61 protein-coding genes (2 of these 61 cut by a window edge) are annotated in these 57671 nt (G+C 33.4%); 39 read left to right on the forward strand and 22 right to left on the reverse strand.

The features are described from left to right. The 14 genes from BT151_RS17030 to clsB all read left to right on the forward strand — a co-directional run. Nucleotides 1-274 carry the 3' portion of a glycosyltransferase gene (locus BT151_RS17030; protein WP_245794908.1) on the forward strand. 1976 nt of this gene lie to the left of the window's left edge, so only the last 274 of its 2250 coding nucleotides appear in the window; its start codon lies off the left edge, out of view; the stop codon is at nucleotides 272-274. A gap of 50 nt (nucleotides 275-324) precedes the next feature. Next, complete coding sequence (locus BT151_RS17035; RefSeq protein ID WP_072403561.1) at nucleotides 325-1587, forward strand: MgtC/SapB family protein; 1263 nt, start codon at nucleotides 325-327, stop codon at nucleotides 1585-1587. A 17-nt stretch (nucleotides 1588-1604) separates the two neighbouring features. Continuing rightward, nucleotides 1605-2600: a 2-hydroxyacid dehydrogenase gene (locus BT151_RS17040; RefSeq protein ID WP_072403562.1), complete on the forward strand. Its 996-nt coding sequence runs from the start codon at nucleotides 1605-1607 to the stop codon at nucleotides 2598-2600. 25 nt (nucleotides 2601-2625) lie between these two features. After that, nucleotides 2626-3456, forward strand: a complete 831-nt coding sequence (locus BT151_RS17045) for a universal stress protein (protein ID WP_072403563.1) — start codon at nucleotides 2626-2628, stop codon at nucleotides 3454-3456. A 3-nt stretch (nucleotides 3457-3459) separates the two neighbouring features. Then, nucleotides 3460-4302: an ATP cone domain-containing protein gene (locus BT151_RS17050; protein ID WP_072403564.1), complete on the forward strand. Its 843-nt coding sequence runs from the start codon at nucleotides 3460-3462 to the stop codon at nucleotides 4300-4302. Nucleotides 4303-4332: 30 nt separating this feature from the next. After that, complete coding sequence (locus BT151_RS17055) at nucleotides 4333-4587, forward strand: hypothetical protein (RefSeq protein WP_072403565.1); 255 nt, start codon at nucleotides 4333-4335, stop codon at nucleotides 4585-4587. Between the two features lie 15 nt (nucleotides 4588-4602). After that, on the forward strand, nucleotides 4603-5979 hold the full coding sequence (locus tag BT151_RS17060; RefSeq protein WP_072403566.1) for an MBL fold metallo-hydrolase RNA specificity domain-containing protein: 1377 nt from the start codon (nucleotides 4603-4605) through the stop codon (nucleotides 5977-5979). Between the two features lie 29 nt (nucleotides 5980-6008). After that, complete coding sequence (locus BT151_RS17065; protein ID WP_072403567.1) at nucleotides 6009-7511, forward strand: thymidine phosphorylase family protein; 1503 nt, start codon at nucleotides 6009-6011, stop codon at nucleotides 7509-7511. A gap of 10 nt (nucleotides 7512-7521) precedes the next feature. After that, on the forward strand, nucleotides 7522-8415 hold the full coding sequence (locus tag BT151_RS17070; protein ID WP_072403568.1) for a ribose-phosphate pyrophosphokinase: 894 nt from the start codon (nucleotides 7522-7524) through the stop codon (nucleotides 8413-8415). A gap of 44 nt (nucleotides 8416-8459) precedes the next feature. Beyond that, a complete protein-coding gene (locus tag BT151_RS17075; RefSeq protein WP_245794909.1) occupies nucleotides 8460-9062 on the forward strand; it encodes a hypothetical protein in 603 nt (200 codons plus the stop codon). 6 nt (nucleotides 9063-9068) lie between these two features. Next, a complete protein-coding gene (locus BT151_RS17080; RefSeq protein WP_072403570.1) occupies nucleotides 9069-9362 on the forward strand; it encodes a phosphoribosylpyrophosphate synthetase in 294 nt (97 codons plus the stop codon). Nucleotides 9363-9427: 65 nt separating this feature from the next. Continuing rightward, nucleotides 9428-11575: a copper-translocating P-type ATPase gene (locus BT151_RS17085; protein ID WP_171946658.1), complete on the forward strand. Its 2148-nt coding sequence runs from the start codon at nucleotides 9428-9430 to the stop codon at nucleotides 11573-11575. Then, nucleotides 11575-12798 (forward strand): MFS transporter, encoded by a 1224-nt coding sequence (locus tag BT151_RS17090; protein WP_072403571.1) that lies wholly within the window; start codon nucleotides 11575-11577, stop codon nucleotides 12796-12798. Before BT151_RS17085 ends, BT151_RS17090 begins: the two co-directional genes overlap by 1 nt. Before the next feature lie 62 nt (nucleotides 12799-12860). Then, entirely contained in the window at nucleotides 12861-14039 is a 1179-nt protein-coding gene (clsB, locus tag BT151_RS17095) for a cardiolipin synthase ClsB (RefSeq protein ID WP_072403572.1), read from the forward strand. Between the two features lie 760 nt (nucleotides 14040-14799). Here the strand turns inward: clsB and BT151_RS17105 are convergent. Then, the gene (locus tag BT151_RS17105; protein ID WP_171946653.1) at nucleotides 14800-14994 is read right to left on the reverse strand and encodes a helix-turn-helix domain-containing protein; all 195 of its coding nucleotides are present in this window, start codon (nucleotides 14992-14994) and stop codon (nucleotides 14800-14802) included. A 142-nt stretch (nucleotides 14995-15136) separates the two neighbouring features. On the opposite strand from BT151_RS17105, the gene BT151_RS17110 reads away from it, so the two are divergent. Then, complete coding sequence (locus tag BT151_RS17110; protein WP_072403575.1) at nucleotides 15137-15628, forward strand: hypothetical protein; 492 nt, start codon at nucleotides 15137-15139, stop codon at nucleotides 15626-15628. 122 nt (nucleotides 15629-15750) lie between these two features. Here BT151_RS17110 and BT151_RS17115 read toward each other — a convergent pair whose 3' ends face one another. From BT151_RS17115 to BT151_RS17210, 20 genes are all read right to left on the reverse strand, one after another. After that, a complete protein-coding gene (locus BT151_RS17115; RefSeq protein WP_072403576.1) occupies nucleotides 15751-17289 on the reverse strand; it encodes an IS1182 family transposase in 1539 nt (512 codons plus the stop codon). Nucleotides 17290-17357: 68 nt separating this feature from the next. Beyond that, nucleotides 17358-19106, reverse strand: a complete 1749-nt coding sequence (locus BT151_RS17120) for a hypothetical protein (protein WP_072403577.1) — start codon at nucleotides 19104-19106, stop codon at nucleotides 17358-17360. 11 nt (nucleotides 19107-19117) lie between these two features. Continuing rightward, nucleotides 19118-19663: a conjugal transfer protein TraO gene (locus BT151_RS17125; RefSeq protein ID WP_072403578.1), complete on the reverse strand. Its 546-nt coding sequence runs from the start codon at nucleotides 19661-19663 to the stop codon at nucleotides 19118-19120. Between the two features lie 2 nt (nucleotides 19664-19665). Further along, nucleotides 19666-20607, reverse strand: a complete 942-nt coding sequence (locus BT151_RS17130) for a DUF4138 domain-containing protein (protein ID WP_072403579.1) — start codon at nucleotides 20605-20607, stop codon at nucleotides 19666-19668. 13 nt (nucleotides 20608-20620) lie between these two features. After that, nucleotides 20621-21526, reverse strand: coding sequence for a conjugative transposon protein TraM (gene traM, locus BT151_RS17135; protein WP_171946654.1), 906 nt, complete (start codon nucleotides 21524-21526; stop codon nucleotides 20621-20623). A gap of 123 nt (nucleotides 21527-21649) precedes the next feature. After that, nucleotides 21650-22279 carry a hypothetical protein gene (locus BT151_RS17140; protein WP_143144337.1) on the reverse strand — a complete coding sequence of 210 codons (630 nt, stop codon included), beginning with the start codon at nucleotides 22277-22279 and terminating at the stop codon, nucleotides 21650-21652. A 4-nt stretch (nucleotides 22280-22283) separates the two neighbouring features. Further along, entirely contained in the window at nucleotides 22284-23201 is a 918-nt protein-coding gene (locus BT151_RS17145; RefSeq protein ID WP_072403582.1) for a TraJ family protein, read from the reverse strand. A 10-nt stretch (nucleotides 23202-23211) separates the two neighbouring features. Continuing rightward, a complete protein-coding gene (locus tag BT151_RS17150) occupies nucleotides 23212-23847 on the reverse strand; it encodes a hypothetical protein (protein ID WP_143144338.1) in 636 nt (211 codons plus the stop codon). A gap of 11 nt (nucleotides 23848-23858) precedes the next feature. Continuing rightward, nucleotides 23859-26402 carry a TraG family conjugative transposon ATPase gene (locus BT151_RS17155; protein ID WP_072403584.1) on the reverse strand — a complete coding sequence of 848 codons (2544 nt, stop codon included), beginning with the start codon at nucleotides 26400-26402 and terminating at the stop codon, nucleotides 23859-23861. Continuing rightward, the gene (locus BT151_RS19005; protein ID WP_072403585.1) at nucleotides 26387-26710 is read right to left on the reverse strand and encodes a DUF4133 domain-containing protein; all 324 of its coding nucleotides are present in this window, start codon (nucleotides 26708-26710) and stop codon (nucleotides 26387-26389) included. Before BT151_RS19005 ends, BT151_RS17155 begins: the two co-directional genes overlap by 16 nt. A gap of 11 nt (nucleotides 26711-26721) precedes the next feature. Beyond that, nucleotides 26722-27135, reverse strand: coding sequence for a hypothetical protein (locus BT151_RS17165; protein WP_143144339.1), 414 nt, complete (start codon nucleotides 27133-27135; stop codon nucleotides 26722-26724). Further along, the gene (locus BT151_RS18655) at nucleotides 27065-27430 is read right to left on the reverse strand and encodes a hypothetical protein (RefSeq protein WP_171946655.1); all 366 of its coding nucleotides are present in this window, start codon (nucleotides 27428-27430) and stop codon (nucleotides 27065-27067) included. The genes BT151_RS17165 and BT151_RS18655 overlap by 71 nt, the downstream gene beginning before the upstream one ends. Before the next feature lie 10 nt (nucleotides 27431-27440). Further along, complete coding sequence (locus BT151_RS17175) at nucleotides 27441-27920, reverse strand: hypothetical protein (RefSeq protein ID WP_072403588.1); 480 nt, start codon at nucleotides 27918-27920, stop codon at nucleotides 27441-27443. Nucleotides 27921-27932: 12 nt separating this feature from the next. Continuing rightward, entirely contained in the window at nucleotides 27933-28637 is a 705-nt protein-coding gene (locus BT151_RS17180) for a ParA family protein (RefSeq protein ID WP_072403589.1), read from the reverse strand. A 239-nt stretch (nucleotides 28638-28876) separates the two neighbouring features. After that, nucleotides 28877-29278 carry a hypothetical protein gene (locus BT151_RS17185; protein ID WP_072403590.1) on the reverse strand — a complete coding sequence of 134 codons (402 nt, stop codon included), beginning with the start codon at nucleotides 29276-29278 and terminating at the stop codon, nucleotides 28877-28879. Then, nucleotides 29275-31797, reverse strand: coding sequence for a TraM recognition domain-containing protein (locus BT151_RS17190; protein WP_171946656.1), 2523 nt, complete (start codon nucleotides 31795-31797; stop codon nucleotides 29275-29277). Before BT151_RS17190 ends, BT151_RS17185 begins: the two co-directional genes overlap by 4 nt. 45 nt (nucleotides 31798-31842) lie before the next feature. Further along, nucleotides 31843-32091: a hypothetical protein gene (locus BT151_RS17195; protein ID WP_072403592.1), complete on the reverse strand. Its 249-nt coding sequence runs from the start codon at nucleotides 32089-32091 to the stop codon at nucleotides 31843-31845. Nucleotides 32092-32095: 4 nt separating this feature from the next. Further along, nucleotides 32096-33649 (reverse strand): toprim domain-containing protein, encoded by a 1554-nt coding sequence (locus tag BT151_RS17200; protein ID WP_072403593.1) that lies wholly within the window; start codon nucleotides 33647-33649, stop codon nucleotides 32096-32098. Between the two features lie 70 nt (nucleotides 33650-33719). After that, nucleotides 33720-34541 carry a hypothetical protein gene (locus tag BT151_RS17205; RefSeq protein ID WP_072403594.1) on the reverse strand — a complete coding sequence of 274 codons (822 nt, stop codon included), beginning with the start codon at nucleotides 34539-34541 and terminating at the stop codon, nucleotides 33720-33722. 128 nt (nucleotides 34542-34669) lie between these two features. Then, nucleotides 34670-35896, reverse strand: a complete 1227-nt coding sequence (locus BT151_RS17210) for a hypothetical protein (RefSeq protein ID WP_072403595.1) — start codon at nucleotides 35894-35896, stop codon at nucleotides 34670-34672. Nucleotides 35897-35956: 60 nt separating this feature from the next. On the opposite strand from BT151_RS17210, the gene BT151_RS17215 reads away from it, so the two are divergent. The 20 genes from BT151_RS17215 to BT151_RS17315 all read left to right on the forward strand — a co-directional run bounded on the left by BT151_RS17215 (nucleotide 35957) and on the right by BT151_RS17315 (nucleotide 53485). After that, nucleotides 35957-36769: a M23 family metallopeptidase gene (locus tag BT151_RS17215; RefSeq protein WP_084648010.1), complete on the forward strand. Its 813-nt coding sequence runs from the start codon at nucleotides 35957-35959 to the stop codon at nucleotides 36767-36769. A 41-nt stretch (nucleotides 36770-36810) separates the two neighbouring features. After that, nucleotides 36811-38091, forward strand: a complete 1281-nt coding sequence (locus BT151_RS17220) for a hypothetical protein (protein WP_072403596.1) — start codon at nucleotides 36811-36813, stop codon at nucleotides 38089-38091. Nucleotides 38092-38101: 10 nt separating this feature from the next. Beyond that, nucleotides 38102-38386 carry a hypothetical protein gene (locus BT151_RS17225; RefSeq protein WP_072403597.1) on the forward strand — a complete coding sequence of 95 codons (285 nt, stop codon included), beginning with the start codon at nucleotides 38102-38104 and terminating at the stop codon, nucleotides 38384-38386. A 32-nt stretch (nucleotides 38387-38418) separates the two neighbouring features. Continuing rightward, nucleotides 38419-43275: an SNF2-related protein gene (locus BT151_RS17230; protein ID WP_084648011.1), complete on the forward strand. Its 4857-nt coding sequence runs from the start codon at nucleotides 38419-38421 to the stop codon at nucleotides 43273-43275. 230 nt (nucleotides 43276-43505) lie between these two features. Further along, nucleotides 43506-44006, forward strand: a complete 501-nt coding sequence (locus tag BT151_RS17235; RefSeq protein WP_072403599.1) for a PRTRC system protein E — start codon at nucleotides 43506-43508, stop codon at nucleotides 44004-44006. Then, the gene (locus BT151_RS17240; RefSeq protein ID WP_072403600.1) at nucleotides 43993-44211 is read left to right on the forward strand and encodes a PRTRC system protein C; all 219 of its coding nucleotides are present in this window, start codon (nucleotides 43993-43995) and stop codon (nucleotides 44209-44211) included. Before BT151_RS17235 ends, BT151_RS17240 begins: the two co-directional genes overlap by 14 nt. 36 nt (nucleotides 44212-44247) lie before the next feature. Beyond that, nucleotides 44248-45333, forward strand: a complete 1086-nt coding sequence (locus BT151_RS17245; protein WP_072403601.1) for a hypothetical protein — start codon at nucleotides 44248-44250, stop codon at nucleotides 45331-45333. Then, complete coding sequence (locus BT151_RS17250; protein ID WP_072403602.1) at nucleotides 45326-46030, forward strand: hypothetical protein; 705 nt, start codon at nucleotides 45326-45328, stop codon at nucleotides 46028-46030. The genes BT151_RS17245 and BT151_RS17250 overlap by 8 nt, the downstream gene beginning before the upstream one ends. Further along, the gene (locus BT151_RS17255; protein ID WP_072403603.1) at nucleotides 46020-46799 is read left to right on the forward strand and encodes a PRTRC system ThiF family protein; all 780 of its coding nucleotides are present in this window, start codon (nucleotides 46020-46022) and stop codon (nucleotides 46797-46799) included. The genes BT151_RS17250 and BT151_RS17255 overlap by 11 nt, the downstream gene beginning before the upstream one ends. 6 nt (nucleotides 46800-46805) lie before the next feature. After that, nucleotides 46806-47108 (forward strand): hypothetical protein, encoded by a 303-nt coding sequence (locus BT151_RS17260; RefSeq protein WP_072403604.1) that lies wholly within the window; start codon nucleotides 46806-46808, stop codon nucleotides 47106-47108. 811 nt (nucleotides 47109-47919) lie between these two features. Next, the gene (locus tag BT151_RS17270) at nucleotides 47920-48423 is read left to right on the forward strand and encodes a hypothetical protein (protein WP_143144340.1); all 504 of its coding nucleotides are present in this window, start codon (nucleotides 47920-47922) and stop codon (nucleotides 48421-48423) included. 27 nt (nucleotides 48424-48450) lie between these two features. Beyond that, nucleotides 48451-48771 (forward strand): type II toxin-antitoxin system HigB family toxin, encoded by a 321-nt coding sequence (locus tag BT151_RS17275; RefSeq protein ID WP_245794910.1) that lies wholly within the window; start codon nucleotides 48451-48453, stop codon nucleotides 48769-48771. 12 nt (nucleotides 48772-48783) lie between these two features. Further along, nucleotides 48784-49152 carry a helix-turn-helix domain-containing protein gene (locus BT151_RS17280; RefSeq protein ID WP_072403608.1) on the forward strand — a complete coding sequence of 123 codons (369 nt, stop codon included), beginning with the start codon at nucleotides 48784-48786 and terminating at the stop codon, nucleotides 49150-49152. 55 nt (nucleotides 49153-49207) lie between these two features. Further along, a complete protein-coding gene (locus tag BT151_RS17285; RefSeq protein ID WP_072403609.1) occupies nucleotides 49208-49996 on the forward strand; it encodes a hypothetical protein in 789 nt (262 codons plus the stop codon). Then, entirely contained in the window at nucleotides 49993-50478 is a 486-nt protein-coding gene (locus BT151_RS17290) for a hypothetical protein (protein ID WP_072403610.1), read from the forward strand. Before BT151_RS17285 ends, BT151_RS17290 begins: the two co-directional genes overlap by 4 nt. A gap of 116 nt (nucleotides 50479-50594) precedes the next feature. Further along, complete coding sequence (locus tag BT151_RS17295) at nucleotides 50595-50861, forward strand: helix-turn-helix transcriptional regulator (RefSeq protein ID WP_072403611.1); 267 nt, start codon at nucleotides 50595-50597, stop codon at nucleotides 50859-50861. A 113-nt stretch (nucleotides 50862-50974) separates the two neighbouring features. Further along, the gene (locus BT151_RS17300) at nucleotides 50975-51331 is read left to right on the forward strand and encodes a MobC family plasmid mobilization relaxosome protein (protein WP_072403612.1); all 357 of its coding nucleotides are present in this window, start codon (nucleotides 50975-50977) and stop codon (nucleotides 51329-51331) included. After that, nucleotides 51312-52352 (forward strand): relaxase/mobilization nuclease domain-containing protein, encoded by a 1041-nt coding sequence (locus BT151_RS17305; RefSeq protein ID WP_072403613.1) that lies wholly within the window; start codon nucleotides 51312-51314, stop codon nucleotides 52350-52352. Before BT151_RS17300 ends, BT151_RS17305 begins: the two co-directional genes overlap by 20 nt. 6 nt (nucleotides 52353-52358) lie before the next feature. Continuing rightward, nucleotides 52359-52565: a hypothetical protein gene (locus BT151_RS17310; RefSeq protein ID WP_072403614.1), complete on the forward strand. Its 207-nt coding sequence runs from the start codon at nucleotides 52359-52361 to the stop codon at nucleotides 52563-52565. A gap of 695 nt (nucleotides 52566-53260) precedes the next feature. Beyond that, nucleotides 53261-53485, forward strand: a complete 225-nt coding sequence (locus BT151_RS17315; protein ID WP_072403615.1) for a dsRNA-binding motif domain-containing protein — start codon at nucleotides 53261-53263, stop codon at nucleotides 53483-53485. On the opposite strand, the gene BT151_RS17320 is transcribed toward BT151_RS17315, so the two are convergent. Beyond that, on the reverse strand, nucleotides 53482-53991 hold the full coding sequence (locus BT151_RS17320; protein WP_072403616.1) for a hypothetical protein: 510 nt from the start codon (nucleotides 53989-53991) through the stop codon (nucleotides 53482-53484). The genes BT151_RS17315 and BT151_RS17320 overlap by 4 nt on opposite strands. Before the next feature lie 127 nt (nucleotides 53992-54118). Between BT151_RS17320 and BT151_RS17325 the strand changes: the two genes are divergently transcribed. From BT151_RS17325 to BT151_RS17335, 4 genes are all read left to right on the forward strand, one after another. After that, nucleotides 54119-55801, forward strand: coding sequence for a phospholipase D-like domain-containing protein (locus BT151_RS17325; protein WP_072403617.1), 1683 nt, complete (start codon nucleotides 54119-54121; stop codon nucleotides 55799-55801). Between the two features lie 146 nt (nucleotides 55802-55947). Further along, nucleotides 55948-56901: an HNH endonuclease gene (locus BT151_RS17330; protein WP_072403618.1), complete on the forward strand. Its 954-nt coding sequence runs from the start codon at nucleotides 55948-55950 to the stop codon at nucleotides 56899-56901. A 154-nt stretch (nucleotides 56902-57055) separates the two neighbouring features. Continuing rightward, on the forward strand, nucleotides 57056-57406 hold the full coding sequence (locus tag BT151_RS18425; protein WP_084648013.1) for a PHP domain-containing protein: 351 nt from the start codon (nucleotides 57056-57058) through the stop codon (nucleotides 57404-57406). Between the two features lie 33 nt (nucleotides 57407-57439). Then, nucleotides 57440-57671: the start of a TrlF family AAA-like ATPase gene (locus tag BT151_RS17335; protein WP_394333412.1), read on the forward strand. 2060 nt of this gene lie beyond the right edge of the window; only the first 232 of its 2292 coding nucleotides appear in the window; its start codon is at nucleotides 57440-57442; its stop codon lies beyond the right edge, outside the window.

Consider the following 57671-nt stretch of genomic DNA (forward strand, 5'->3'; position numbering starts at 1 on the left):
CTGGTTTTTAGGCAATAACCATCTCAAGCAAATTATGTATAACCCTGTTAATGGTGCTTGTTATGATGGTCTTGAAAAAGAAAATATAAATATCAATCAAGGGGCAGAATCCAGCATTTGCTATTTGATGGCCCGCCTTATTGTTGAACAATATCCATTGGGGACAAAGCAGACCATAATACCACCCAACATCAAAACCTGGAATGAATTTGGCGCAATAAAAAAAAGGAGGAAAAGGTCAACACATAAAATTGAAACTGTAAGTGAAAAATAATGTAGGAAATCTAAAAAAGGTATTTCCTGTAGATACAAAAGTTTAAAACAATGACAGAAGCCTTAAAAAATATGAATCCCTTTATACTTGGACTACTCATCAGTCTGGGTATTGGTCTTATTCTCGGCTTGGAACGTGAATACGACAAACTGAAGGAAGAACAAGGCTTTGCCGGAATAAGAACCTTCCCGATTGTCGCCATTATTGGTTTTATCTTAGGAAATCTTTCCACAGCCTATACGTCTTGGTTGGTCATTATCATTTCGGCAGCATTTCTTTTGTTTCTGTCTTTCAGTCACCTTTCCTTAGTACAAAAACATTTAATGACTGGTATTACCACCAATATGGCATTGTTCGCTACATTAATTTTAGGTGTTATGGTTGCTAATCATTTGCACAAGGAAGCAGTTGCCACCGCAGTAATTGTGGTTACATTATTATCACTAAAAACTACCTTTAATACGTTCATTAAAAATATTACTTCAGAAGAGCTTTTTGCTTTTATTAAATTTTCGATTATCGCACTACTGATTTTACCTTTTCTACCAAATCAAGACTATGGACCAGAAGGTTTACTTAACCCTTTTGAGATTGGAGCAATTATAGTGATTGTCTCTTTTCTGAATTTCATCGGCTACTTTCTCGTAAAATATGTAGGCTCTAAACGAGGAATTTTGCTCACTGCAATTTTAGGCGGATTAATTTCAAGTACAGCAGTAGCTTGGATATATTCTTCGAGAAGTAAGGAATCGCCAGAGCTTTCAAAAGAATATGCTGCGGGTATTATTATAGCTTCAGCAATAATGTTTCCAAGGCTTGCGGTGTTAGCCTATATTTTCAATAGTGCCATACTTTCTTATTTAGTCGTTCCCTTTATCATCCTCACGCTTATTTGTTTGATAAGTGCACTTCTGTTTATTAAAAAAGATGCAAATGTTCCAAAGACGGATATTAATTTAGGTAATCCACTTAATATCCTGAATGCTCTTGGGTTTGGCGGTATTTATGTGGTTATCCTATTTGCAGTTTTTTATGGAAATCAATTTTTTGGCGAAAGTGGTTTATACTATTCAGCCCTTATTGCAGGATTAGCAGATACAGATGCGATAACCATAAGTATGGCAAAATTTGGCGCTGTGGAAGACAAACTTACGCTCGCAACCAATGTCATTATTACAGCAACTATAAGCAATATGATAGTGAAGCTGGGTATTACCTATTTTAAAGGTTCCAAAAAAACTGGAAAACTCGTGATGCTCATTTTTGGAAGTGTGGTTATCGTGGGTATAACCTATATTTTAATACAGTTATAGAATTTAAAAAAAGAAGAATGAAGACAACGGTATTCAGTACCCACAAATTTGAAGAGTCCTATTTGGTATCCGCAAATAAGAGCAAGCACGAGCTTAACCTCCTTGAAGTACGGTTGACCGAAAACACAGCTTCCTTGGCACAGGGCTCAGAGGCTATCAGTTTGTTTACAAGTGATGATGCCTCGGCAGAAGTACTGGAAAAGTTAAGTGCCTTGGGCGTTAAGTACATCGCCCTTCGTACCGCAGGGTATAACAACGTAGCTACTGAAAGAGCAGCTGCACTGGGTATAAAAATAGCCCGTGTCCCCGCCTATTCACCTTATGCCATAGCAGAACATACAATGGCTTTGATACTCGCATTGAACCGAAAATTAATCAAGGCTCACAATAGGGTCAGAGATATGAATTTCTCATTGAACGGTCTAACGGGTTTTGACCTTAACGGAAAAACAGTTGGCGTTATTGGAACTGGAAAAATCGGTACCATCCTTATAAAAATACTGCACGGCTTTGGCTGTAAAATACTTGCCCAAGATGTAACAGAAGATAAAAATCTAATCAATTCTTACGGCGTAAGCTATACAGAATGCGAAACCATCTGTAAGCAAGCCGATATTATAAGCCTGCACGTACCTTTAGTCCCTTCCACCAAACATATGATTAATGCCAAACATATTTCATTTATGAAACAAGGCGTCATGCTCATCAATACCAGTCGTGGAGGATTGGTAGATACCAAAGCTGTTATTGAAGGACTAAAGACCAAAAAGATTGGCTATTTCGGGATTGATGTTTATGAGGAGGAGGAGGGATTGTTCTTTGAAGACCATTCTGATGACATTTTGCAAGATGATGTGATTGCTAGATTAATGACCTTCAACAATGTTTTGATAACCAGCCATCAAGCCTTTTTAACTGAAACAGCATTGACAAACATTGCCGAAACCACAATATACAATCTAGATTGTTTTGAAAAAAATAAACATTCTGGAAATGAAGTTGGCATAGCTTAATTTATAAATCAAAAAATTATACAAAATGAAAAATATACTAGTACCCACGGATTTCTCTGAGAACTGCACCAAATCTGCACATCTTGGGATTAAAATGGCAAAATTATACAATGCTGAAATACACTTTTTACATTTAATGACCACACCCGTAGATTGGGTAAAACTGGATAAACTAAAAGAAAAAAGATACCCTGAAACATTGAAACAGATAGGCATTGCAAAAGCAGCTTTAAGAGCGTTGGAAAAAAATGCAGAAAGTCAAGACCTTAAATGCCGGACCTTTCTTCAGTTCAATTCAGGAGAAAAAGATATTATAGAGCATTCAGGTCATTTTCATCACGATTTCATTATTACTGGAAGTAGTGGTACGAAAGGTGTTATTAGAGAAATAACTGGCAGTAATGTGGAGGAGATAGTGCGAAAAGCAAAGGCGCCCGTTATCGTTGTAAAAGATGAAGAAGTAATATTTCCTTTTAAGAATATAGTTTTTGTATCAGATTTTAAAGAAGACCTAGCTGGTGCTTTTAAACAGGTAATATCCATAGCCAAAAAATGCAATGCTCGAATTCATTTATTGCGTATAAATACTCAAACAGATTTTAATAGTATTGAGCTTGGTTTGAACCCAATTGAACAGTTATTGCAAAAATTTCAAGAGTTAAAAAACTACTCAATGGCGGTTTATAACGAACCATCTGTAGAAACGGGCATCAATACTTTTGTAAAAGAGCATCCGACAGATTTAATAGCGATGGTTACACACGGTAAGAGTGGGTTTTTAAGCCTATTCTCTAAAAGTATTGCTGAAGGTGTAACCAATCATTCTACCTTACCCGTAATGACAATACATATATAAACAATGGGTAATACAATAAATATAGTAAAACATTCTGGAGATACTGTTCCATTTGATGTGGATAAGCTTATCAATTCCTTAAGACGTGCACAAGCGAGTGAAGAATTGGTTCAGCAGATTGTTTTTCAAGTTGAAGAGCAAATATATGATGGCATTACCACTAAAAAAATCTACCAAATGGCATTTAAGATGCTTAAAGGTAAATCACGTGTAAGTGCCTCAAAATACAAGCTTAAAAAAGCATTGATGGAATTGGGCCCTTCTGGTTTTCCTTTTGAAAAGTTGGTAGGCAAACTAATGGCGTACGAAGGGTTTACAACACAAGTTGGTGTGATTGTGCAGGGCAATTGCGTTCAGCACGAAATAGATGTGATAGCGCAAAAAGACAATAACCATTATATGATTGAATGCAAATATCACAGTGACCAAGGCAGATTTTGTAATGTAAAAATCCCATTATATATCCATTCAAGATTTTTAGATGTTGAAAAACAATGGGAACTCCAAAAAGGTCACGAAGCTAAACTTCATAAAGGAGGTGTATATACTAATACAAGATTTACCACAGATGCGATACAATATGGTAAATGCGTGGGACTATTATTGACAAGTTGGGATTATCCAATGGGAAACGGTTTAAAAGACAGAATAGACAAGTTGGGACTGCACCCTTTAACAGCTTTAACAACGTTGACCAAAGCCGAAAAAGCAAAGTTATTGGATAAAGGTATTGTGCTCTGCAAAGATCTTCACGAAAATCCTACGCTATTGAAGCAGATAGGAATTGATAAAAAAAGACACAAAAAGATTTTAGAAGATTCAGAAGCGCTATGTAAAAGCACTTAAGGATTATTAATAAACCTTAAAACAAAACTTATGAAAACAGATGAACTGCAAAAACAGAACAGCATAGATTTAGAGCCATTTTACCAAGCACTGGAAGATGATTCTAAACTACTTGAAGAAGCCCTTGAAATATTATTGGGGATGGTAAACTTTGAACCTAAATCCGTAAAGAAATTGGCGCTTCTTATTAAAGAAGATTCCCGCAATCTATATAATGAAATAGCGGAATTGAGCAAATCAAACCAAGATAAAGGAAACACACCTTCCTGCTGTGGTGGAAACTAAATAAATACTATAAAGATGAAAAACAATAAAATAAACATCCACTTTTTAGGAGCGGCAGGCACCGTAACTGGCTCAAAATATTTAGTGGACATAGGAAATAAAAAAATACTGATAGACTGCGGACTTTTTCAAGGATTAAAAGAATTACGACTCAAAAACTGGGAATATCCACCAGTTGAAGTTTCAGAAATTGATGCAGTATTGCTTACTCACGGCCATTTGGACCACACAGGTTATCTGCCTCGATTGGTAAAACAAGGATTTAATGGACCTATCTATGGCACCAATCCCACCTTGGACATCGCTAAAATCATTTTGAATGATAGTGCGAAAATACAGGAGCAAGAAGCTGAACGTGCCAATAAGGAAGGCTATTCCAAACACAGTCCGGCAGAACCACTTTACGATTTAAAGGATGTAGAAAAAACCATTCCGTATTTTAAGAACGTTCCACAATCGCAATGGATTCCACTGTTTGACGATATTAGAGCTCGATTCCAGTACAACGGACATATTCTAGGTGCTACCTACATCGAATTGGATGTAAATGGAAAACGTTTTGTTTTTTCAGGAGATATTGGAAGAACCAACGATTTATTGCTCTATCCACCTCTAAAACCTAAAAAAGCGGATGTACTATTAATAGAATCTACTTATGGCGGAAGGTTTCATCCCGATGAAGTGGAAGCACTTCCGCAAATTGAAAAATTGGTCAATGACACCATTAATAAAGAAGGAAGTTTATTCGTTCCAAGTTTTTCAGTAGAACGTGCCCAACTGATGATGCTGATTTTTTGGAAATTACTCAAGGAAAAGAAAATCCCAAAAGTACAAATGATAATGGATAGCCCAATGGGAGCTAGTGTATTGGAATTGTTTCATCGTACAAGGGATTGGCACAGATTGGAGGACAATGAATGTGATGAAATGTGTTCACACTTTACGGTCGTAAGCAGTTATCGTGAAACAATGGAATTACGAACCGACGACAAACCAAAAATCGTGATTGCGGGAAGCGGAATGCTTACTGGTGGTAGAATGCTCAACTATCTTGAAACCCAAGCACAAAACCCAAATAACACTTTGCTTTTTGTAGGCTATCAAGCTGAAGGCACACGTGGAAGAAAATTATTAGAAGGTGAAAAAGAATTAAAAGTGTACGGAAAATGGGTCCCCTTTCATATGGAAGTAGCCGAAATTCAAGGCCTCTCGGCACACGCAGACCACGCTGAACTTATAGATTGGATGAGTAAAATAAAAAATAAACCAGCACGAATTTTTATTGTGCACGGAGAAAAAGAAGGTGCGGAAGCCCTTCAAAAAGGAATTAAGGAAACCTATGGGTGGGATTCTGAAATCCCACAACTCTACAACATTGAAGAAATAGAATAGGTTTTGGAAATCTTGAAAATTTAAAAATTATGGAACAACACTCAAACATTCTAAAATATAAACGTCTTGGCATTTATACACAGAACGAAAACGTAGTATATATGCATGAAGATTGCCACGTCTGTGTTTCTGAAGGTTTTGAAGCGCTCACACGAATAAGGATATCAAATGCAACCACATCAATTGTAGCAAGTCTTAATGTTTTAAATTCAGATATTCTGCTACCAAATGAAATTGGGTTATCAGATGCTGCCGCGAAAAAACTAAATGTTTCTCAAAATGACACGCTGTATGTTTCCCATTTGGAGCCTATTGAATCTTTAAGCCACGTTAGGGCTAAAATCTATAATCAAAAACTGGATTGCAAAGCTTATAACGAAATTATAACCGATATCGTGGAAGGCGATTATTCCAATATCCACCTTTCGGCATTTATAACAGCCTGTGCAGGCGACCGAATGGATATTGATGAAATATCTGATCTCACAAAAGCAATGATAGCATCTGGTAAGCAACTGAATTGGAAAAAAGAAATCGTGGTCGATAAGCATTGTATTGGCGGATTGCCTGGCAACAGAACAACACCACTGGTAGTTGCCATAGTTGCCGCTTATGGGCTTACAATGCCAAAAACATCTTCACGGGCTATCACTTCGCCGGCAGGCACAGCAGATACTATGGAAGTACTGACCAATGTCACCCTTTCTTCCGAAGAAATAAAAGCTGTGGTTGAAAAAGAAGGAGGCTGCATAGTTTGGGGCGGTACAGCCCAATTGAGTCCTGCGGACGATATTCTTATTAAAATTGAAAAAGCTTTGGATATTGATAGCGAAGGACAGCTCATTGCTTCGGTACTTTCAAAAAAAGCTGCGGCAGGTTCCACACACGTTGTCATTGATATTCCCGTGGGAGAAACTGCCAAGGTGCGCAGCATGGAAATGGCACAAAAACTAAAAAACCATATGGAAACTGTGGGTAACGCTGTTGGACTTAATGTGAAAGTTATTATTACAGATGGCTCACAACCAGTTGGTAGAGGCATTGGTCCGACTTTAGAAGCCATCGATATATTAAAAGTTTTAAAAAATGAAACTGATGCACCAAATGACCTAGAAAAAAGAGCATTGCTTTTGGCTGGCGAACTTATAGAACTTTCGGGGAAAGTCGGAAAAGGTAAAGGAACGAAAACCGCCAAAGGAGTACTTAAATCTGGTCAGGCTTATAAAAAATTTCTTGCCATTTGCAATGCACAAGGTCGCTTTTCAAAGCCTGTTTTAGCGCCCTATAAAATAGAAATTAAAGCAGAAAAGTCAGGAGTTTTAAAAAGAATCGATAACCGAAAAATTGCAAAACTCGCCAAGCTTTCAGGAGCACCTCAATCTAAATCCGCAGGAATTCTTTTAAATGCACATTTGGGAGAATCAATTAAAGAGAACCAATTACTATACACTATATATGCTGAATCCAAAGGCGAGCTCAACTATGCGTTGGATTATAAAAATAACCACAACGACATCATAACCATAATTTAAAAAATGTACTATGAAAACAATATTATTCAGTCTTCCCGGAAATGAAGAACTCACAGAGCTTTTGGTAAAAAAAATGGATGCAGAAATAGGCAAAGCCACTTTGCGCAACTTCCCTGATGGAGAATCCTATACACGTATCTTATCTGATGTGAAGGATAAATGTGTTGTACTGGTATGCACCTTGCACGAGCCAGACAAGAAACTGTTACCTCTCTATTTTTTAAGTCATACTGCCAAATCACTAGGAGCAATGTGTACGTGTTTAGTGGCACCCTATCTCGCCTATATGCGTCAGGACAAAGTCTTTAATGAAGGTGAAGGTGTTACTTCGAGTTTCTTCGGAAAATTGATTTCAGGTTTTGCCGATAGCATTACCACGGTTGACCCACACTTACATAGAATTAGCTCTTTAGGGGAAGTATATAAAATTCCAAACAAAGCAATTCACGCTGCCGATGCTATTTCAGATTGGATAAAAGAAAACATAGAAAACCCTGTACTTATAGGTCCAGATTCTGAAAGTGAGCAATGGGTTTCTGAAGTTGCTAAAAATGCAAAAGCACCATTTACGGTATTGCAAAAGGTGCGTCACGGCGACCGTCATGTGGAAGTCTCGGTTCCAGATGTAGACAAATACAAAGATGCTACACCTATTTTGGTAGATGATATTATTTCCACGGCGCGAACAATGATTGAAACCGTACAACATTTGAAAAAAGCAGGGATGAAACCACCTATATGTGTTGGTATCCACGCAGTATTTTCAGGTAATGCCTATCAAGATTTATTGGATTCTGGTGTAGAAAAAATAGTCACTTGCAATACCATTCCGCATCCTTCAAATGAGATTGATTTAAGCGATATAATGGCAAAAGAGGTAAAGAAATTAATGCACCATATATGAGAAAAAAAGGCTTCATATTACTATTCATCTTATTCAGTATTACAATGACTGGACAAACTGAAATGCTCATTGGGCAGATTTCTGGAAGATTTGTCATTCGGGAGAATTTTGATGAAAAAGGTGCTTTTCTCAACAAACAAACTTTTGAAGCTGGTAAAACAATTGAGAAAAATGGCTATTATGAAATTGAGGTAATCACAGAATTATTTGACAAAGAAAAAAAATCTACCAACAAATACACCACGACCTATCGCTGTAAGCCTGATGAAGCCAGTATAATGGTTATGGCATTTCCATTTTCCAAACCAAAGTCAAAGGAAACCGAAATCAATACCACTTCTAAAAATTTTAAAGAACTATACGATTTAAATATCCTTGAAGATATAGAATTGGAAATGAGTTTTGATTCGGGCTTGTTAAATTTCTTTGGTTCCAAAAGTATGATAAAAATATACAACCGTGAATCGGAAGTTGGTCAAGACAATAACAACATCAAGTCCAAAATTAATATTAAGGCCTATGCATTGGGCATTCGTATTATGCAACTTAACTATACCGTCAACGAAAAATTAAATCTGAACGGCCTATTGTCCTTTCAGAGATTTACAGAAGAAGATAACAGTTATTTTACAATGACTTATAAATAAAAGAAAATGAACAATTACGATACTCTTTCAGAAGCTATAAACGATTTACAGGCAAATGGTTATACTTATGATTTTAACCTGAAACCGAAATGTTTGGAATGTGCTTCATTAAAACTGGAATTAAACCCGGAAGATTTTGAAGTGGATGAAACTTTTCGTTTTGAAGGGATGAGCAGTACCGATGATAACAGCATACTATATGCCATTTCATCCAAAAACGGAATAAAGGGTCTTTTGGTGGATGCCTACGGCGTCTATGCCGAAAACATTTCAGAAGCAATGCGAAAAAAATTACGATAACACTTAAATAGAATAATATGGACAATAACAAAAATCACAAGGATAAAAAAATGGACCATTCGAAGATGGATCATTCTAAAATGAATCATGACAAAGATGACCACTCAAAAATGGATCACTCGAAAATGGATCACTCGAAAATGGAAGACCCAAAATCGGACGACCATAGTAAGATGGACCACAGTAAAATGGATCATTCCAAAATGGACCATTCCAAAATGAAACACGACCACGGAAGCATACCAATGGGAATGGCGGGTCACGACCATCATAAAATGATGATAGCCGACTTTAGGAAACGGTTTTGGGTAACCCTAGTACTTTCCATTCCAATATTGTTCTTCTCGCCAATGATTCAAGATTTTTTTGGATATGAATTTTTACTTCCCAGCAATCCTTATGTGCTTTTTGCACTTTCATCTGTTGTATATTTTTATGGTGGTTGGCCATTTTTAAAAGGATTTTGGTCTGAAGTAAAAAAGGCAGCCCCTGGAATGATGACCCTTATCGCCATGGCAATAAGTGTGGCATATTTTTATAGTTCCGCAACGGTCTTTGGTTTAAAAGGAGTGGATTTCTTTTGGGAACTAGCCACTCTAATCGCCATTATGCTTGTTGGTCATTGGATAGAAATGAAAAGTGTTTTGGGTGCATCAAAGGCATTACAGCTACTGGTAAGTATGATGCCTGCCGAAGCCCATAGAGTCAAGGGTGACACTATTGAAGATATTGCACTTGAAGATTTATTAAAAGATGATGTAATATTAGTAAAACCCGGAGAAAAAGTTCCTGCTGATGGAATTATTACAGAAGGGTCTAGTTATTTGAACGAATCAATGCTTACGGGAGAGTCAAAACCAGTAAAAAAAGACGCAAAAGACAAAGTGATTGGTGGTTCTGTTAATGGTAATAGTACGTTAAAAGTTAAGGTAGAACATACAGGCAAAGATAGCTATCTCAACAAGGTAATCACAATGGTTGAAGAAGCTCAAAAAACCAAATCTAAAATGCAAAACCTTTCTGATAGGGCTGCAAAATGGTTGACATATATCGCTCTAGCCATAGGTTTTGGGACACTTGCAGTTTGGTTGATTTTGGGCTTTCCATTTGTCTATGCTTTAGAAAGAATGGTTACCGTTATGGTTATTGCTTGCCCACATGCACTTGGTCTTGCTATTCCTTTAGTAGTAGCAATTTCTACCGCAGTATCTGCCCAAAATGGACTATTGATTAGAAATAGAACTGCCTTTGAAGAATCGCGTAAGATAACCGTCTTACTATTTGACAAAACTGGAACATTGACCAAAGGAGATTTTGGTGTTACTCGAATTGAATCTGTAAATGCTACTTATTCAGCTGAAGAAATTTTACGCCTTTCAAGTTCATTAGAGCAAAGTTCAGAACATCCTATTGCAGTAGGAATCATTAAAAAAGTCAAGGAAGATAATGTTGCTATTCCAAATCCTGAAAACTTCAATGCCATTACTGGCAAAGGTGTAGAGGCAAACGTGGAAGGTAAGCAAGTAAAAGTAGTAAGCCCTGGCTATTTAAGAGATGAGAAAATAATTATTCCTGAAGATGCCTACAGTGATGCGGCAGAAACTGTTGTATTTGTTTTGATTGAAGGGGAGTTAGCAGGATATATTGCGCTTGCAGATGAAATTAGACCAGAATCCGCAGATGCTATAAAAGTATTTAAAAAGAATAATATTAAAGTATTTATGGCTACTGGTGATAATGAAAAAACGGCCAAAGCTGTTAGTGACAAACTTGGATTGGATGGCTATTATGCCGAAGTGTTACCACATCAAAAAGTAGAAATTGTAAAAGAATTACAAGGTAAAGGAGAATTTGTTGCTATGACTGGTGATGGTGTAAATGATGCGCCCGCATTAGCACAAGCCAATGTTGGAGTTGCAGTAGGTTCAGGTTCTGATATTGCTGCTGAAACTGCCGATATTATATTGGTAAACAGTAATCCGCAAGATATTGCAAACCTTATTTTGTTCGGAAAGGCTACCTACAATAAAATGATTCAAAATCTAATTTGGGCAACGGGTTATAATGTAGTGGCCATTCCATTAGCAGCTGGCGTACTATATTCTTCAGGATTTGTTTTAGGTCCTGCCGTAGGAGCTGTATTTATGAGTTTAAGCACAATTATTGTGGCTATTAATGCGCAATTATTAAAGCGAAAAATCGGTAAAAAATAATGAACAAGAAAGAAAAGCTCAATAGGATTTTTTTAATCCTATTGAGTTTGTTTGTGGTAATGTTGGGCTATGGTATTTTATTGCCTACCCTTCCCTACTATACGGAGAGGCTGGCGCTCAAAGATAATTTGGATACTGATCTAGTCAATTTTCACATTGGATTACTTACCAGTATTTACCCCCTATTTCAACTACTTTTCGTCGTGATTTGGGGAAAACTTTCAGATAGATATGGACGCAAACCCATCATTATTATTGGTTTGATTGGTTTTGTAATAATGCAATTACTTACAGGTCTTGCCACATCATTAACAATGCTTTATGTAGCACGCATTTTTGGAGGTATATTCACTTCTTCAGTTATTCCGGTTAGTAATGCATATTTAAGTGATATTACGTCCGCGAAACGTAGAACCAAAATAATGGCTTGGTCTGGAGTTGCCATTAGTTCGGGCGTTATATTTGGTCCTGTTATAGGAGGATTCCTATCTCAAGTACCTTTGCATTTAGAATATTCTATTGGAACACTGCACTTAAATCGATTTTCAGTACCATTTATTTTTGCCGCACTAATTGGGTTAATAGTCTTACTTATTATATCAAAATGGTTAAAAAATACAGCACGAGTAAATAAGTTTACTACGGAAAAAATGAGCTTTCGATTTTCATTCAGTAAGTACTTCATCGTTATTTTAATAATATCTTTTGTGATGCAATTCGTCGTCACATTATTTGAAACTGTGTTTTCTATTTATGGTAAAGACGAATTGGCATTTAACAGTAACCAAGTCGGCATCGGCTTTATGCTTTGTGGATCGGTAATGGCAATTTTACAACCTGTATTTGCCAGTTATGGTGAAAAGATTTTATCGGCTAAAAAACAAATCGCATTAGGATTGTTCATTTCAGGAATTTCACTAATCGCTTTTCCTTTTTTTAAAAATGAATTCTTCATATACGGGCTAATTATTGTCTTTGCCGCAGGTGGAGCTATGGTAACACCAAACTTACTCTCGGCAGTCTCATTAATATCACAGGAGAATACGGGCAGAAATATTTCCATACAAAGTTCGACCAATAGTATCGGTCAAATTTTAGGTCCCGTTTTAGGAACGTGGTTAGTTGCTGGTGGTTTTTATTACCCTTTTATTATCGCTGGGTCGGTTGTTTTAGTTACTATGGGATTTGTTTTACCCTCAATGAAATTGAATAATAAAACGTAACGAATACCTTAGAGTGAAATTTATAATTTAAAAAATAACCAATAATAATACTAAGCATTTTGATGATTCATAGATCAACAATTGACAAACTTCACCATAGTACTGATGATAATGGATATATTAAATTGCTGCATTCTGGTGAAGAGTATTTTCTTCGACTAAAAAAAATAATTCAAGATGCACACAAAGAAATACATCTACAAACCTATATTTTTGACAACGATGAAACAGGGAACAGCATAGCAAACTGCCTGATAGAAGCTGCACAACGAAATGTAAAAGTGTATGTTTTATTGGACGCTTATGGGAGTGCAGCACTTCCCTATAGTTTTGTACAGGATTTGATACATCACGGTATTTTTATCCGTTTCTTTTCCCCTATTTTTTCCTTGAACAATTTTTATCTGGGCAGGCGTATGCATCATAAAGTGATGGTTGTTGATGGAAAAATGGCACTGATAGGTGGAATTAATATTGCCAATAAATACCATGGAAATCTAGAATCGGAACCTTGGCTTGATTATGCCGTACAACTAGATTGCCCTGCAGCCGAAGATTTGCAAAAATTATGCAGAGATTACTTTTTTAAAAAAGGAAGTTCAAAAAAAATAAAGCCAGTCTTGCATTCAGCTGGCAGAGCACTTGTTGGAATTATTCAAAACGACTGGTTAAAAAATAAAACAGAAGTTTGTGATGCTTACACTAATGCGATACTTAGTGCAAAAAAGGAAATAGTTATATTGGGTTCATATTTCTTACCGGGAAGAAAGATGTCCAAAGCACTAAAAAAAGCTAGTATCAGAGGCGTGAAAATAACAATAATTTTAGCAGGCATTAGTGATGTACCTCTGGTACGAAGGGCAACCGAACATTTATATTCAACCTTTCTCCACAATCACATTCAAATATATGAATGGGAAAAGTCTGTATTGCATGGCAAAGCCGCGGTAGTAGATAGTCACTGGTCAACAATTGGTTCTTTTAATCTAAACAGTCTTAGCTGCTATGGCAGCATAGAAATGAATGTGGAAATATATTCATCTATTTTTGCCGAAACATTACACTCGGATTTTAATAGGGTTATAAATGAGTGCAGAAAAGTCACCAATAACAAACTTAAACAAAAAGCAAGTATCCTTAACAGACTAACAGATTGGTTATCCTACCACATTATAAGATCTACAATGCTTTTTTTGACTTTTTTACCACACTTGAGGGCTTTGAAAAAATATCGTTTATAAATGCCTTGAGACTCGGTATTGGCAATTATACGATCTGTATTAACCAATTTATAAGGAAAAGGTTTTTATCAACCAGAGAACAATTTGTTTTGAGGTTATTCATTTTGGGAATTTCATTAATATCACAAGAGAATGCTGACTGAAATATATCTATACAGAGTTCTACTAACAGTATTGGTCAGATTTTAGGACCAATAATTGGAATATGGCTGATTACTGATGGGGTTTTCTATTCATTCACTATTGCAAGGTTAATTATGATATTAGTTACAGGGTTAGTTTACTATTTGAATAAATAAAATATGAAATTGTAACTCATAATATCCTTTTACAATCATATATTTCAATGAATTTACCTTTTTTAGAAAACCAAAAAAACATTTATGATTAACAACGTCTAAAATTTAAGACCTCTTGAAAGTTCTATAAATTCAAAATATGCATGATTTTGAATAGTTCTTCTTTTACTTTCTAGATATGTTAAAGTGCACAACTATTTAAGTTAGAACTGACTTCTATATTCATTGACGTAATCAGAAAATTTTGAAAAAAGTTTTGGACTCGATATCGGGTTTGCTTAGTCTTTTGGTAAGTCTGTTGCATTCCGGTTTCAGTCTCCAAGATGCCTTCGCTTCGCTCAGACAATCTTGGAGAATTCACCTTCATTACACAGACCCACCCAAGACCGCGCATAAAGACAAAGGGAACTTAAAAAAGTTCCCTTAGACTTTATTTTTTCCACAGCCCACCCTAATAAACATTAGTTAGTTCGTTGATATGAAGCCAGATTTGTAAATAGAATTTTATCAAGAGGAACTTTATATATTAAAGATAGGGTATGAAGGTGCTTCAATGAAATATGAATAGAACCTTTTTCAATTTTACGATACCCAGATTTGGATATCCCTAAACTATCACCAACATACTCAAGAGTATAACCATTTAGTTTTCGCAAGTATTCTAAATTTTTCAAAATCCCTTGATGTAGCTCTATAAAATCATTCATTAAACAAATATATATAAAAAAGTGGATTTAAAATACACTTTTTTATATATATTTGTTATCTTTGTATCATTAACCCCACAAATTATATATCATGAAAAATACACAAATCTTACTGGCTACCTTAGTGCTTGCAGGTATGCTGTTTTCTTGCAACAATGATGATGACGGTATCTCTGTTGGAGATAGAGCAACTGCAATTTTAGGTCAATGGGAATATGAATCTATAATGTCGGATAGGGCAGTAGATTTGAATGGAGATAATATATCCAATATTGATTTATTTGGAACGCAAGAATTGCAACAATGCGTTAAGGATAATATAACCACATTTACTGATAGCGGACCATCGGATAAACCTGAATTTAACGTTACCGAAAACAATTTAGCATGTAGTGGTAATGATCCATTTTCGTTTGTATACGAAGACTTTTGGACACTTACCAACGATAATTCCGTCATTAGTTTTGAAAATCAAAGCTCCTTTAGGATAATAGAGTTCTCAAACAACAAACTGGTTGTGGAAAAGGATGATGTTTTTGATGGTTTGGAATATGTTAGAACCATAGTTTACACAAAAAAATAGCAAGAAAAGAGGTCGTCTAAAAAGTAATTTTTAGACGATTTTCTTTTTAATATAATTTCTATTTTGAAGATGTAGGTAATTTTAGGATTTAAAAGAGGCTCGTAAAAAGTTTGTAAATTGGTTTATATAGTTAAACTGTACTTTTTAAGGTTGTGTGCCATTGCAATTAATCCTATTTCTATATTTACTTTATCGATTCCTCTTAACATAAAGCGCTTAAAGTTCATGTTTTGCTTAATATTTCCAAAAACAGCTTCCACATCCCAACAGCGTTGTTTTCTTTTGGCTACACCTTGCTCACTAGTTAACAAGGTCTTAGCTTGAGACTTTAATCGTATCAGGTTATAGTTGCGTTCTATAATACGATTCGTTTTAGATTTATGGCAACGAGTTCTAAGCGGACAGCCCTTGCAGTTTTGAGCTTGGTATCTGTGGAGTTCTTGCTCAAAACCATTTGTAGTTTTCTTTTTATAACTTCCAATATTGGTCATCGTTTGCCCCATTGGGCAGAAGTAAGTGTCTGTTTCTTTATTGTAATGCAGTTGATCTGGATGAAAAGGATTCATTTTTCCTTTCTTTTTATCCTGTTGTTCCTTGTGGAAGTAATTGTATTTTACAAAAGCTGTTATGTTTTTATCTTCTAAATCGGTGTAATTCTCTTCACTACCATAGCCCGCATCTGCTGTGAGTGTTTCTGGTTTTTCGTTGTAGTTTTCAATGTGATTGTTCAGATGATCTTTTAATGTAGTGGTGTCCGCTGTGGTTTGTGCTAAGGTGTAGTTAGTAAGGTATTGATTGTTGGTGGAAGCTTGTATGTTGTAGGCGGGTTTGAGCTGTCCGTTCTGCATGTGATCATCCTTCATGCGCATAAAAGTAGCATCTGGATCCGTTTTACTATAACTGTTTCTTTCTTTTAAAATGGCTTCCTGATTTTGGTATTTAGCCATATTTGTTGGCCAGTTTTTCTTGGCATAGTTAAGCTTTTGTTTTATTTTTTTATCAATCTCTTTACCCTGTAGTGCATTATTGATTTGATTGATGGTTGCTTCAACTTTAGCTGCATCAATGGCTTCAAAGTCTGGAGTGTTGGGGATATGCTGTTCGTCTTTATAGACTTTTTCTACATAAGACCAAAGTGCTTTTAATTGTTTTTTAATACGCTCCTTACTGGTTTTTATTGACTTGCCCCAAACAAAAGTATAACGATTGGCATTGGACTCAATCTTAGTGCCATCTATATAAATATCTTTTAAACTAATAATGCCTTGTTCAACTAAAAGCAAAACTACTTGGTGAAAAATTTTCTTTAGATGGCCTTGCAGACGCTTGCCTCTAAAGTCGTTTATGGTATTGTGATCTGGTTTACTTTGTCCGCTGAGCCACATAAAATGAATGTTCTCATGTAATGCTTGTTCTATTTTACGAGAAGAATACAAATTTCGTAAGTATGCATAGATAATAACCTTGAGCAACATGCGTGGATGGTAGCTGGAAGTTCCGCCACCTTTATAGCTTTTTTCTAAAGCACTAATATCAACATGATCAATTATCGTATTTACGATACGAACGGGATGATTAACCGGTACCAAATCATCATACCTTGGAGGTAAAAGACTTAATTGGTATTGATTATAAGTCTTAAAAACTACTTTTCTACTCATTCTTAAATTTAAGAATTTACTAGAAATATGGCAAAAAAAAAGCTGCCTTTTCAGACAGCCTCTTGCTTTTAGACCCTTATAATGCTTCCCCTCTCGGTTTCACTCCATTGTCCATTACTATCCTGAATTCTGACCTCATACCTTTGGTCTAGGTACTTCAAATCATTTTCTTTCCCCATTGTTTCTAAAGTAAAATATCTGTTTACTCCAGTGCCTCTAGCATCATTATAGCTAAAAAGGAAAGTATCCCATTTGCCACTTTTCCTGTTCCAAATTCGTACTTCTACTCTTTGCAACGATGCTCCATTGAAAGCTTCTGAACAGCTCACGTCCCAGCATGTGTGTATTCTCACCGTATAATCACATCCGTTCCAACCACCACAACTTATATTATGCTTCTCTCCTTTAACTTTAACCATCGGTTTTTTAAACATTGTAATGGGTTCACTAACAGTTTGTGCGATTCCCGTAGAATTCTCAACTCTAAAATTGATGGTGAAATTTTCATCAGTTTGCGGATAAAACTGCAAAGGAGTTGAACCGTAGTCCAATGGTATGGACTCACCTTCCCTGTAACTTCTACCCTTATAGGTTATAAACCCTGCGGTTGCTCCTGTAAAGTTAAATGTCATGTTATAAGTAACTTTTAAATCATGTTCAGATGTGGCGCTAGTAACGGCAGTTAGCAGAAATGGTTGATTCTCGTACTTATCTTGAGAAGATTGACTAACTGTTAAATCAAAAAATTCCTCATACTTTATGTATTGAATATTTACTGTAGCTGTTTTGGGAACATCTGATGAAGACCTTACATTGAATATAATTACATGGTTTCCTTCCGAAATACCTGTGTACGTTCCAGTAAATGAACCAACAGGAACCGAAAAAATTTCTCCTGGTGCATACGTCTGACCGTCATATTCAAGACTACCATTGCTGTCTCCAGATGTATAGAACATGGTATACGTTTCCCCACCAACATCCAATTCTGAAATATTGAAGTTCACCGCAACAGGGTTACCCGTAAACTCATCAGTATCCAATGCATTTGCTGTAAATAGATAGTCTTTATTAAGAACCATCAATATTAATTCTTCTGTTTTTGTTGCTCCATCTGGAGCTTTGGCTGTTACTATCAATTTATGTTCCCCTAGGGTTTCTGGAAGATAACTCAATTCCGACTGACCTTTAGGTAATAAAAATTCTTTCCCCTCTCCATATTCTTCATCTTCATAATACAGTTTACCTGTACCGTTTTCAACTTGATAAGTCATTACAAACTCATTTTCTTCATCCGTAACAATGTTGCGAATTAGTGTAACATTAATTGGGGTTTTTGAATTGATGATAAATTTATTTGACCCTTTATTAAGTAGAAAGCTGAAGTCTGAAAATTTAGTGTCATATAATAACTCTAATTCTTTTTTATTGGAATTGCTGTCCCATGCTATAACTTTGACCTTGTGAATCCCGGTGTTTAGAGGCATGTAATTATATGCAAAATTCAATTTTGAAACATTCAAGGTATCGTTAGCCTTTATGGTATCACCTTCAATAGTTAAAAAATAACCTTCTGCATCAGAAATATTATATTTCATATGATAACTTACAGTGGTAATTTCTTTTTCAGGAATCAAAGAAAATGATGTTTTTGTGGGCGTAAATACAAACCCATCCTCATCATGCTCTTCGGTGAAATTAAAGTCGAAGTTATCAAGGATGATAGGGTCAAAATCTTTGGAACAACCAAAGAAAAGAAGAATTAGAAATGTGAACAGCCCGAACAAGGCTTTAATAATGTTAGCGTGTTTTTTCATTTTGTGTGGTTTTAAAAAAGAAAATATCGTAAGCCTATGCCTGCATATGGATAAAACTTTCCGATATCACTATTTGCATGATAGTATTCATTTGCTTTTATTAAGATTGTAAAATTATTTCCTAAAATTATTTCGCCTTCTAGCCCTACAAATACCCCATATATCAATTGACTTTCAGCATCTATTATTGCACCTGTGTACAAGGTATTGTTCCCATTGTTTATCGACTCATAACCAATGACTCCCCCGCCCCCTATATTAAGTGTATATCTCTTAAAACTGGGTTGTTCCCACACTTTAATAAAATAACCAGGTTGAACCGTAAATATGTTATATGGAATTTCAAAGGTTCCTTTGTCTTCTGCTATAGCAACAAAAACATTTAATTGTGCATAAGTCTTTCTATTTAAATGGTAATTATATGTGGCCATAAAGCCTAAGCCATCTTCAACATATCCAGCGCTTACGCCGATTGATGAAGCATAGTTTTCACCTCTCTGAGCCGAAACGACTAGAACGGTAAAAAATAAAACGGAATTGAGTAGTGCTTTTTTCATGTTTAAAATCGTATAGGTTTATTTAAAATGTCCTTACCTATCCGTAAAGACAAATTCCGATTGCCAGACTCTTCATCGAGTTCAATCAAAAGTGATTTTTTATTATCTAGTGTGAATTGTTTAAACACTAAGACAAAATGATTCTCCGTATTGCCTTTGACTGTTCTAGGCACCTTATACTCATAGAGCAAACCACTTTTTTTGGTTATAGGGATTTTCTGTTTTGTTGTGTTTTTATAGGAACTTTCAATGAAATATTTAATGAAATTTATATCTAAATCAATTCCTTCCTTGTTTTCAAGTTTTAATTGTACATAGAGTTCATTATTGTTATAATATACCCCCTTGAGCCATAAGAAAACATTATCTTTCCGTGCAAAGTAGCGGGGTATTTTAGCTTTGTCAAATTGCATATAAAAACTCTTTCTCCTATAATATTCATAAGGGTTGTCGGCGTATAGAGTCTGTGAAGTAAATTGTGGTATCGAATCATTTGGTACTTCAACATTTTGGTCTATGTCTTCTGTGTGTATTTCTAATGAAGAGCCTAAATTCTTCTTTTTTTTCTCCTTATTAATATTCACTTCCGCCATATCGGAACTGATATTCCATGTCAAATTATTAGGACTATATGAGAGTTTTAGTATAAAGTCATATAAATTTCCAGATTCAGTAATAACCGTAAGGTTTGTAAAATTCTCTTTTTCAACAGCAAGGTCATCATAATAAATTTTCAGTATTCTGCTATTGAATTTGCTTCCTATTTCTTTTGGAAGGTCTATTGAAAAGCCTATATCACTGCCTATAATGCTCTCAGCGATATTTTCTTGAAAGATTAATATTGTTTTAAATTTTCTGGAAACCTCTATGGTGTCTCGGATTCCCTGTCCAAAGGAGCAGTATCCGAAAATTAGAAAAAGTGGGAGTAGTAATTTTGTATTCATATGATATGATTTTTTATTTAGATACTAGGTACACTTTGTGTCCATTCATGAGTAATATTTCGTCACGATTCTTTTTTTTCTTCTGTCCGAAGAACTTACCAAATGCTCTAATAGCGTTATTCGTCATTGGAATATCCACATTATCAGAGAGTTCTTTTGAGATGTCTTGAACAGTACCTTCTTGCACATCTGAATAAAACTCCATAAGTAACTCTCCAGCCTTTTCATTATGTATTCCAAGCCTGTCATCTTCTTCATCCCTAACTTCTAAGGGTATTTGAAAACCATCAATATTCTTTATATCCAATAAGACTCTGGATTGTTTAATATTTGCAGTTGCATAAACAAAAGTATTTTTAGGGAACATTTTTCCGTTAAAATGGAAGTCTTCACGTAAAATCAACGTAACCCTATTACCTGGGATAATAAATTGATCTCTATAAATTGTTGCTCTAATATTCACTTTTGAAATAAGCTCATTTAAATCCGTATTATTTTTAATAGGGGCAGAATAATCTTGACTTCGCGCCTTTCTTTCTTCTTTGGCTTGCTGGAGCATTTTTCTATACTCCAGTCTTTTTTCAGATTCAGAAAGCTGTTTAGGTTTAGACGAATAAGTACTTGTGGGTTTTGAATTTTCTGCTGACAATTTATTATTATCGTATAAATTGGAACTAATGGCATTGTCATCAATGGAAAAACTGTCCAAATCTTCCAATATGCGTTCAAGGGAATCTTTTTCTTCTTCCCTACCCATTATATTTTTAATTGAACCTTTGGAGCGTGAACGCTCCAAAGAATCTTTTATAGACTCTTTAAAGTAAGAATTCGGGTCTTTTATTTCTAATTCATTGGATTGATTGGGTAACGAATTATTGTATCCGTTTTCTATTTGTCCGTCATTGAAGGATACCTTCATCCCGTTAAGACTGGTAGTGACAAAGTATATTAGTAGTAAAATTACGACTGGAGAAGCAAGGGCAAATAACTTATGTTGCCTAATCCATGTATTAAATTTTTGAGTGTTCAATCCCATAGTAAATCAGTAGGTTAAGTCTTTATTGTCCAAAACAACAAAACGAACAATTTTTAGCCCGTTAAGATTGTTTGGAGTAGTTTTGGTTTCTTTAATATAGCCAGTCGTTATCAGACTTCTATATTCGGTATCTCCATCTTTTTCTATTCTTTGTTTTCCAATAAACTGAAATCGGAATGGATATTTAGAATAATCAATGATTATAGTATCCTTTTCTAACTCAATCGAGTAACTACTTTTGGCAATGTCTTCATAATAATCCTGGTCAACTAAACGGTTGTAAAGGCGGGATCCAGAATGGTCCACCATATAAAGCGCCTTTTCTTCTATATTCTTTTTTATAAACTCTAAATCTGGTTCTAAAGAGAAAAAGAGTTCATGGAAAATATTTACATGGCCTTCACACAATATGTCGATTGCTCTTTTGTAGTCCTTAACCCTAACCATTGCCAGTTTTTGGTCATTATCCAAAAGGTAAAAACTGTTTTTTGCGTTTTCATTTGTTCTGTAAATAAAATAAATACAGAACAAGCTACAAGAAAACATGAGTGTTAAAGATAATAAAACCAGTTGATTACTTCGTTTCTCTGACGTATTAATCTTGTTAAAAATCTTATAATTGTCGTTTAATCGCATTTTTTTATTGAATTAATGTTCTTATGCCTTTTGTAGTCCCTCCTGTTTTAACATCCATTGCGGTTTGGGCTGCTTTTTTGCCATAATGTTTAGTTTTATCTTTTAATTGACTAGCACTTACATTCATTCCTTGTACAATAAAATTGGCAAGTGTTGGAGCTTTTAGATAAACAAATAAATTCATCATTATCAAAAGTGCGCTAGTTAAAACCAGTCCTAAATTGGCGTCATTGCCAAGCAGAAGGGAATCAATCAGTTTCTCCATTATTTTTAACATGAAATTATCGATGAGGTACAACATTGGAATCCAAAGGCAAACACTCATAAATTTTTGTAACCAAGCCTTCCACATCCCCGAAAGGGCTGGTATAAATGATAATCCAATGTTTAGTGGGCCAAATATTATCAAGACAAATAAATAAACCACCGACATAGCCTTTATACCTATGAAAACAACCGTTGAAATTATTGAAGCAAATGAGGTGATTCCAGAAGTCATTCCGCTTAAAACCAGCGATTCCAAGGCCGCTGAATCTAGCGTAAGCAAACTCCAAGAGGAACCCACATCTTTCATAGCTTCAGTTTGTGCATAATAGATTTTTAATTGCAGTACATCCCAAGAAACATCATTGACCTTTAAAGAATTTCCTATCCCTTCATAAAAAGTAAAAATTGATTTTGCAAATACTTTGTACTTAAAAAGCATAATGGCTAATGGCACCCATTTTAGATATTCAAAAAAATCAGCTCTCTTTTCCTCGTTCATTAAGACTTTTAGTGCAATTATTCCAATTCCGATATATGCAAACTGCTGTCCAATACTTATAATTGGGTCAACAGAATCAAATGCATCAAGTATATATTGGTCAAACAGTTCGTTGACCACTTCGCGAATCCCCTTATCTGTCTTGTTCAGGTACATAAATCTGGATTTAGTTTTTATTCAAATCAATTAGTGTTTTACGAATATCCCTTGTAGAATTAAGTTGCTTTAACTTTTTTTCGTAGGTTATAAGGTTATCGAATATTTCCGTTAGTTTTATGCTTATTTCATCTATCTTTTTAAGCCGTTCTTCAGGTTGTATAATTGATCTGGTATATAATATGGTTTTGCATTGCTTGAACAAATCTGTAGTTTTCATTACGGCATTTGCGATATACGTAAAAAATTCTTTACTCTCTTCCTTATCTAGGTTCTCAAAGGCTCTAACACTTTGCTGAGAAGCTCGATAAGCTTCAAGAATTTTGTTCTTTAAATTCACAACAGTAATTAATTCCGTTGATTTCATTACATAATCTGGAGCCGTTTTTTTTGCCTCAAGCTCCTCTTTCAATATCTCTTTGGATTTTGATGTTAGGTTGTTATTTTTTTCCAAAAGACTTATCAATCTATCTAAATTCTGGTTCATTGTAGTTAATTGAACGCCCATAGATTTTATTTGCATATTTGTTTGCAATAGTTGACTGTTAATCATTCCCAATGTGGCATTGGCGGCGGCATCAGTAACGGGAATTTGTCCAAAGGCTAACATTGGGATTATACTGATTAAAAAAAATATTTTTTTCATGTCATAAGATTTTAATTGGAAGACCGATAGGCGTATTCCTTTGCGGTCAATTCCCAGTTATTATTATTTTTTTCATATAGGGTATTGATTCTATCACTTTGAGTAGGGTTGGTTTCATAGATACACTTTTCTACTAATGAGGTTTCAACACCATAAACTTTCACCCTATCCATCCAACAAAAAGCCACTTCCCTAAATTTTCTTTTTTCTGATAAGTCTTTGTTTATGGAGAGTATTAATTGCTTTTGCTTTTCCCCTAAGCCCATTACACTTTGGATTTTTTCAAAAGACCCCTCGAAGTCTCTCATATCTAAGAAAACTTTAATATGTGAATTGACCACAATGGCATTTTTTATCACTTTTGATGCAATAAAATCATCCACTTTTTGAGAAATAAAAATGGGTTGTCCCCCATATTTTCTAGCCATTCGGGACTGATTATTAAAATAATCTTCAAGCTCGGTTCTAGCTAGAGCTTTCCATGCCTCATCCACAACCATCATTTTATTGATGGCGAGTTTGGATTTATCATTCAACTTTTTGTTAAAAATTTCCATAATCATAAGGGCGGTTATGGGGAATAAAAGCTCATTATCTATAAGCTTTCCAAGTTTGAAATAAACTACTTTCTCATTGCTTAGGCGGGTAATTCGCTCGTCCTCTCGGTTAAGTAATTTTCCCCTTGGATTATCTTTATAGTATTTTTCCAAAAGGAAAAGGAAAGCATTTGGGTCAAAGACATCTCTTGCGACTTTCTTGGACTTGGTTTGTTCATTTAAATGACTTCGGCAATATTCGTAGAAAGTATTGAAACAAAAATTTTGGTTTTCTTTCTCCCACATTTGGTTGTAATATCCAATAACAAGGTTTTCCAAAACCGTTTTTTTGACTTCATTGGACATTGAATTGTCTGTATTTTTTTCGTCACCAGTTATCAATTTCAATAGCGTGACGAGATAGACAATCTTATCTTCTGTTAACGTGGTTTTGTTATTCCCGTGGTAAACAGTATCATAATTGTCGAGCATGAACGGGTTGAAAGTAAATGGGCTTTCATCATCATGTTCAATTATAATCCCGTCAAAAACTTTAGTAAGTTTATCATATGAGTTACCGTCTTCCATAATTATGGCTTCTGCACCTTGTCGAAGCTCAGAAGAAATATAATGATTGGCTACATAGGATTTACCACCACCAGAACCAGAAGCAATTAGCATTCCCCTATTAAAAATCCAATCATTTTTCTCTGGTTCCCTGTAAACACTCACGGTTAATGGTCTTCCAGAAATTCTATCTACGAGTCTTAATCCATCAACAGCTTTTGAACTGTCTTTATATTCGCCTTCAAAATATAACAACGATGCAGCCATATCACTGGACATTGGCAAATACATATCTGATGAAAGACCAACTGCATTACCCGGAACACCAGCAAAGAATAGATTTTTACGATCTATTGTATTTTCCTTTGCATTAACTTTTAGTTTTTTAAAAGCACCTGCAATAGTATTACACATTTTTCGATGTCCTTCTTTTTTGTTTTCAAATCCTAATACATTCAAATGGTAAAATACTATCTCCTTATGATTTTCGAGAATATCACTATTAAACTCGTAGATTTGGTTGGCATAGATACCGTTGCTATCATCTTTCCTTCCATTTCCAAATTGGTTAAAACGTTTGGCTTTCTTTCTTAATTGACCCAGTGCTTTATCTTGTTCTGGGATATAGATATATTGATTGATAATGTGCTCGTGAGGTATCTTGAACCCAATCGAGAACAAATTCCCTATTGGAAATTTGTTATGCCTAGTGGTAAACTTTCCATATAGTTCATTTTGCCCTATATGCTCTTTTGTAAACTGGTCAAGGTTTTCTAGCGTATAAAATTGTGCTAGTTTCTCTCCAATTTGTATCTGATTATTTGAGAAGTCGATATCGGGCAAATTTTTATTCTGACAGGAAAGACTAAAGTATTTTGCATATAAACCGTTGTCATCAAATAAATCTTCATAATTGAGAATGGTGGATTTAATTAAACCTGAACTATTTATTAGGTCTGAGACATTTTCCACTTTACTTTCAAAATCCAGTAAAATATCAGAATTAACAAATTCTTCTGGTATTGTTTTTTCTAAGAAATAATCTCTTTTTTTGGATAAAAAAGAGTTTACCCTCTTTGACCCATACTTAATGTAATTGGTAGGTACTATGCTGATAAAAAGAAAATGACTGGCTCTCAAAAAAGTCCGTTCATTAAAGTACAACTCATTGCCTCTTTCCATAAAATCTCCTTCCAATCTTTGACCAATGGGTTTGTAATTTTCTTCAAAGAAGTAATCTTGTCGATGCAAAAGTTTATTAGGCCCTAATATGTTAATCACGTTGAAAAACAATTCATTTAGAATTGTATAATCTGTTTGGTCAAGGGAGAATACTTCTGGAAGTTCCAGTTTTAATGGAATAGTAACACACCCCTTTTCCTTTGAAATCAAGGATTTTCTTTCATATCCATAAATTGGAAATGTATCTAGTAATTCTACTCTTTTTTCCATATCAACATTTTAGAGAATGAATTGGAGACCCTAATCTTTTTAGGTTTAGACTTATCAGCAATTTTTTTCAGGAATCCATTAGCACCATAAGTCTTTGAATAGAAAAGAAGTATTGCAAAGACAAAGAGCATTAAACAAGCCGTAAAAACCAATGCAAGAGCTGTGGAAATAACAATTGATAGACCAAAGCCGAAAGCAATTATACCTAAGCCTATGTATATACAATAGTTTATGTACTTAGCCTTTAAACCTAAGAACAAGACTTCTTTTTGAAGTCCTTTACGTATTTGGACGAAGTGGTTTTCCATATCGAATAAACTTAAGAGCGCATGCTATCTCCGACAGCCAACAGAATCCAGAAAATGGCAATCCCAATGATAACTTGCCCCACTTTTTTGGACAAATCACTTTGTTGATCTCTTAAATACAAGAATACCAACCCTCCAATAATTATAGAAACACCAGCAATTGTTTTGACCGCTCGAATAATAATGTCTGCAATCCTTTTGATGTCGCTTTCTCCTTGTTGAAGTTCTTGAGCTAATTCGTTTAATTGTCCGTAAGATATTCTTGGAACAACAAGGAGAAAAACTATAAAAAATAGTTTGATTTCAAAGTGCGGAATATTTTCTCCCTGAAGAATTCTTGCTAAATCAGATAATCTAAGTTTCGGAGTCGGAATCTTTTTTGTTCGCAGAATCTTTGTTGCGAATGACTTTAAATGTTTCATCATTTTTACGAGTTAAGGAATTGTTTAAATCGTCACGTTGTGAACTCTTTTTAAAAGCCTCCAAGAGTGCTGAGTTGTTTTCAACTTCATCCACTTGGCTGAGTATGGTTTCTAAATCGATTGCTTGTTCATTTTGTGATTCATTTACAAAGTTATCATTTATTTGCAAATAACCCTCATTTTTTTTACTTTTTTTAATCTCTTTGGATTTTGTATTTTTTCCAGATAGCAACACCCATATAACATATAAGTAGTATATAGTAAAAATAATTAATAATATTTTCCAGAAATTATTCAAAATCAAGTCTTTAAAGCTTTGTAATTATATTTTCCAATTTACTTTTTTCGTAATGCACATAATATTCCAATACCTTTCGGATAACTGAATTCCTAGAAACTTTATTGCCCGTTTTATAGGTTACTCCGTTAGCTATATTCTCAAATTCAGAAAGGCACTTACCACTTAAAGACATTAGAAACGTATCTTTTTTGTCTCTATAAAACTCTGCATCAAGTAATTTATTAAATTGTTCCCATGTTTTTGCCTCACTTTTTGTAAGGTTGGTTTTTTGGGAATTCGTTATACTATCATCTTGCCCATTAACCAATTCAGCCCTGTTTTCTGACTTAATATTTTTATTTTGTTGTTCATCTAAATCTTCTATTGTTCCTTCAATAGAATTAGTAAGCCTATCGTTTTTGATTTTTTCTAATTCATTAGAAGAACTTTTTTTCGTAACTATAATACTCTTAATAAAGTCTTCAGTTTTTATTTTTTTCTTTATCATAACCCGACCATTTTAATTTTCTAACTCCTTAATTTCTTTACTTGTCAATTCCATGATTTCCTTAAAAAATTTTTTAATATCCAGTTCCCCTAATTCTTTGTTATCAGGAATGGGAAACAACGTATTGCGATATTGTGTGCGATAAATTTCCTTTTCCTTAACAACATTTTTCATAAACGGGAGATCCACAGACATTAATTGTCCCTTTAAAACTGCAAATTTATTCTTTTGAATTTTTCTATATTGATTAAAGAAAAGGTGTACAGATTTTAAGACCCTTTCTTCATTTTCTAAAAAATTACTTTTTAATGTTAAGTAGAAATTGTAAGTGCTATCGATCTCCAATTCATCATGGTCAAATGGTATAAAAATATGCTCTACAAACATCAGACCTTCAATCATTTCTTGGGTCAGGCCTCCATGAAAATCAATGATGATATAGTCAACTTTTCCATAATATTGAATTATGGTATTTTTTATGTTACTTGTCGACACTTTTTCTATTGGATAAATCTCTAAATCATTTTTTTCATTTTCATCAATGCTGTTCAATTCTCTTTCTCTTTTTTTAAATACAGAATATTGAGGATCGTCGTAATCCATAAGAACAACTTTCTTTGAGTATAAATGAAATAGGTTTGTGGCAAGCATTATATTTAATGTAGTCTTACCAACTCCTCCTTTCTCTCCCGCAATCGAAATAATCTTTGTTTCCATAAATATATATATTAATAGTTATTTAATTAAATACATATATAGATGAATATATAAATATATGATCATATATCTATATATTCATCTATTTTATGTGATTGATATTCATTAAGATAAATTTTAATTAAGTTTTGAAATAGCAATTATTACATTGAAACCTCAAAACAAAAACGCTAAACTGGAAATTAGAAGTGCGTACAAGCAAGATAAACTTGCCTTTTAAGGTTTGGTTCTGAATTATATTATATTTGAGACTTAAACTCAGCTAAAGCACCTGAAATAACAGTCTCAAGAACTTTGAAATTATCTTGTACATCTGATTGATAAACTAAATTTTCTCCCAAATTTTTCTTCGGAATAAATTCATTTTCAAAAGCAATAACCCACATCGGGTTATATCCCAACTTATAGTAGTATAACAAGAGTTTAAAAGTAGTTACAGATATGGTTCCACGTTCTAGGTTTGACATTGTATGATAATCAATGCCCAATCTCTCAGCTGTATTTTTTATTGAATAAAGGCTATTTCGTTTATCAGATGTTTCATCGGATGCAACAAGGTCTTCTCGTATTGATTTTAGTCTTTTGCCTATATAATAAAAATCTTCAGCTTTTGCTTTTTTTAATTCTTCGATATTTGTCATTGGTCTATGTTTTCAATTGGATAAGAGGAATAGGGTTCTGATTCAAAAAGATCCTTCTTATCTAAAAATTTCGTTATTTCAGGGTTTGGGACTGGAAAAACTTCAAAATTAGGGTTTTCTTTTCCCGAATCAAATTCGCTCAATAAATCATTTGTTGACTTCCTATTGAAGTCCTTAATAAAGTTTCTAGCAATTTCCTTGTTATCGTCAATTGTAGCTTCAATTTCATTTGTTATTTTATCTGGATCAAAAATTGTAAATTCGGGGTATTTACCTTTACAAGTATAGTATTCATTTTTAACCAAATTGTCAATATCTTGAAGAACATTAATGAAGTTCTCATCCAGCACTCGCTTAATCTCTTGGTCAATAAACATTCTGTCTACTAAATTGTCAATAAAGACTTTTACTTCGGCAGTGCAATTGTGATTCTTTTTTATCATCGTTTTTAAGATATCAAGATGATCGAACAATTTAAGTTCCCGTACAATTTTCACGAATTGCTTCCTCTTTATTAGATTCTCAAAATTTTCTATTGAGAAAGTATTCAAATAGCTATTATAGAATTCTATGTAATCCTTTTGTTCTAAATCTAACTTAGTTAGAATATGATAAAAGTTCAAATCGTTAAATAACAATAGCTGTTCACTTACCAATTGGTCATGGTTGGGAACTTTAAAATCACGAACAATTGGAGTATCAAATTTATTTTGAATTTTTTTTGACTCCATATTAGGTTTTAGCAAACCATAGCAGAGCTTTTGATTGATAGGATTTTCAAAAGTATCTGCAACAATACCACCAAAATAACCAGTTGACATACTAGTTATTTTGCTCTTTGGCATTAACTCCATCATTTGGGTGCTTACGTTAGTAGTTGTATCGTTTTTAGACATGGTTTTAGAAGTTTTTTCTTGATGTATTTTTCCAAATATTTCACTAATTCGTCTTGAAGTTTCTCCTTTTGCGGCACCACTGAAAACATTTGCACAGTTGTCAAACAGAACATCCGCTAATTCTTTACCATAATCAACAACAAGTTGTGATATACTTTGAACACCCACTACTGTTGCAATCAAATGTGATCTTCCTGTATCAATTAATTTACGAAGTCCCATTAAAAATATTGTGGGTAGTTCATCTAAAATTACACCCATTGGCAAGCACCCTTTCTTATTTACTACTTGGAGCGTTTTATTGATAATCAATCCTATAGGAGCAGAATAAACTTCCGAACGGTCAGGGTTGTTTTGTATACAGACAATCTTTGGTTTTGATACACTGTTTATATCTAATTGAAAATCGTTTCCTGTCATTACATAAAAAATTTCTTTTGTTGAAAGCATGGATAATGATATTTGTGCACTTGCAGTTTGACCACTCAATTGCTGACTAGCCTCCCTTTCCAATGCATCTTTAAAAGGTATCATCAAACTACGAACTTCCATATCCTTGAGAATAATCTCCAATAAGTACTCAATATTGACAGTAGAAAGAATTATTACATGGGGTAATGTACATATATTGGTTCCCGTTTCTTCAGCTTTCTTTTTTAGATACCAAATTAAACCAGAAACAAAACTTATGGCACTTCTAGAGAAAAAATCATTCTGCTTTATCCATTCTCGATTAAGGTTTTTCATAATAATTGTTGCAGCATCAGCGGCATCAATTTGGTTTTTCATCAAATAAGGATTGATGGGATTATTTCTATGGGCTCTTTCTGGGTCATCAAACGAAAGGGTGTAAAACTTGGGTAAAAGATGTAACAGTTCTGGATTATTTTTTTCTACCTGGTCTTTTTTTCTAAGCCAATAGTTGTATGCAATTCGTGTAAGTGTATCGAACTTAAAATCATATATTAATAAAGTAAAAGATTTATTGATGAATTGCTCAATAATTTCTTCAATTAAAGCAAATGACTTTCCACTACCAGGTGTACCAATTATCAATAAAGCTCTAAATAGATTAACAAAATTTATCCACCCATTACGTATTTTACCCTTGTATCTATATTCATATGGAATGTTTACAGAATGAATAGTATCAATTTTCTCTTCCATTTGAAGAAAACTTTCATTTTTTTCATTGAATGGATCTTCTTTAGCTGGATTGTTGAATGATAAGACTTGAAACAAATGATTACAACCAGAAAGTGAAAACAAAAAACCCAAAACATAAAATATTGTTGACATCCAATATATTTGGATGTTGGCTATTTTCATAAAATCACAAAAAACTAATAAACCGATTCCAAAAGCTAGATATAATGCTCCTTTGCTATAAGTTTTGCCTTCTTCTTTTTTTGGATTGTAAAGCATGACAGCCGCTACAATAGCCATGAGTAATATCAGCTTGTTATGGTATCTGTATCTAAGAGGCTCAAATTTTGTCAGAAATTCATAAAGAATTTTTGTTATTGAATTATCCCAATGATGATAAATTACCAATGGATAATAATCCATAAATCCTATTGCTAGAAATAGAAATATTGAAATGAGCATGGCCGAGTACGCCATTTTTTTGTCATTCATTTTAATTGAGTTAAGGAGTTTTCTATAAAATTATTGGAAGGTTTTCTCCTTCCATTCTTTAATTACGATTTGTGAAGCTTCAAGGAAAGAAACTTCCTTATCACGTCTAAGGACTATAGTATTTTCCATTAATACTTTAGATTGCTCCTGGATAAATTGGGTATAAAGGTCACCTTTCTGGAGGCGGTTTTTAAGTTCCATATCATTCTCTTCGATTAATGCATCTAAGAGTGTTAAATAGTATTGTTCGTTCTTTAATTCTTCAGATAGTTTTTCCATAAGTTTATAGTTTTATTTGGTTTTTTGAATTTACTTCTTTGCTGAATTCCTTTATTTTATTAGACTCGTTTGACACTAATTTTAAATGGGTTTTAATCGCATTCAATGGAATCAAGTATAGAAACCGAATACCAAAATCTGCTAAAACTCCTGATTTACGAACGCTGTTCACAATACCGGTATTAATAGTGCCTTCAGGACCACAATCCGTTTTGAGCACAATTTTATCTCCATGTTGTATTTCATTACATTCGATGGTGTTCATTGCTATGAATCTACCTTTTTTTTTTGAATCCTTTAAATCCTGATTCCAGTCTTCTCCATAAGATTTCAGGATATTTGTTTCAATCGGTAAGTACAGTTTATTTAATGTTAATAGTAATGCTCTAAATCCATTCATATTTTCAAAAGGCGCACACCGTGCTTTTATCAATTCAGACAAAGAGAACTCCAATAAAAGCTTATCCAAAAAGACAATATTTTTAATCAAATGGTCATTGAATAAATCTGTTTTGATGAAGCTTTCAATTTTCTTGCTATCATTACCTATTTGATTTCTTAAATCAGCATTGTAATGAATTTTTATGGTAATAACACCCTGTTTGTAATTGTTTTCAAAGTAAATGCCAGGGGCCAGTTCATTGACCATTTTAGTAAACACTTTAAGGTCGTATTCATACCCCGCAATATCATTATCAAATATGGATACCAATTCAGTATTCTTTTTAGAAATAATTGGGGTTATTAATTGATAAAAGAAATCTAATTTTTCCGTGTATACATTTCCACCAAATGAAATATAAAAATCCCCTTCTTTTCCCCTAAGCTCGTTGAACGATAATAAGTCAATCCCGCTTTCTCCAATAATAATCCGTCTCACCCCTTTTTTCGGAAGATTTGAACTGAAGAGAAAATGGTCTTTCTTGTTAAGTACTAGTTTGAATTTTTTCATTTTCCCAGTACTTCTATCTTTATAAGGTCTATTGCATATGATATAATTTTGTGGGTTTCCATTAACATCCGATTTTGGAAAGGCTATATTGGCAATTTTACTACCGTTATCATTATGATGGAATGCATTAAAAATTCTCCCTTTAAAAGAATCAGAATTAATCGTTTTTATATCAATTAATCTTTCTTTAGTGAGGTATATTGGGTTGCTTAAAGGGACTATATTATAATTTTCTTCTAAAGATTTTTTTTGAGTTGATTTTTTAGCAACATTTATGTTTTTAATTTCATGTTCATAGCTTCTATTAATAATCTCCAAGCCATCTTTTATGGTTTCGTAAAAATTGGTTTTTCTACTTCTGAGATACTTAAAGAAAAGGCCTTTATCTTCAGAATCGTTCCTATTAAAATAGGTTATAGGGCTTCTTGAAGTCGTTAACACAATTTTATCGTTATCATTAATAAACTCCATTGATCCCGCACTCTTATCGTGCAATTTGTACCCCTTATGAGTCAAATAAGATGCAAAATCAACTTCTTCATTGATTTTGCGTATTAAACGCTTATAGTGTTCTGGGTTGTCCGTATAGCTAATTCTATTTACCATATTTTAAAAATTAAAATAGCTGGTATATGTTTATATGCCAGCTATTATTAACAAATTGTTTAATGGCTACTTAGTGAGCTATCCCTTTTTGTGGCTTTATCTTTTTTTTTTGATTGTCAATCATTGATTGTACTTTTAAATCATTGACATTCTCCTTTTCAAAGGTTTTGGTAATAAAACGTGCCGATTTTGGACTATAATTAACCATATAGGTCTTCTCTCCCTTTTTAGTATTAATTGTTATTTGGGCAGATTCTCCTTTATTCATTATGGTTGCTTGCTCTTTTGTTAGCTTTTGCCCATAGAAATAGTTGTTTTCAGATAATGCTGATTTAGTTCTTATATCATTCAATTTTGGCTCGTAATAAGCCAACTTTGAAAATACTTCACCATCTTTTGAGCTTCCTTGGAAAACTACCTGTTTCCCTTGCTTAACCATTAAGTCAAATTCTTCTTTTGTGAATTGATAGTTATAAGCGATTGCTTCAGCTAACTTTACAGGCTCATTTCTTTTTATTTGGACATCCAATTTAGAACCAGTTTGTCGGTTGTACATCAGCTGTACGGCTCTAACATTTTCTTTTAATTCACCTTCGTGCACATAGGAAGAACTATGCATGTATTCTTCACCTTTCACTATAGCATCCTGAACATTATTAGGAAGTTTGTTAAAGCTTATATAAGCCCCTTCGAGTTTTTCTTTTGCATCACCATATGCAAATTTTTGTGCTGGGTTTTTAATTTGTTCAACATATTGACTTGATTCGTCTATATTAAACTCCATATTTTCTGAAGTTTTTACTTTTAGGGTGGTACCGTCTTTAGAAACGATTTCACCTTTTTGCCATACTTGGTTTATTTTAACGAAAACCTTTTGTACATCTTTTTCCATTTTTGTGAGTATTTAAATTGTTAAGGAAATTTAATTTTAGTAATTTTGTTGTTCTTCAATGCGTGTTTCGCATTGAGTTAAGGAAATTGTTGGAGAGAGAGAGCAGGAGTGCGCGATCTCTCCTTTTCTTATAATGCTATTTTGTAATCTTCCACTTGTTCCTCCTTTCCTTTTAAAGTTAGACTTTGACTTACTTCCCATTCCAAATACCAATTGTTTTGTTTTGGTTTGAGAATTTCTATTGATTTATTTAAATAATTTTTATAATATGACCAAACAAAATATTTGATGGCATTGACTTCCAATGGAACTCTAACATTAATATTATCTTTCTCTTTACTGATAATAAAACTGTGTTTGTTTATAAGATGCTGATCCATCACTTTATTGTATTTCAAGAAATTTTTTGCCAAACCCTGATTAAAGGTTTGTATTGATTTGTAAAAACGTGAAAAGGACTTTTTTTCACCTATATGAAATCTGATTTTAACATCATCATCGTTAAGTTTTAAAAAGAAATTTGAATCATCCTTAAAAGACATAAAATAAAGGTCTCTTAGATAGCCTTCAATTTTCTTTTGACCAGTAAACGATAAAACAATTTTTTTTACCTTGGTTAGCTGATGAATTTGATATAGTATTTTAGTGGTCTCATAATTTATTTCTCCCAGAGCCAAATAAACAGCGTTTTCTAATCCAAATTTTTCATGAAAAGCAATGGCTTCTTTCGGATTGTTAAAGATTACAAGCCATTTAATCACTTTGGGAATATTTGAGTACCACAAAGATTCTTTTGTATCAGACTCCTTAAATTTTTCCACCCTATCCTTGCCATCAATAAAGTAACCACTTATCTCATTTTGTATATTTAATAAAGGGAAGAGCGGTTCACCAGTTACACTTTCAAAAATTCGGTCTTGAAAGCAATTAGACTTGGTTATATTTGAGTAAAGGCCACTTTGATGAGTTTTTAAAGGAAATTTGTAGGAAAGAAAGTGGTTAAAGTCCAAAGGGACCTTTACTAAATTATTATATTCTGAATCGTTCAGCTTTAAATCTTTTGAATTAAGGACTTTATTGTAATAGTCATTTACCTTATCCCAAAGACTTTTATTTTTTTTACCCTCTATTCTGGAAACTTCTTCAATTATTAGACTTGAGGGGGATAATTTTTTTTGTGGACTTTCAACATGATAGTACAGAAAACCATTATCAGTATAAAAAATTATTCGATAGCGATTATTTCTTCTAAACACAATGTGGTTTTTTTCTTCAATAGTACGCTCATACCCAAAATGTGCAAACAAGTTTGGAAGGTCTATTGTATGATCTTTATCTAACCAAGTATTTAGCATATTGTAAAAAATTTGTTTATTTGTAAATAAGTTATAAATTTGTAAATAATACACAAATATATGAATTTTTTTGAATTACCAAATATTTTCCAGAAAATAAATTTAAGAACCGTTAATAAACTATTTGGGCTTCTTAGAAAAAAAGAGCTTAGATATGTCATATTTACCGTGCTAATTATTGGTGTTTATTTTTCTGATGGTTTTTTTTCTTTATCACATAAAAAGATTGAAAAGAAAGCAACTACTATGAACTTCTATAATGAATCCTTAAAAATAAATGTTGAAAATCCTGTTCTTGACAGTGTTGTAAATGATAAGGAACGTGAACAACTACTGTATGCAATTGAAAATAGAATAGTTCAATTCCTTTACGAAATTCCAGATTATTCTTTAATGCCTTCCTTGGAAACCTATTTGAGATATAGCCCTAGGTTATTGGATGAAATTCCATCATGTGTGCCTTTGGAAAAAGGAAATTATGATTTACGGAGTCAATTTGGATATAGAATTCACCCAATATCTGGAGGAAAAAAGAAACATTTTGGTTTGGATTTTGCAGCCCCCAAGAATAAGCATGTTTTTGCAACCGCATCTGGTACTGTTGTCTCTATCTCTCATTCAGAAGTGGGGTATGGTACTCATATTATTATTAAACACAGGTTTGGCTTTCAAACGCTTTATGGGCACTTGACAAAAGTTCTTGTAAGTAAAGGTCAATTTGTAAAACAACACGAACTTATTGGAACTGTTGGGGCTTCCGGTGCTTCTACTGGTAACCATCTACATTATGAAGTTATTAAAAATGGGGTTAAGGTTGACCCCATACCATCTTTAAACCTTAAAAAGAATATCCTTAAAAAACTTATTAATTAATTAATAATTCAAATTCCTTAACAATTTAAATACTCACAAAAATGGAACAGGCAGAAGAAAAAAAAGAACTCACTTTAGTTCAAAAACTAAGAAAAATTTATGCTCAACTAAAAGTCTTCAAATCAAAAATGGTAAATGAAGATTTTCGGCAATTTAGGACTTTAGAATATGGAAAAGTCGAGCCCGAAGAAGTAACCGATATTCAGAGGCTTAAATATCTCAGGAATTTAAACCTCGCTGAAAAGGGCTATATTAATACCGATGTCGCCAAATTGATTGATTACTATCAGAAGAGGGAGGAACTCATAAAACTGGATATAGAGATTCTTCCAGTAGGACATATAAAGTTTAAAGAGGAAGGAATATTTAAGTCGATGATACATTTAGGATTTAGTGAAAAACTAAACGGTTATAAAGTTGCGTATAACGGCCATGACAATATCTTGATATGGAAACCATTAGATGAGTCAAAATTGACTCGAATTATCTCGCAATTACATCCTAAAAAAGGAAATACAATACAATTCGAACACTCTTTTTTTCATAATGACATCAAAAAAACTTTTCCAAAAAATTGGGAAAGTGTTGCCAAAAAATATAACGAAATCATTCATAAATCTTTTAAATCCAACAAATATTTTGAAAATGGAATTATAAAATTAAACTTGGATATATTAAAAAACCTATCGGAAAATGAGGGACAAACTTTTCTTTTCCCCCTTCCATATAGAGGGCATCAAATATTCAAATTGACAGAAGCTAACGATCAATATTTGGTTTTCCAATCCTTTCTGGAAACTACCCCAACTCCTAATACTTTTTATTTTTCCCATGATGATATTAAAAAAATATGCCTTGATGCTAAAATTCAAACAATGGCAAAGCTAAAGCACAGTCTGCTACTTGGCGTTGAAAATGGTCAATTATTTATTGGAACAAAACATGATAAAGCTAACCAATCAATTGTTTGGAACACCTTTAAAGACACCTTAGTTAATCCGGAGTTTAGTAGCATTATTAAGCATTATTTGGCTAAAGAAGTGATATCGAAAAAAAACTTTTTGATTGAGGATGGAGCTATTGAACTTAAACACGAAAAATTAATAGGGCATTTAAAAAAACATTTTAAAACAAATCAATGGCATTATGCCGATTGTATGGAAGGAGAGAAAAATCTTAATTTTAAACCCATAGGGAATAACATCGAAAACTATATCAAAAAAGCTTTTCCAAGTAATACCAACCTAGATCGTATCATGGGAATGATAAATAAAGATGCTATAAAAAATTCAGAGAAGAAGATAAACGAAATCAAAATTTGAACAATATAATATGATATTCATTATAACCATAACCGACCCAAACGAAAACATAATTTTTAAGGACTTGTTTCTCATGGACAGCGAATTGGAAGTTAACACAAAGTTTCAGTTTCTTGAAGAAACTGAACAACCTGATGAAACACTTCCAGAATTTCATTTGGAAATAAAAACTATTAGAGAAAAGTTAATCAAGGCTTCAACAAGCTCAATAACCACCATACAAAATTATAAAGAAAAAATATATGATTTAATAATCGAAAAGCTGAAAGAAAATCAGCAACAAAACACGCATTGATACTATAATGCGATTCCTTAACTCAATGATTTATGAAATACTCAAAAAAAAAATATCTGGACTATATGGTTCGGACGGTTAACGCATTAGGTGACTCTGAAAATTCAATCCACACTTTTATTAACAATCCTGGTTTTGGAAATATTTTTGATATACTCAAAAATGAGAAGTATAGTCAAGAATTTTTAAACTCATTAATAGCATATGTCGGAGAAGATTATTCTCAAACTATTATTGATAGTCTAAAAAAGGGTTCCTTAAATTCATTTTTCACCCCTACTCCTATCATTAGAGCAATTTCAGATTACTTGATTGCTATTCCCGATTTTTTACCAAAAACCATCCTAGAACCAAGTGCGGGAAATGGATTGATTATACGGCAATTGCTACGCCAGTTTCCAAAAGCCAATGTTACTGCTTTTGAAAAAGAAATTTTGACAGCAAGAATTCTCGAACACAACTTCAAGAATATTAGTAATGTGCAGGTCTTTGGTATTCCATTTGAGAGCATTAATGATACCAATGCAGCCAAAAACTATGATTTGGTTATAAGTAATATTCCCTTTGGAGCAAACAAAGTCTTTGACTCTGATTTACTTAATCATCCTTTACGTAGTGACCTTACAAAGAATATTCATAGTTATTTCATTTACAAGAGTCTTAGTTTAGTTAAACCAAGTGGACTTGCAGTTTTAATTTGTACTAAAAATTTCCTTGACAGAGAAAAATATAGCCAAATTCGAGAACATGTATTAAGAGGCAACAATTTTCTAGGAGCAGTAAGATTACCCAACAACGCCTTTGAACAAGAAAACACTTCCGTAGTAACGGACATTCTGGTTTTTCAGAATAGTAAAACACTTCAGCCAACAAAGGAACAACAGGAAATAAACAATCTCTTTAAGAAATCGGTCAAAATCAACTTGGAAGAGAACGAAGTTCAATTTAGTGCTTATTTCGATGCTCACCCCGAATACGTTTTAGGGGAACTGAAACCGGGGGGATTATATAATAATTCAGATTACACAGTAGTAAACGCATACAATATTGACACCCTTGAACCTACTATTAAAAGTTCGCTAAACAAATTTAAGCCTTCATCGGTAAAAGTAAAGGAGATAATACTCGAACAAAAAAAAACTAAGAACAAAAACACGGAGAAACCCACTCAAATTTATAATGGCAATTTAAAGTCTGGAAATCTAATTATAGTCAATCAAAAAATTGCGAAGATTACAGATTCAGGACATTACTATTATTTGAAAACCAAGCCACAGCAATTTGAAAAACTAACCAAGATAATTTCACTTAGGGATATGTATTTGAAATTATTAAATCCAGAAGTCATTGATGGACAAAAAATATTGAATGACCTCAATTATGAATATGACGTGTTCAACTTCCAATTTGGAAACTTAAATACTGAACCAAATTATCATTTGGTCACTTTGGATTTTCAAGGGCCCTTAATTCTTGCATTAGAAAGTCCGAAAAATGGTGTCTTCGAGAAAAGTCAATTTCTTATTGAACCATGGAAATACAAGGAAGAAAAAAAAGAGATTCTATCTCTACAGGATGCCATTTATTATTCTTTAAATAAATATAATCAAATAAATATTGAAGATATTTCTAAGGTTTCTGGTAAAACTTCTGATGAAGTAATCAGAGAGTCCTTGACCAAGGGTTTATTGTTTGTTAATCCATCAAATAATGGAACTAAACTTGACCCCAAATATATATTTCTATCTGGTAATATTTCGGAAAAGATTAAATGGTACCACAAGAAAAGATTCGGGGAATTTCAATCCTATATAGATAAAGACCTTGTTTCAAAGTCCATCTTGGAATTGGAAAAAATCAAACCACCAATTACACCTTTTGAAGATTTAGATATAAAACTCCATGAACCCTGGTTTCCCATAGAAATAACACAATCATTCATTTTTGATGAATATGGTACCATAGCACGTGTGAACTATAATGAGAGTACATCCAAATACATGGTAAAAATTGAAAAGAATGACTATACAAGTATTAAAAAATTTAATGTACGCTCCGAACACCGATACTATGGTTTTAAGGATATTTTGGAAGGCGCTTTAAACTCCACGATACCTTATATTACAAAAGGTTCTAAAGATTATAAAAGAATAGACAGGGCCAAAATGCAGGAAGTAAAAATAAAATTTGAACTTCTTTATAAAGAATTTAATGATTATGTTCTAAAAAACAGTGAATTAAAAAAATCATTGGAACTTCAGTTCTATTCAATTTATGATGCTAAGATAATGCCTAAATATGATGGAAGTTATTTGAAATTTAATGGACTACAACATTTCAAACCATACCAGAGTCAAATGGATACTGTTGCTGGTATTGTAATTAATCAAGGCCTCTTGGTCAATAAGGAAGTTGGATTTGGAAAAACATTGGATATGGCACTTGCGGCAGTAAAAATGAAGGAACTGAATTTATCTGGAAAAACGTTGATAACTGGTTTAAAATCTACCTTAATACAATTGGAAAAAGAATTCCTGAATGCCTTTCCAACAATGAGACTATTGGTTGCAAATGACAAAGAAATTAATGGCCTCCAAAAGAGAAATGCCTTTTTTGCAAAAATAGTCACTCAGCAACCAGATGTGGTGCTAATGAGCCATGACACTTTTAAATTCATACCTCAATCACCCGAAGTCATAAAAGATGTTATACAAGAGGAATTAGATAATTTAGAAAAAGACCTAAGTGTAATTTATAAGAACAAATACGATATCAACAAGCGGGTGCTAAAGGGGTTGGAAATTAGAAAGGAAAACCTTTCAGCACAACTCCAAAGCACTTATCACCAAATTGAAAAAGGCAAAACAAACCTACTTACGTTTGACCAAATGGGATTTGAGCATATTATGGTTGATGAATCCCATAAGTTTAAAAACTTGATGTACACCACACGTCATTCTAGAGTAGCGGGTTTGAATACCAGCAAAGGGTCAGAAAGGAGTAAAAACCTTTATGTTGCCATCAAAACATTGCAAAAAAAGAAAGGGCGAGATTTTCAAGCAACATTCTTGTCTGGAACTCCTATTTCCAATTCAATTACAGAAGTGTATGTATTATTTAAATACTTAATACCAAATAGGTTAAAGGAGATGCATATTTCTTCTTTTGACCAATGGGCTCAGGTATTTGCCAATAAATCCTACGAATTTGAGCCAACGGTATCAGGGGACTATAAAGTACGTGAAAGATTTCGTTCCTTCAAAAAAATGAAACTCCTGTCTTCATTGTATAATGAAATTTCAATTATTGTCAATTCAAAGACCCACCAAATTGATAGACCCAAACTAAAAATTGATGTTCATACCCTTAAGCCAACCCAAGGACAATTGGAATATTTTGAAGAAATAAAATCCTTTCTTAAAACAGGGAACAGTGATTATTTGTATGGAAATAAATCCTATTCCGAAGATCAAAAAAGTGCATTGTCATTAATTGCATTACATCATATGCGGCATGCTTCTATTGACCCTAGGCTATTAAATCCTGACCTAGAAGATATTGGAGAAACTAAACTCAGAATAATTGCTACCGAAGTTTATAATACATATAAGGAAAGTAACAATTTTAAGGGAACACAAGCAGTTTTTTCCGATTTGGGAACACCCAAAGACTCCTTTAATGTGTATTCTGCAATCAAACGAATGTTGATTGAGGAATTTGATGTGCCTCACGAAGAAATTGTGTTCATCCATGATTTTAAAACTGATACAAAAAGATTGGAGTGTTTTAAAAAATTCAATTCGGGAAAGTATAGAATCATCATTGGTTCAACTGAAAAATTAGGCACGGGTACCAATATACAAGAAAGATTAATTAGAATTCATCATGTGGATATACCGCATCGCCCTACTGATGTTGACCAGCGTAATGGTAGAGGTGGAAGGAAAGGAAACATTGGGGCTAAACAATATTGGAACAATAGAGTGATAGTTTCATTTTATATCGTTGAAAACAGCACTGATGGCCTCATGCTTAATAATGTCAATACCAAAAAGAATTTTATAGAACAAATTACAAATGGAACCATTCAATTTAACAAGCTTGATATAGGGGCAGTAGACGATAATGGCTCAATTGATTATAAAACCTTGCTTGCAGTTGCAAAAAACGACCCTCTATTTTTAGAGAAAGAAACTTTGGGAAGGAAATTAGAAGAACTGCTATTGGAACAATCTATTTTCAAAAAAAATAGATTGGAAGCAGAAAACAACATACAATACTATACCAGAGAATTATCCGAGGCATCTAAAAACCTTGAAAAATTAAAATTGGATTTGCCATTGTGGAATCAAATACAGAATATAGAAACCTATTACAACGCTATTAAAAAGGTACTGAAACTACCTTTGGATACTAAAGAAACCGATATTGGGCAAGCCATCATTAATATTGCAGAAAAATATAAATCACAAAATTCAGAACATGCCCTACTAACGATGAATACTGCTACATTATGTATTAATGTAGAAGATAAATTAAATCACTCACTCTATGTTAAAACCCAAAATACCACTTATGGATATGGGTTTAAGAGAGTGGTTACCAACTTAAAAAGTATGGCCGATTATATGTACAATGCATTATCCAAAATTCCCAAATCAATTGAAAAACAAATTGATTGGAAATTGGAATATGAAAAAAACATCAAGGCCAATCAAAAAGTATTGGATTTGGATTTTGATAAGATTGATGATTTACTTAGCATAGAAAGCAGAATGGTAAAGATAAGTTTGGATTTGGATAATAAGTTTGACCCTAGCCCCACAGAAGAAGAAAAAACAAATTCAAAAACTTTACCAAAAGTATTATTAAATAAAAACTCATTGTAGACTAAATAAGTAACCCTAAGTAATTACTTGTAAACATAAATTAAATGAAATTTCCTTGTTTCGGATTAGAACAAATCAACTTCCAATTTAGCACCCTAGCGGGTGCTTTTTTGTGGAAAGGGAGAAAGAAGAAAAGGGTGGAAATTCCATTGGTTTTACCTGTATTTCTTGCTGTTTGATTGTATATTTATTATAGTTAAGTCATTGTTTAACAGATAAATACAATTAATATGAATCAATTTTTCGCATCCCTAAAAAAGACAGGGATACAACAATTAGGAATGAGTATCACTTTTGAAAACGAAATGGTTTCCGTTTCAATTCTACCCAATTCCAAGGAAAATAAGTTAAAATCCATGAAACCGCTTGTCCTAAGTGCAAGCATTGAAGAAATGGATGAGAAATTCTTTGAAACAATACAAAAGCCATTGGAGAAGACAAGGAAGGCGTTTGATAATGTAGAATCTTACCAAGCATCACTCAAAACCAAAGCTTCCGTTAGCAAAAAGGAAGGTGCTAAAAAGCCAAAGGATTCCATTTCTAAGAAGCACACAGAATTGCAAACTTTTATAAAGGGGAAGAATTTTAACGCTTTAAAAGACCATGAAAAAGCAACGCAAATGGCTAAGGGCATTTTAGCCTTGAACCCCGAACACAAGGAAGCCCAAAAAATAGTGGAACAAATGGCGCAATACGAATCACAAAATTTATTTCAAGATGCAAGTAACTAGTATAACAAGAAAGTTTGTCCTTTTAACAGGCAATAAGGAGAAAGTGGAATTGGAAGATATGAACCCAGATTTGGGTAACGAGCAAATAATGGAACATTACTCCATGATTTACCCCGAACTGACCAATGCGAATGTTTTGGATAAAGGCATCATTGATGGCTTTCATGAAATCCATTTTCAATCCATTGCAGGAACAAAAGGCTAATAGAATGAATGTAGATGAATTTTTAAACACAGGAAAATGCAAAGCGAAACCCAAAATAATCACTTCAAAGAACTTGGTTCAATTTCACAACATACTTTTCAAGGCAATTCAGCAAGAAAGTTACCGAAACGGAACAAAAAGAATGAAAGTGCTGAACAGAAAAACAAGCTGTTTTCTAACCTAGCAGTACAACCAATCCTTGCCGAACCCATATTCGATGAATTCACCGAGCATGAGTTTCGGGAACTGTCAAGACTGATGGTGAATGCTACACGAAATTTAACAGGCAGTATAGACACTTGGAAGTTCAGCAAAAAAGATAGTCTGCAAGATGTAATCCTAAGGTGTGGCAATAGGTTAAGGGATAGGGCGCAAGTAGACCATATTGATGTTTTACACAATGATGGGGAGCGTTTAAAGCTTGGATTAAAGCGATTTATTGGTAGCAGGGAAAAGGTGTATATCATTTACCTAAAGCCAATTTTAGCGATGAAAAACAAAAATAGACTGTTGTACAATGTGCTTCTTTCCTTTGTAAAAAGCCTTCCTTTTGATTCCATTTTCGATACGGACGAGGACGAGAATACAAACGGAGGTGTCATCGATTGGATTTGGTCATGTCTATTGGGTGAATTAGAATCCTGCAAAGCATATGATTCAGACGAAGAGTATGCGGAAAGATTGGAAGGTTCTGTGAATTTCTCCACTCGGCACAAAACTGTTTACAGAAAGTTCAAAGCTAAGGATTGGAAACCCCAATTGGAGAAATACTGCCCGAAAAAGAAAATATATAAGGAAATCAAGGAATTATTATTGACAGCGGAAAAGGTAGATTTTAACACGCCGTTCAGAGTTACGGTCAGTGATGATTCTGAATGTGACATGGAGCATTACCAAACTTTTTTAATAGCTGATTATGACGAAAGCGATTTTATATCCACATATATCGATATGCTCAATGCAAATGCGAATGAATATGATATGCTTTCTGCTTACACATATGCCATTGTAGAGGATGGAAATGTTGAAAAATTTGAAGAAAATATTACTCAAGAACTGATAAAGGTCGAGGATTTCATTTGTAACCTAAACAACCTTTTAGATAAGATTTATTATGGATAAACTAAAAATTGATATTGAGGAACACTTTGTTCCAAAATTTGCCTTAATAGGGTATTCCAAGACTTCTAATGATTACCAAACAAACCATTACATTTCATATCACAAGATCATTGGAGAAAGTTTAACGGCAGGTATGCCTTTAACAATAGAAACAGCCCGTAACCTTCTTAGGTGTTTGGAAGTGGATTTGGTAAAATTTTCTTTTAAAGGAATACTGCCCAAAAACCTTATTCATTTTGATTTTAAGGAAAGCCTCCGTTTGCTTTGGATAGTACACCCTAAACAACACAACTTATTTTTTGATACCAAGACTGGTATTAAGAGTGGCTTTTATCCCCTGCCAAAACTTGTTTTTTCGTTGAACGGAAATACGTTGCAAGTTTTCGCATTGAAAAGAAATACGGATCTAAATGAGAGTACAAAACTCTATCACGCACCTTTACTAAATATCAATCTGCAAGGTGGGGTGTGCATGGGTAATGTATCGATAGATTATGAAGGATTTGAATTCTACGAAGATATTATGGGATTCATTGAAAAGCAGTTTTTCAATTCAGTATTTACAGAAAGTCATCATAATAAATTGGTAAAAGGAAATTTTGTCGAAGTGATAAATAACTTGAACGGAAAACAAAGATTTGATGATGCTTTACTTATACATAGCAACCTAATTTTAAAACAACTATATGAAAAATAGAATGCACATAGCACCCAATTATTTTTTTAATCCAACCCACCCAATAACCATATCTCTAATTGGTGTAGGTGGTACAGGTTCATTAATGCTCGCAAGATTGGCAAGAATGGATTACGCGCTTCGTCAAACAGGACATTCTGGATTGCACGTCAAAGCGTTTGACCAAGACATTGTAGAGCCAATGAATATCGGTAGGCAGTTGTTTACCCCACATGATTTGGGAGAAAATAAGGTGGTAAATTCCTTGACCAAAATCAATAATGCCTTTGGACTGCAATGGGAAGGCATTCCCTTGAATGCCATGGCACATGGAGAGGATATTAAATCAAATATAATCATAACCTGTGTTGATAATGCCAAGTACAGATTGGCACTATCAAAAGCATTACAGCATCCTTATCAAGGTTCTGGGTACGAAACCATGTTTTATTGGATGGACATTGGTAATAGCAGGAATACAGGACAATTCATTTTAGGGAGTTTGTTTGAACAAGAAGGGAAATTGGAAAGTGAATTCTTTGAACCTGTCCATAAACTTAAATCCATAGTTGATTTGTTTCCAAATTTGAAGGAATATGATACAGAAAAACTTCAAGGTATGGGTTGTGCATATGCTGATAAACTAAAGGAACAATCATTGTTTATCAATGATGTTTTGGTTGCACATGCAGCGGACTGCTTGTTTAGATTGTTATTGAATAAAGAAACATTGGTTCATGGCGGGTTTGTGAACCTAGAGAATGGAATGGTCAACCCAATAAAAGTATAGAACGAAATGAATTTAGAACAAAACAAGGTTTATATAAAGACCTCAAATTATTGGGCTATCCATGATTTTGCCCTGTTTGGTAATAGGAGCAGGATATATGGAACAAAATTGAAAGCACTCTATCATCTTGTTCAGGCAAAGGGTGAGGCTTTGGATTGGGGCAGTTCGCACAAGTATGAGGGGGTTAAAGTATTGGATTATGGTAATGGAGAATCTATTGGTTTTATTAGAACTGGATTCAAAAGCAACTCATTTTACCCCTGTAAATTATATTTATTATGCCTGCAAGCACTTGGTGGGGTTAAATAGAAAATTAGAAAAATGAAAAACTTGTTAAACTCATTTTCCGATGTCATTCACATAGGAGACATTTTTGAAATATCAATCCCATTGTACCAAATGCCCATTGGGACACTAATCGTGGTATATCGAATAGAGAAAAACGGGATTCACTATTTATCTGAAGAAAACATTACCTTTTACATGGGGAACTTTGATAACTCATGGAATAGCCTACAGTTCCTTCAACGTTCTGGAATCAATTATCAGTATGTTGAAAGTGAATTTAAATCGGACTTAAACGCTGCTTACTTCAAGCTTCTATTCTTTAAGTTTAAAAGGCTGGATAGGCTCAATTAAATTTCCTAAACTAAATTAAATACTATAGATTATGACTTTTACTGAATTATATAATAACCTTCCACTTTTAGGATTTATCCTCGTAGTTCTATACACTCTTTTGGGAATTCTTAGGATTAAACGATTGCTAAGAGTACCCTTATTGATACTTATTATTCTTATGGGCATTATCCCAGGGATTTGGTTCGCTTTACCAGTTTTTGCTGTATTTGAATTGACAATGCAAATTATGAGGTTCATAAAGCCTCTTTTAATGGATAAAAGTTCTTGAAGCATAAGAATTGATTGGTACTTGCCTTTATTTCCCCCTCTCCACTTTTTCTTTATACACCTTCCTTACTATTTGTTTTCTTAATGCAAACATGACTCATTTTAAAGTTTGTGATTTTGTTTTTTTTCATAGCAAAATCACAACCAAAAATCGATACACAATTTCGCTACGCTCATTGCTAAATCGATTATTTGGTTGAATGCTGATGGCATGAAAAAACAAAATCGAATATTAACTTTAAATTCAGAAATTATGTATTTTGAAAGCAGATTAAACAGTATTAAAGATGTAACAAATTTAAGTATTGAAGAACAGGTAAAAGCGATTAAACAACTTGGTATTGGTAATGCAATTAAAATTGGGAGTGTTCTTTGGATAAATGACGAAAATCCATCTGGAACAGGGATAAAAGAAGCAGCTCTATTATATCAATTCTCCAATAAGACCGTACAGTTTGAAAGCGTAACTGTTGATTGGTGTAGTGATTTACAGATTATGAAACTCATTATTGAGTATGGAAATACCGAGCTTTTAAAAAGTGATTATGGGATTGACAATCTTAGTCCCATAAGATTCAACGACCAAGAAGCTATGAGCTGGTTCGATTGTGGTTGTTGCGGAACAGGTTTTAAATCAACAATTTCATACCAAAGTAAGTTTGACCAAAATGCTGGTTATGGAGTTTGTACCGATTGTGATTCTTATTACAAATGATAATTAATTTTATTAAAAATTCCCTTATTGGGAATTTTTTTTTATCTTTGTTATGTGAGAATATTTTCAAAAGGAACTTTAAGGACATTTTGGCAAAAACACCCTGATTCGGAAGACCAATTAAGGTCATGGCACAAAGTGTTCAGTAATATAGAGTTTAAAAGTCCGAATGAGATTAAAGCCCTGTTCGGTTCTGCTGATTTTATAGGCGATGGGAAAATGATATTTAACATATGTGGGAATCATTATCGCCTCATTGTTAAGATTAATTATGAGAAACATTTGGTTTTTGTGCTATTTGTTGGTACTCATAAAGAGTATGACAAATTGGAAATAGAAAAACTGTAAATTATAAACAACATGGAAATTACAATCATAAAAAGCAAGAATCAGTACAATGCATATCTTAAACGTATGCACGAAATTTTCGATGCCAAAAACGGAACTCCAGAAGGTGATGAGCTGGATTTGTTGGCACTCGTTATTGAAAAATATGAGGATGAGCATTATCCCATTGAGGCCCCAGACCCTATAAAAGTCATTCAGTTTATGATGGAACAAATGAACATGAACAAAAAAGGATTTGGCTTGGTCATCAAAAGCCAAAGTAGGGCAACGGAAATCCTTAAAAAGAAACGCCCCCTAACCTTAGCTATGATAAGGAGAATCCATGGTCATTTGGGGATTCCTGCTGAAATCCTTATCAAGGATTATAAATTGGCTAATTAAGCTATCTTTTAAAACTTCTTTTTTTAAAGAATATTAACATCTATCGAAATTTAAAATGCCTGAGGTTACATATAACATATTGGATTATAATGTTACAATCAGTGAAAAATCATTTCAGGATTTAATCAAGGAAATAGATTCCAAAAAATTGGACATTAATGATGTTCAACTTTCCAAGGAACAGCTAAAAACTTTCTTATCGGTATTGTTTGTATATGGTATGCATTACGATACTGTTGATAAGGAAAAAAGAACTTCTCTTTTGAAGGCTATTGCCGAAGAAAAACTCCCTTTGTTTCAAATTCCAAAAAAGTTTTGCCTGCATTTGCTTAATAATCTCGATGCACCTGCTCAAGTTGAGTTTACAGAACTTCATGGGATGAGGCATAATCTGTCCAATCCTTTGTCCAACGAAAGAATACTCGATTTTGTTGAAATGGAACTCATGGATGTTTCAGAATCGTTCAGAAAATGGGAATATGGGCGTTTTGTTTCGGAAAATATATCTGAATATTTTTTTAAAAATATCCAATGGGACAGAATACAAAAGGCATTAGAGGGAAAACCAAAAAAAGCTAAAAAATATCTGGAAGTACTGGAGAAACAAATTGATAAGAGCGGTGATAATTTAAGCGCACATGAAAAGTTGTTCCTTCAACTTATAACACAGGTGAAGTTGTATCCTGAAAAGGTCAATATGGCTGATTATCTTGCTATAAGCACCATTTTTCAAAAGAAAATATTCAATCTATCCCTTAACATAGATAAGCTTGAAAAGACATTGGGAAATGCCGTAAAAGAATCAAAATTTAAGGGAAAAGATAAAGGGGGGCAAAGTTTATGATTACTTCTGATAAGCTTTTAAACCATCTTAAAAAACTCGAAGATGAAGAACATCTTTTGATTAATAATAATCAATATACATCGTCACAAGTTCGATTGGCAGAACAAATTGTTAAAGATTTAGAAAAAGAATTAACTCAAGCTTCAATAAAGCCGAAACTTTCTCGCAGAAGGGCATTTATCGTCATATTGGAGGAACTCTTTTATGACGTATTTGTGTACCCTAAAGACCTTACTCTTGATGGTATTCATAGAAGAGCTTCAGTAAGATTTGAATTCATGAATCGAGAAAGCAGGGGCTTTGAAACCCCTACACAAGTACATCCTAAAAATCCATGTCTCTACTATGAGGACAACGGACACGGAAAAGCACGTTACAAAGTTGCCCTCAAGCATTTGGTTAATGAATCCCATAGATACTTTCAAGTACCTGAAGCAGAAACTTCACTTAAGATAATATTCAATGAAGTAAAACTTTGTTAACCTAATTTACCGTACAGTACTCTGTGTACGGGAAGTCCATAATATACTGTTAAATGGCGATAAGTTTGTCCTATGTCAAACAAATCAAATTTAACAAGATGAAAAGAATCTATATTATGGACGAAGGAGGGATTCAAGAATATATCCCAATTAATAGTCAAGACAATCAATTATCTAAAATTGATTCTGAAGAGCTATCAGATACAAAAACTGAAGATTCTTTATTGACAATTTCCGACCTCTTAAAAAAATTTCCAATTTCCAGACCCACAATTTATTCTTGGGAAAAAAGCGGCTTGCTTAAAAGAATACCTATTGGTGGACGTGTTTTTTTTGACCCTGACGACATACGGGCGCTTATCAAAAAAAAGAAAACGACCTGAATCCTTAAAATCGAAGTTTATCGGAAGTCACGGAGCAAGCCATGTTTTTGCAAGCAAAAACTGCTCACTTCGTTCGCATCGCACATTGGTAATTCACTTTAAACCTAATAATTATGGCAAGACCAAAAAAAGACATACAGTCATTAAAAGCAATACGGATAAATGTTAGAATGACCGTAAATGAATATCTGATTGTTTCGGACAGCGCATATTCTCTGGGTATTGGAATCCCGGATTACATCAGAAAAAAAGCGACAGGGAAAGCCCTTCCGAGAACAAAAGTAGTACCGGAAAACAGAAAGTTGTTTATTGAGCTGAGCCGTATTGGGAACAATATAAATCAACTCGCAAAGCGGGCAAATATAGGTATCAAAGAACCTAGAAATCTTCATGAACAGTTAGTGGAATTAAAAAACACATTAGATGCTTTTAAGTCAAATATTGTAAAAGGTGATAGCAAAACAGATTAAAGGAAAAGACTTTTATGGAGTTCTGGCTTACAACGAGAAAAAGGTTGAGGAAGGACATGGGTATGTTCTTGATGCCAATATTACACATGGAAAAACCATCAGCATGACCAAGGAATTTAATCTCGTTAGACAATTGCGCCCTAGGCTTGGAAAAGCTGTTTACCATGTTTCATTGAATTTGCCCCACAATGATAATTTGACGGATAAAGAATTTACTTCATTGGGTTATGATTATCTACAGGGAATGGGGTTTGATGATAATCAATACATCATGTACAGACATATTGACCAGGATCATCAACACATCCATATCATTGCGAATAGGGTACAGTTTTCTGGTGATGTGGTCAGTGATAGTAAGGATTATGAACGAAGTGAGGTATTGGTTCGAAAGCTGGAGAAAAAATATGGCCTGTCCCAATTACCAGATATAGAATTGGTAACAAAAGCAACGCTTACCCATAAAGAGATTGAAAAAGCCATACGGACAGGCCAACCACCTATGAAGTTAATACTTCAGCAAAAAATGGCTAAAGCCTTATCCAAATCGAATAACACTTCACAATTCATCAAGGAATTAAAAGAAAACGGAATTTCCCCAAAATTCAATATAAGCAAGAATACGGGAAGGGTTTCGGGCATATCCTTTAAATATCAAGATATAATCTACAAGGGTAGCACATTGGGAAGGAAATATTCATGGAACAACATTATTAAACATATAGATTATGAACAAGACAGAGACCGTTCAATTATTCTCGAAAATGATATTCCAAAACGAGGAACTAAAGGAGTTGGTATTGAAAGTGATAGCTCAACAAATGGAGGCTCTGGAAAGGCAGGACGCGCTTCGGGAAGGACAGGAAAAACTGATCCGAAACCAAAATGTCATTTGGAAAAAGCTCAAACAATTGGATTGATTGAAGATAACGAAGATGGAGTAGATTGGACTCCTTTTAAATTAGAATTTGAGGACAATAATCGTTCTAAAAAGAAAAAAAGAAAAGGAAAAAAACTCTAGAGTAAGATGAACGCGGGTTTAATAAACGATAAATTACTGGATGCCTTGGTGGATACTTTATCCGTTGAAGAGTTGGAAAATATTTTGGCTCAAAAGAAAAAGAAGGCTTCTCCTAATTTCAAACCCGAACCGATGACAGAAAAACAACGTTTAAAAGATCATTATAGAAAGCTTATGATTTCTATGGGTATAGTTTACACTCCGAAGCACTAAGAATTAGTGTTGCTATTTATAATGATAGATTTTAATTACAGTACAGAAATTGTCCCATTTAAGAACATTGTAGAAGGTAAAAATTTGCTTATTCTTCTTTATATAGACTGCAAAAAACGGTCAAAGTGAACCACTAAAAACGAAAAATTTTGAACCACTTAAAAAATCATTTCAACCTATTCTATAAAAGGAATTGCAATAATTATTGATATGCTCACTTTAATCCGCTGAAGGTGGTTCATTTTGACCACCCTGTCCACTTTAGCTTATTACCCTTTTACTATTCCCCCGTAGTCATGAATTAGTAGTTTTTATAGATATTTGTAGATGACAAGTTTATTACTGATCAATAATTTATTATTGGGGATACACTTGATTTTTGTGTTGTGCGATTTAATTCTAAATTCATTTTTTTTAATAGAGGAATTACTTACTAATATTTATTATATTTAACTTCTCCCTATTAGTTAGTAATTAAGCATTTTATTTTAGAACGCTTACGGTTTTCCATATTAAATATTTTGTAAAACAATTTACATTCATATTTACATTGTTTTTATTCTTATTTGAAATGAAGAAACATGGATAAAAGAAGACCAAAGCAACCAAAAGTTACGTATAGTCATCCAAAACGGATGTCTAAAAGTATAAAAATTCTACATATAAATAAGTTGTAAGCAATGTAAACAACACGTATGACGACTGAAATAAGAGAAGAATTTGAAAAACTTTATTCTAAAATAATACACTTAGACGGAGAAATTTATCAATCTGGATTCCCGTTTAGAATTATTATAGAATCTTGGGAGGATTCTAAAAAATTTGCACCAAAAGACCCACTAAAAAATACGGACGAAATAAAAGAGTATATAAAACACAAAATAGGTTATTATCCTGACCCAAGAATAATTTACGGTTAATCTAATAAGTATAAAACAGATTTTAATTTATCAACTATTTTTTGAACTTCTTGAGAATAATACAAAGAACCTTCTTTTGATAAAATACCTAAAGGAAAATAACTATTATCAAAACGTTTGAGAAACAAGTTAAGTTCAGAATTTAATTCATCGTTTTGTTTAAAATATTCTACATCATCTTTTATGTGGTAAAATAAGTTAAACATAACACTTTGAATGGAAAACAAATCTTTTTGAACAAAAAAGGATTCTAACCATTCATCGTCATTATAAAAAGCCAAGTAATGAGAAATATGCCTAACAAAAACATCACCATATTGTTGATTTGAGGATTCTAATAAAAATACGTTCCAAATATGATTGTAGTTCAATTTTATATTAGAACCTAACCGAGAATTAAAATCGCCTAAATTAAGACTTACGATTTCCAATTGTTTAGTGTGAAAATCAAAGTTTGACTTTTTAACACCATCGGAATCGTAAATAATATTTTTGCTTAAAGACATAATAACTTAAATTAGACAACGAATATATAAAATAAAACACAACCGAATGGCAACAGCGTAAAACCCCTTACGTTCCATAGCCGAGACCGTTAGGGGCAAGCTAAACCACGCATACAAAATACCGTAAATGAAAGCAACTTTTTTAGGACACGGACTTGATTCGGGAGACAAAAATAACGTCGGAAAGCAAATCGTGACATCTTTAGAAAGTAAAGACTACAAAATTTTCAATGGCTTCGTTGCTTTTGCTTCTATTTCAGGTGTTAAAATGCTTCAACCTTACCTTAAAAAAGCTAAATCCAAATATGACCATATCCGATTTTACATTGGAGTTGATAACAGAGGTACATCAAAAGAGGCTTTAGAATCTTTACTAAATCAAAAAATCAATACTTACATATATTACGACAAAAGAAACTACGTAACATATCATCCAAAATTATTCATATTTGAAGGAGCAAAATTTACAAGAATAATAATTGGTTCGTCAAACCTAACCAGTTCTGGCTTGAAATCAAATTTGGAAGCTTCAATTCAATTAGACTTCCGTTCAAAAACCGACAAACAAGGAATAAATTTAATCAATGAAATTAAAGATTATTATTCCGATTTACTAGACTTATCTTCATCAAAACTTGAATTACTTACACAAGAATTTTTACAAAAATTAATAAAGGACAATTTACTTTTTAACCAATTTGGGGAGAAAGGAAAAATTAAAGAACCTAAGAACAACGATGGCGAAAATTCGGACGAAAAACAAAAAGATATAGAAATTACTGATTTTGATATTGAAGATGGATTTGAACAGAAACATACAACATCAACCAATAGAGATAATTCGAAAAGTTTCGGTAAAAACGACTATGAAAAGTTCGATACACTAATTGAAAGATATATCGTTTATAAAAAAAACGAAAGACCATCTGGAATGGTAAGTAAACATACAGATGATAGGGAATTATTTTATTGGTATCAAAAAATGCACTCTTTATACAATCAAGGGATAAAATCGTTTCCATTTGAAATATTCGAAAGATTATTGGATGCTGATTTCCCATTTGACGGAATTGGTCGAGAACGTAAGCGTTTAAATAAATGGAACAAGGATTTTAAGAAAATAGTAGATTACAAGAATAAAGTTGACCCAAAAAGTGAATATACTTATGTTCCTCAATTTAAGGATAAAACCAACAAATACTATAAAATAGGTAGATGGTGTGCTGACCAAAAACAACGAAGAAAAGGTAATAGAAATTATGGTGCTATTTGGACTGAATTTGAGGAAGAAAAAATGGAGTCAATCAATTTTATTTGGGATTCATCCAGTATTAGCAGTAGGCCAAAAGATGATAGTTGGACAGATAGTTTAGTGCTTTTAGAAGAATATTATAGTAAAAAAAAGAATTATAAAAGTGTACCTGCTCAATCAACTTATATTGGACATTGGTTAAATGACCAAATGACCTCAAAATTGAGACAAGACAGAGAAAACAGAACTGATTTAATAAGTGAAATTAGAGAAGAAATGTTAGGGAATCTTCTTGCTAAAAATGGTGTGGAATGGGAATGGGAGAAACAGAAACATCGAGAAAGTATTGAATATAAAATTGATAGTTGGAAACTTGTCGAAGAATTAAAAAGAACTAATAAAATCAAAGAATTTAGAGAAAAGAATCCAAAAATTTTAAAGAAACATAGGGACAATGTTGCACAATTAAGGAGTCAAAGCAAGAAATGGAATAATGACAGAAACACATGGAAATATGAACTTTTAGACAAAGCAAATTTCCCGTATGAAAAACAATAAAAGCCAGCCCCTAACAAAGTATAATTTATTGCTAGTTCTAGCCACTTACGAAAATCCTTGCGGATTTCTATTCGGTTTATATTTGCTAAATTAGGTGCTTAAAACACGCAACAAACCATATAAACACGTTGGCAACAATTTGAGAAATGGCATCATCCAAGAAAAAAAGAGAAACATTATTCAACCAATTCTCTGGTCAATTAAGTTCATTAGCTTTAGAAGGTTTGTTGGATTTTGAACTGAAATACGAGAGGACATTTATTTGTCCCGTTTGTATGAAACAATTTTCAGAAGATGCGCTTGACACCACAAAGGAAAATTTTCTGACTCTTGAGGACGCACCACCAAAATCCTTGGGAGGAACCGCAAACTCTTTGTCTTGTAAAAAATGCAATAACGAATTTGGACATCAAATTGACTATCATCTGACCGAGTATCTGAACGAAATAGATTTACATTCTTTTTTACCAAATACTGGTTCAAAAGCAACAGTCACTCATAAAGAAATTAAAGTTCAAGGAACAGTTAATGTTAATGAGAACGGAAAGATGACAATAACTCATTTAAAAAAGGTTAACAAACCTGGAACTTTAAAAGAATATGTATCTAAAACAGGAGATGGAGACATTACAAACATCCAATTCCCTGCAACAAGAGTAGAGTATAAAAAATTTGAAATCGCTCTTCTAAAATCAGCATATTTTATGGCATTCGAAAAATATGGCTACCCATTAATTTTAAGTAAAACCTTCGATGTGATAAGGGAACAATTAAACAATCCAGAAAAAGAAATTTACCCGATAGGGTTTTGGTCAAAACAATCTGTTTTTAAAACTATAAATTCAGGAGTTTACCAAATCATAACCAAAGGATTTGAAGGATTTCAGGCGATTTTCACTCTGAAAACAAAAGCATCTGAATCAGGTTATGGAGTTTATCTACCAGTTTCAGCAAAAACCTATAAGAATGTCATTGATAGTTTAAAAATACAAGAAGCTGGCTTTGCATTACAATATATGAATTATGCAGAATCGGACTTTTTTAATGACAAATCGAATCAGAAAATGTGTGTTGAATTTATGGCGAAAAAAGGAAAATAAAAACTGTTGCCAGCCGTGTATAATTAATTGCTTTGGCAAGTGCTTATTTGAAAAATTCCTTCGGAATTTTCTCTGGCAAGTTTTTGTTTACTAAATTAGTTGCTTAACCACGCAACTAACCAAGATACACAAACACGTAACCTACAAAAACTAAATGAGTCTATTAGAAATACAAACACTTGAAAATGGAGCTAAATTTTATAGAGCAGATTTGCATATTCACTCTTATGGCACTTATGCTTCGTATGACGTCACTGATACTCTAATGACTCCTGAAAAGATAATAGATGAGGCAATTAAAGAAAATATTTCAATAATAAGTATAACTGACCACAATGAAATTGGAAATATCCAAGCAGCATTAAATTATGCCGTTAATAAAAATATTTTAGTTATACCTGGAGTTGAGCTTTCTACAAGTCAAGGTCATTTTTTAATGTACTTTGAATCTTATGAAAATATAAGGTCATTTATTGGAGAATTAAATATTTCGGTAGATAAATAGCAATGTGATACAACCATTACTGGTGCTTTAGATATAGCTCGGAAATATAATGGATTTGGGATTGCAGCACATATTGACATTAAAGCGGGGTTTGAAGCTTATGCGGTTGGATATACTCCCTTTAAAGAGGCAATATTAAAACATGAATTACTTTATGGCTTTGAGATTTCAGATAAATCTGCAACAGATTGGTTTACTGAATTAGATAGTAATCCTGATAGAAAGAGATTATTTAGAGCTAGAAAAACACATTTGAAAGAAGACA

The organism is Flaviramulus basaltis (genome assembly GCF_900114265.1).
GTDB lineage: Bacteria > Bacteroidota > Bacteroidia > Flavobacteriales > Flavobacteriaceae > Flaviramulus > Flaviramulus basaltis.

Bases quoted from the DNA above. Each gene is read 5' to 3' on its own strand.
- BT151_RS19005 (WP_072403585.1), bottom strand. From the start codon at position 26,710: ATGGAAAACCACTTCGTCCAAATACGTAAAGGACTTCAAAAAGAAGTC.
- BT151_RS17205 (WP_072403594.1), bottom strand. From the start codon at position 34,541: ATGGAAAAAGATGTACAAAAGGTTTTCGTTAAAATAAACCAAGTATGG.
- BT151_RS17215 (WP_084648010.1), top strand. From the start codon at position 35,957: ATGAATTTTTTTGAATTACCAAATATTTTCCAGAAAATAAATTTAAGA.
- BT151_RS17280 (WP_072403608.1), top strand. From the start codon at position 48,784: ATGGAAATTACAATCATAAAAAGCAAGAATCAGTACAATGCATATCTT.
- BT151_RS17200 (WP_072403593.1), bottom strand. From the start codon at position 33,649: ATGGTAAATAGAATTAGCTATACGGACAACCCAGAACACTATAAGCGT.
- BT151_RS17230 (WP_084648011.1), top strand. From the start codon at position 38,419: ATGAAATACTCAAAAAAAAAATATCTGGACTATATGGTTCGGACGGTT.
- BT151_RS17195 (WP_072403592.1), bottom strand. From the start codon at position 32,091: ATGGAAAAACTATCTGAAGAATTAAAGAACGAACAATACTATTTAACA.
- BT151_RS17180 (WP_072403589.1), bottom strand. From the start codon at position 28,637: ATGGAAACAAAGATTATTTCGATTGCGGGAGAGAAAGGAGGAGTTGGT.
- BT151_RS17145 (WP_072403582.1), bottom strand. From the start codon at position 23,201: ATGTACCTGAACAAGACAGATAAGGGGATTCGCGAAGTGGTCAACGAA.
- BT151_RS17075 (WP_245794909.1), top strand. From the start codon at position 8,460: ATGACTGGACAAACTGAAATGCTCATTGGGCAGATTTCTGGAAGATTT.
- BT151_RS17270 (WP_143144340.1), top strand. From the start codon at position 47,920: ATGAAAAAACAAAATCGAATATTAACTTTAAATTCAGAAATTATGTAT.
- BT151_RS17045 (WP_072403563.1), top strand. From the start codon at position 2,626: ATGAAAAATATACTAGTACCCACGGATTTCTCTGAGAACTGCACCAAA.
- BT151_RS17210 (WP_072403595.1), bottom strand. From the start codon at position 35,896: ATGCTAAATACTTGGTTAGATAAAGATCATACAATAGACCTTCCAAAC.
- BT151_RS17150 (WP_143144338.1), bottom strand. From the start codon at position 23,847: ATGAAAAAAATATTTTTTTTAATCAGTATAATCCCAATGTTAGCCTTT.
- BT151_RS17115 (WP_072403576.1), bottom strand. From the start codon at position 17,289: ATGAGTAGAAAAGTAGTTTTTAAGACTTATAATCAATACCAATTAAGT.
- BT151_RS17300 (WP_072403612.1), top strand. From the start codon at position 50,975: ATGGCAAGACCAAAAAAAGACATACAGTCATTAAAAGCAATACGGATA.
- BT151_RS17315 (WP_072403615.1), top strand. From the start codon at position 53,261: ATGACGACTGAAATAAGAGAAGAATTTGAAAAACTTTATTCTAAAATA.
- BT151_RS17310 (WP_072403614.1), top strand. From the start codon at position 52,359: ATGAACGCGGGTTTAATAAACGATAAATTACTGGATGCCTTGGTGGAT.
- BT151_RS17330 (WP_072403618.1), top strand. From the start codon at position 55,948: ATGGCATCATCCAAGAAAAAAAGAGAAACATTATTCAACCAATTCTCT.
- BT151_RS17250 (WP_072403602.1), top strand. From the start codon at position 45,326: ATGGATAAACTAAAAATTGATATTGAGGAACACTTTGTTCCAAAATTT.
- BT151_RS17290 (WP_072403610.1), top strand. From the start codon at position 49,993: ATGATTACTTCTGATAAGCTTTTAAACCATCTTAAAAAACTCGAAGAT.
- BT151_RS17040 (WP_072403562.1), top strand. From the start codon at position 1,605: ATGAAGACAACGGTATTCAGTACCCACAAATTTGAAGAGTCCTATTTG.
- BT151_RS17125 (WP_072403578.1), bottom strand. From the start codon at position 19,663: ATGAAAAAAGCACTACTCAATTCCGTTTTATTTTTTACCGTTCTAGTC.
- BT151_RS17235 (WP_072403599.1), top strand. From the start codon at position 43,506: ATGAATCAATTTTTCGCATCCCTAAAAAAGACAGGGATACAACAATTA.
- BT151_RS17190 (WP_171946656.1), bottom strand. From the start codon at position 31,797: ATGGCGTACTCGGCCATGCTCATTTCAATATTTCTATTTCTAGCAATA.
- BT151_RS17155 (WP_072403584.1), bottom strand. From the start codon at position 26,402: ATGGAAAAAAGAGTAGAATTACTAGATACATTTCCAATTTATGGATAT.
- BT151_RS17085 (WP_171946658.1), top strand. From the start codon at position 9,428: ATGGATCATTCTAAAATGAATCATGACAAAGATGACCACTCAAAAATG.
- BT151_RS17225 (WP_072403597.1), top strand. From the start codon at position 38,102: ATGATATTCATTATAACCATAACCGACCCAAACGAAAACATAATTTTT.
- BT151_RS17175 (WP_072403588.1), bottom strand. From the start codon at position 27,920: ATGATAAAGAAAAAAATAAAAACTGAAGACTTTATTAAGAGTATTATA.
- BT151_RS17325 (WP_072403617.1), top strand. From the start codon at position 54,119: ATGAAAGCAACTTTTTTAGGACACGGACTTGATTCGGGAGACAAAAAT.
- BT151_RS17185 (WP_072403590.1), bottom strand. From the start codon at position 29,278: ATGACAAATATCGAAGAATTAAAAAAAGCAAAAGCTGAAGATTTTTAT.
- BT151_RS17130 (WP_072403579.1), bottom strand. From the start codon at position 20,607: ATGAATACAAAATTACTACTCCCACTTTTTCTAATTTTCGGATACTGC.
- BT151_RS17120 (WP_072403577.1), bottom strand. From the start codon at position 19,106: ATGAAAAAACACGCTAACATTATTAAAGCCTTGTTCGGGCTGTTCACA.
- BT151_RS17255 (WP_072403603.1), top strand. From the start codon at position 46,020: ATGAAAAATAGAATGCACATAGCACCCAATTATTTTTTTAATCCAACC.
- BT151_RS17090 (WP_072403571.1), top strand. From the start codon at position 11,575: ATGAACAAGAAAGAAAAGCTCAATAGGATTTTTTTAATCCTATTGAGT.
- BT151_RS17065 (WP_072403567.1), top strand. From the start codon at position 6,009: ATGGAACAACACTCAAACATTCTAAAATATAAACGTCTTGGCATTTAT.
- traM (WP_171946654.1), bottom strand. From the start codon at position 21,526: ATGAAGGTATCCTTCAATGACGGACAAATAGAAAACGGATACAATAAT.
- BT151_RS17050 (WP_072403564.1), top strand. From the start codon at position 3,460: ATGGGTAATACAATAAATATAGTAAAACATTCTGGAGATACTGTTCCA.
- BT151_RS17245 (WP_072403601.1), top strand. From the start codon at position 44,248: ATGCAAAGCGAAACCCAAAATAATCACTTCAAAGAACTTGGTTCAATT.
- BT151_RS17035 (WP_072403561.1), top strand. From the start codon at position 325: ATGACAGAAGCCTTAAAAAATATGAATCCCTTTATACTTGGACTACTC.
- BT151_RS17110 (WP_072403575.1), top strand. From the start codon at position 15,137: ATGAAAAATACACAAATCTTACTGGCTACCTTAGTGCTTGCAGGTATG.
- BT151_RS17240 (WP_072403600.1), top strand. From the start codon at position 43,993: ATGCAAGTAACTAGTATAACAAGAAAGTTTGTCCTTTTAACAGGCAAT.
- BT151_RS17080 (WP_072403570.1), top strand. From the start codon at position 9,069: ATGAACAATTACGATACTCTTTCAGAAGCTATAAACGATTTACAGGCA.
- BT151_RS17070 (WP_072403568.1), top strand. From the start codon at position 7,522: ATGAAAACAATATTATTCAGTCTTCCCGGAAATGAAGAACTCACAGAG.
- clsB (WP_072403572.1), top strand. From the start codon at position 12,861: ATGATTCATAGATCAACAATTGACAAACTTCACCATAGTACTGATGAT.
- BT151_RS17220 (WP_072403596.1), top strand. From the start codon at position 36,811: ATGGAACAGGCAGAAGAAAAAAAAGAACTCACTTTAGTTCAAAAACTA.
- BT151_RS17055 (WP_072403565.1), top strand. From the start codon at position 4,333: ATGAAAACAGATGAACTGCAAAAACAGAACAGCATAGATTTAGAGCCA.
- BT151_RS17260 (WP_072403604.1), top strand. From the start codon at position 46,806: ATGAATTTAGAACAAAACAAGGTTTATATAAAGACCTCAAATTATTGG.
- BT151_RS17285 (WP_072403609.1), top strand. From the start codon at position 49,208: ATGCCTGAGGTTACATATAACATATTGGATTATAATGTTACAATCAGT.
- BT151_RS17060 (WP_072403566.1), top strand. From the start codon at position 4,603: ATGAAAAACAATAAAATAAACATCCACTTTTTAGGAGCGGCAGGCACC.
- BT151_RS17320 (WP_072403616.1), bottom strand. From the start codon at position 53,991: ATGTCTTTAAGCAAAAATATTATTTACGATTCCGATGGTGTTAAAAAG.
- BT151_RS17165 (WP_143144339.1), bottom strand. From the start codon at position 27,135: ATGATGAAACATTTAAAGTCATTCGCAACAAAGATTCTGCGAACAAAA.
- BT151_RS17140 (WP_143144337.1), bottom strand. From the start codon at position 22,279: ATGCGATTAAACGACAATTATAAGATTTTTAACAAGATTAATACGTCA.
- BT151_RS18425 (WP_084648013.1), top strand. From the start codon at position 57,056: ATGAGTCTATTAGAAATACAAACACTTGAAAATGGAGCTAAATTTTAT.
- BT151_RS17295 (WP_072403611.1), top strand. From the start codon at position 50,595: ATGGACGAAGGAGGGATTCAAGAATATATCCCAATTAATAGTCAAGAC.